This window comes from Streptomyces megasporus, assembly GCF_000718985.1.
Lineage (GTDB): Bacteria > Actinomycetota > Actinomycetes > Streptomycetales > Streptomycetaceae > Streptomyces > Streptomyces megasporus.
In genome coordinates, this window is sequence record NZ_JODL01000008.1 from 111,710 (window position 1) to 155,964 (window position 44,255).

Below are 44,255 nucleotides of genomic sequence, written 5' to 3' on the forward strand. Positions count from 1 at the left end.
TGGGGGAGGCGCCGGAGATGCGCAGCAGTTGCGTCCTGGAGGCGATACGGGCCGACGGCGCGGACGTCCTGGCCGACTCCGAGACCCTCGCGGCCGTGCGGACCGCCTCCGCGAAGGTGCCCATGGCGCTGCTGTGGGCCGAGCGGGGCATGCTCGACGAACCGCAGGGCCTGTACGACGAGGACCGTCTCGCGGCGGCCGAGCTGGACGGCACGGGGGTGACGGTCCGGTGCGTCCCCGACACCAACCACTACTCGATCATGCTGGCCCCGCACGCCACCGAGGCGATCCGCGCCGCCCTGGACACCGTGACACCGTGACACGGTGGGGCGGCCGTCCGGCGGCCCGTGCCGGTGGAGCGGCCGGCCCTCCGTCGGCGCGGGAGGCTCCGCGCCCACCGCGCCGGCGGGCGCGGTCCGGGGCGTCTCACCGACCGGCCGTGCCGCGCTCGCCCCCCGGACGGTCGATTAGGCTCGGGCCCATGGCCGACGCACCGTACAAGCTGATTCTCCTCCGCCACGGCGAGAGCGAGTGGAACGCGAAGAACCTGTTCACCGGCTGGGTGGACGTCAACCTGACCGAGAAGGGCGAGAAGGAGGCGGCACGCGGCGGTGAGCTGCTGAAGGACGCCGGCCTGCTCCCCGACGTCGTGCACACCTCCGTCCAGAAGCGCGCCATCCGCACGGCCCAGCTCGCCCTGGAGGCCGCCGACCGCCTCTGGATTCCCGTCCGTCGCTCCTGGCGTCTCAACGAGCGCCACTACGGCGCGCTCCAGGGCAAGAACAAGGCGCAGATCCGCGAGGAGTTCGGCGAGGAGCAGTTCATGCAGTGGCGCCGCTCCTACGACGTCCCGCCGCCGGAGCTGGAGGACGGCGCCGAGTGGTCGCAGAGCGACGACCCGCGCTACGCGATGATCCCCAGCGAGCTGCGCCCGCGCACCGAGTGCCTCAAGGACGTGGTCGCCCGCATGCTGCCGTACTGGTACGACGGCATCGTCCCGGACCTGCTGACCGGCCGCACGGTCCTGATCGCCGCGCACGGCAACAGCCTCCGCGCGCTGGTCAAGCACCTGGACAAGATCTCCGACGAGGAGATCTCGGGCCTCAACATCCCCACCGGCATCCCGCTCGCCTACGACCTGGACGCCGACTTCCACCCGGTCAACCCGGGCGGCACCTACCTCGACCCGGAGGCGGCGAAGGCCGCGATCGAGGCGGTCAAGAACCAGGGCAAGAAGTAGCCCGATCCCACGGACGAGCCCCCTGCCAGTGGTTTTTCCGCTGGCAGGGGGCTCGTTGCGTCATTTGGGCCGCCCGGGGGCCGTCAGAGTCAGGGACGCTGGGCTCAGACGAGTCGGATGCGTGCCTCGAACGTGATCAGGAACGCTGCAAGCTCCATGACCGCAACAACGTGGGCAGGTACCGCAACCTGGAACGGTAGCGCAGCGACGCCAACACCGATCAGGGCGAACGGCAGCCCGCGGGGGGTTACCTCGACGGCCAGAGTCGGACGTACCATGGAGTCCTCCTTCGTGTGTTGCTTAATTGAACTTGGGTACCGCGAACGGAGAATCAGGCCGCCCCCTGGCCCGGGGGCGGCCTCTCGCGTCAGCGAAACTCTATGCTGCGTGACCGACGGGCACAAATCCCCTGCATGGGAGGGGTGATCATGGTTCGGGTGGAGTATTCAATGCGTCCATCCCTGAGGTTTCGGAAGACTCCTGGACACTGTTTTATGCGCCGTCTGGCGTGTACGCCAGGCGGCGTACACGCCAGACGGCGTGCAGGTGGGAGGGGGTGGAGTGGGACCTGAGCGACTTATCCTCTCAGGCTTTAGGCCTGAATTCTGCGGTGGTTCTCCGGATAGTGGTTGGCGATAGATGCGCGGATAGTGGTTCGCAATATGTTTGTGGATAGCGATTGACGATAGATTCACGGATAGTGATTCGCGGTATGTTCGCGGGTAGCGGTTCGCAATAGATTCCGCTTGTGTTCCGAGGGGGTAGCGAGCTGTGTCATCTTCGGTCGAAGACTGAGGCCGCGGCCTTGCGTGTCCGCTCCCGGCTGGACGGCATCAGGTGCGCGTACAGCCGGAGCGGCAGCCCGGGGGCCGAGTGCCCCAGGTGCTCGGCGAGCGCCTTGACGCTCTCCCCGGCGTCCAGGAGCACGGAGGCGTAGAAGTGCCTCAGCGCATGCGTCCCGTCCTCCCGTGACGCCTTGTACGAATCGCCGCGCCCCGGCGTCGGGAACACACCGACCGCAGCGAGCGCGGGCTTCCACACCTCATCGTTGAGCGGTTCCGCCAGATGTGACCGCCCATGGGAGCGGCGAGGACCAGCCGCTTGGTCACGAGCGGACCGTTCGCGGTCTTCCACGGCAGTGTGATGTCCACCGGAGGGAACCGCCGCATGTGGGCGCGCAGGGTTTCCGCGACGGGCCGGGGAGGGGGACGTCACGGAGCTTGCCGCCCTTGGGCGGAGCGAACACGGGCCTGCTGCGGCTCAGCTTGGGCTGCTGGACGACGTGCAGCGTGTCCGTCTCGAAGTCGATCGCGTCCACGGCCAGGTCGAGGATCTCCCCTTGCCGCAGTCCGCGCCGATGTCCACCATGGCCCGGTACCGCGTCAAAGGTGCGGGCATCGGGTGCCCGGTGCCGGCCGCGCCGCTCCGTGGATCTGTTGTGCATGGTCGGCGCCGGCAGGCCGGGCTCTTGGCCATCGGCAGTGCCTGGCCGTTGGTTGGGTCCCGGACTGGTTACCGGGCCGCCCCCAGACAGAGCCAGGGATGCAACCGCACTACAGAGTTGGATGCCTCGGATGCCGACCATGCTCCGGCGATCTTGGCCGGCCGCACTGACATGTGGCCTTGTCCTCGGCCCTGCGGGATCTTCGGGGGTTGTGGAGGGCGCGCCGGCCGTCCGTGTCCGGGTTCTGTCGTGCCCGGTGGGCTCTCATGGCGTCGGCGTCGGCGTCGGTGTCGGCGTCGGGTGTTCGGGACGGCCGACGGCGAGGAGGGCGACGTCGTCGCCGAGGTGGCCCGCGGTGTACCGGAACAGGTCGGCCGTCAGGGCGTCCAGCACGCGGTCCGGGTCCGGCGGGAGAGGGCGGGACAGTCGCGGGACCGGGTCGTAGAAGACCCCGCGGTGGTCGCGGGCCTCGGTGACACCGTCGGTGAACAACACCAGGACCGCCCCCTCGGGCAGGGTGTACCGGTCGATCGGGACGTCCGGGGGGCCGAGGTCCGCCAGGCCCAGCGGCAGTGACGGTGTGTCCGGTTCCAGCGGACGGACCCGACCGTGGTGGACCAGCAGCGGCGCCGGGTGTCCCCGGTTGGCCATGCGCAGGGTGGAGCCGTCGGCGGACAGCTCGGCGACGACGGCGGTGGCGAACCCCTCGGTCTCCGTCCCGCCCTCGACGACGTCGTGCTCCCGCACCCGCTCCTCCAGCCAGCGGACCACGCCGGCCAGGTCCGGAGTGCGGAGGGCGGCCTCGTGGAAGGTGCCGAGCAGCCCGTTGACGGTTCTGACCGCGCCCAGGCCCTTGCCCCGGACATCGGCGATCATCAGCCGGATGCCGTGGGGGGTGGCGTGGATCGCGTACAGGTCGCCCCCGATGGCGGCCTCCTTCGCGGCGGCCTCGTACCGGGCGGCCACGGTCAGCGGCCCCATCCGGCCGGGCGGAGAGGGAAGCACCGCGCGCTGGACGGCCTCGGCGACCTCGCGGGCGTTCTTCAACTGTTGCCGCTCGCGGGCCAGCATCCGGTTGAAGCCCGCGGCCACGAGGGTCAGGGTGACGAAGGTGGAGAACGGGATGACCTCGTCGAGGCTGAACGGTTCCCTGCCCCTCACCAGCGGCAGGAGGAGCGCGGCGAGGAACGCCGCCACGCCGGTGGCGATCGTCCCGGCCAGGGAGAACCAGGGCGCGACCAGCACGGGAGTGGCCGCCAGCAGGGGAAACACCCTCACGCCTCGCGGGGTGAGGAGGTCGAGGACGAACACGCCGAGGATCAGCGTGGCAGGCAGCCATCGAAGCCGCCGCCTCTCAGCGGGCGGGGACGCGTGGGTGGAGCCCATTCTTCTGCGTTTCTGATTGGCCGGGTGTTCATGGACAGGCGATCCGAGTCTCAGTCTGTGCCGAATCCTCGACCGCAGCGACCGGAACGGCGCCTTGCCGGGGGCCGTACCGCGGCCGGTACGGGGCTGCCCCGTCGACCGCCTCCGTCCGATGGCGTCCCCGCAGGTGCCGGCCTCCACACCCGTTCGGTTCGGTGCGCCGGCGGCGACCACGCCGCGCCGCCGGACGGCCCCGACCGCGGGTGAACGGCCTTGGGCACACCCCGCGCCGTGCGGTCCGGAACATCTCCGAAACTTTCGGTGTCGGGTCATCGGTTTTCGATCTTCGAATCGGGATCTCTGCCGGCAGATCTCGAGCTCGATCGGTCGGGCGCGACGATGACCTGGAGAAACGCGGTGCCGGTGAATCTCGGCTCGCAAAGGGGTTTCCGCAATCATTGCGGAAACTGTTGACAAGCCGGCGGGGTCGGGCCAACCTGTCGCCATCGACAGCCCCATCACTGTCGGTCCGGACCACCACGCACCGGGTCACCCGCGTGACGTGGTCCTTCGGTCGTCGGCCGGACGACGACCGACCGAGTTCCACCGAGCTCCACCGAGTTCCACCGTGTTACACGGCGCCGACGCACGTCGGCGTCACCCTGGCCGCCGACAGGCCCACCGGGTCATGACGCGCGCCTGGCTTCCCGCCAACCCCCACGAGGAGGAAGCATGCACGAGGACAACGCTCCCGCCCGCCCGATGAGCCGCCGGCTCTTCGTCGGAAGCGCCGGCGCAGTGGCGCTGGGCGCGTCCGCCGGACTGTTGCTGCCCGGCACCGCACACGCCCAGACGGTCACCTCGAACCAGACCGGCAACCACAACGGCTTCTACTACTCGTTCTGGACCGACGCTCCCGGAACGGTCTCCATGACCATGGGGTCCGGTGGCAACTACAGCACCTCGTGGCGCAACACCGGGAACTTCGTCTGCGGCAAGGGCTGGAGCTACGGCGGACGCAGGACCGTGTACTACTCGGGCAGCTTCAACCCGTCCGGCAACGGTTACCTGTGTCTCTACGGGTGGACGTCGAACCCGCTGGTGGAGTACTACATCGTCGACAACTGGGGCACCTACCGGCCCACGGGTGAGTACCGGGGCACGGTCCACAGCGACGGCGGCACGTACGACATCTACAAGACGACGCGGTACAACGCCCCCTCGGTCGAGGGCACCCGGACGTTCGACCAGTACTGGAGCGTCCGGCAGTCGAAGAAGACGGGCGGAACCATCACCACCGGCAACCACTTCGACGCGTGGTCCCGCGCCGGGATGCGGCTGGGCAGCTTCAACTACTACATGATCATGGCGACGGAGGGCTACCAGAGCAGCGGGAACTCCAACATCACGGTGAGCGGGTGAGAAACCCGTCCGTGGAGGGGACCGTCGTCGTCCTCGACGGAACCGAGGTCCGTCCGGCGGTCCCTCACGGGGGGAGCTGACCCCGGACAGCCGGAACACCGCACCTGTGGCGCGGCGGCCGATGGCCGTCGCGCCACTTCCGTTTCCCGGCGGTTCCCGGCCGCGTCCCCGGTCGCGCGCTCGGCGGGCGTCCGGACGCACCGGCGGGGATGGCGATGGGCTTCGACGACGTCCCCGCTCCCGCGCGGCATGCGAAAGACCTACGAGACGGGCTCCCTGCGCCGGTATTGTCCGGATCAGGTGATGGAGGTCGCTCTCCGGTCTCTCGACCTTCGAGCCTCTCAGCCCGACCGTCGACGTCGGCCTCAGCGGGAGCCACAGCTTTCCGCCAAAGTCGGCTACTCCGGTCGAACTCCCTCGCTCGTCCCGTAGGCCCAATCTCATATTAACTCTTCGGAACGGCCGCGAAAGGCCCAAAGAGGAAAAATATCGACAATCCCGCAGGGTTTCTCCTGTCGATCGCTTTCCGTGTCAATCGGGATACGCAGGGCGTGGAACGGGTCCGTCGTGAGGTGGATCGGGTGTCGCGCGGGTGCCCCTCCGTCGTCCGCGCGCCGACTCGCCCGGTATCCGGGCATCGGACTCGGTTGTGTATCAGTCGGTGCACGAGGGGCGCCGAGGTGCCAACCAGGCGTTACGTTTCAGCCGCTCTGTGGCGGCTTCTGTCGGAACGCCACGCCCTGGTCTCCTGTCCGGTCCCGGTGCGGTGTTCCACGAACGCCGACGTGGAGAGCGGTACCGGTTCGGTTGAGGAGAGGCGCGATGCGACGAAGACGGTTCCTGGGCCTGGCGTCGGGCTTGGCGGGATCCATCGCATGGACGGCGACGGGGTGCGGGGGCAGCGGGACGGCCCGGTCCGACGGCTCCACCCTGAAGGTGATCGTGACGGACCACGGAGACGCCGAGGGGGACGACGTCACCCGGGAGTACTGGGACGGGCTGGTCGACTCCTTCCGGGAAGAGCATCCGGACATCGAGGTCGAGGTCTCCGTCCACCCCGCGAGGGTGGCCGAGCAGAAGGTGGCCGAGGCGGTCGGCAAGGGGGAGCCGCCGGACATCGCGCAACTCGGTTCCTTCGCCGGCCACGCCGCCGCCGGCAGGCTCCACCCGGTGAACGAGGTGCTGTCCATCCCGGTGCAGGCCGACTTCGTCCCGGCCCTGGCCTCGGCGGGCGAGCTGCGCCACGTGCAGTACGCGCTGCCGTTCGCCGCCAACCTCCAACTACTCTTCTACAACAAGGAGCTGTTCGCCGCGGCGGGGCTGGACCCGGACCGGCCGCCCCGCACCTGGGAGGAGTTGCGAGGGGCCGCCGTCGCGCTCCGGGACAGCGGTGTCGACGTCCCCTACGGGCTCGCGTTCGGCGCCAGGGACGCCCACACCGAGGCCATGGCGTGGATGCTGGGCAACGGCGGCGGCTTCACCGGGGAGGGCGGCCTGTACGCCCTCGCCACCTCGGAGAACGTCCAGACCCTGACGTGGCTCCGCGACGAACTCGTCGGCCGGGGGCTGACCACCGCCGACCCCTCCCTCACCAGCCGTCGGGCCCTCTCCGACATGTTCGTGGAGGGGAAGGTGGGCATGCTCACCGGCAGCCTGTCGCTGATGCGGCGGGCCGAGGACGGGAAGCTCGACCACGGAACGGCTCCGCTGCCCGGCCGGCGGGGGCCGTCACGGACCTCCCTGGGGTCCGCCCAGTGGATGTTCGCGTTCCGCAGGGAGGGCAACCACGAGGCGGTCGGGGCGTTCCTCGACCACGTCTACGCCGAGGAGCACCACTACCGGTTCGCCGACCGTCACACCACACTGCCGGTCACGGTGTCGGCGACGGAACGGATGCGGGGCGACGCGCGGCACAAGCGGGTGCGGCCCTTCCTGAACCGACTCGGGGCGGCCGAGTTCCACCCGTGGCACAAGGTCTCCTGGGCCGTGGTCGGCGAGGAGATCCGGGAGAACATCGGCCGGGCCGTCCTGCCCGGAGGCGACCCCGCGAGCGTGCTCGACGCGCTCCAGCGCACGGCGGAGAAGGAGGAGGCCGCACGGGAACGGTGACACCGAGCGGCCGAGGGGCCCGACCGCCGGTGTGCGGCCGGGCCCCTCGGCGCCTTGCTCCGTTGCTCCGTCGTCTCCTCGGGCGGGCGGTCAGCCGCAGCTACCGCCGCACCGGCAGCCGCCGCCGGACTGGCAGCCGCACGAGCATCCTGACCCGCAGCCGCAGGCCCCCAGCACGGGCAGTGAGCGTCGTTCGTCAGCCCGCTCGGCCGCCGTGGACGGGGTCGGGAAGTCCGCCATGAGTACCTCCTCAGCCGGTTCTCACCGGTTGTCGCCGGTGCTCCTCCGCAACCCATTGACGTCCCCACCCACCGAGCGCGTCAACGGCGCGTGGAGGCACGGCCCGCGCCCCCGCGTGGGCGGGGGCGCGTGAGGCGGAGCCGGGTCAGGCGTTCTTGCTCCGGGCGCTCTCCGCGTCCGCGCCGGCGGCCGGGTCCACCTCGTCCGCGTAGTCGCCGGTGACCAGGTAGACGACGCGACGGGCCACCGAGACCGCGTGGTCGGCGAAGCGCTCGTAGTAGCGGCCCAGCAGGGTGACGTCCACGGCCGTCTCGATGCCGTGCTTCCAGCGGTCGTCCATCAGGTGCTGGAAGAGGGTGCGGTGGAGGAGGTCCATCGCGTCGTCGTCCTGCTCCAACTGGAGCGCCAGGTCGACGTCCTTGGTGATGATGACCTCGCGCGCCTTGGCCATCAGGCGCTGCGCGAGCTGACCCATCTCCAGAATGGTCGCCTGGAGGTCCCGCGGCACCGCCGACTCGGGGTAGCGCAGCCGGGCCACCTTGGCGACGTGCTGCGCCAGGTCGCCCGAGCGCTCCAGGTCGGCGCTCATCCGCAGGGAGGTGACGACGATCCGCAGGTCGGTGGCGACCGGCTGCTGGCGGGCCAGCAGGGTTATGGCCTTGGTCTCCAGCTCCCGCTGGAGGTCGTCCACCTTCTCGTCCGCGGCGATCACGCTCTCGGCGAGATGGAGGTCCGCGTCCAGCATCGCCGTGGTGGCTCGGCCGATCGCGGAGCCGACGAGCCGGGCCATCTCGACCAGGCCGTCACCGATCGAGTCCAGCTCCTCGTGGTACGCGTCCCGCATGACTTTCCTTCCCCTCGCATGACGTGACCGTGGGGGCCCGGCCCCGTGGGGCCCGGGGACCGGTTGGGGCACAAGGCCCCCCGCTGTTCCCCCTACGCTCCCACGTTCCGTCCGAAACACGACCGGCTCCGCCCGCCCAAGTGAACCGGCACCGACACCGACGTGAACTCTCGGAGACGAGTGTTCGAGTAGGACCCCGAACAGCTACGGCCGTCTTCCGGGGCCTGCTTAACCTGGACACATGGACGTGAACGCGGCGGTCGCCGCAGTGGCAGCGATCGCCGGGGTGTGCACCGGCGTGATCGCGGTGCTCGCGTTCCGCTGGAGCGAACGCGAGCAGGCCCGTCCCACGCGCAGTTCCCTCCACACCGAGGCCGTGCTGCCTCCGGGTGTGGACACCGTGCTGTCCGTCCTCCGATCGTCCGCCGTCGTGCTGGACGAGTCCGACGCCGTGGTCAAGGCCAGCTCGGCCGCGTACGCCCTCGGGCTGGTGCGCGGCGGGAAGCTCGTCGTGGAGCCGATGCTCCGGATGGCCCGCGACACCCGCCGCGACGGCGAGATCCGTCAGACCGACCTCGAGCTGCCGCGGCGCGGCACCGGCCGGGGGGAGGCCCTGGCCGTCTCCGCGCGGGTGGCACCCCTGGGCTCCCGGCTCGTCCTGCTGCTGGTGGAGGACATGACCGAGGCCCGGCGCATCGAGGCGGTGCGCCGGGACTTCGTGGCGAACGTCAGCCACGAGCTGAAGACACCGGTCGGCGCGCTCTCGCTGCTGTCGGAGGCGGTGATGGACGCCTCCGACGACCCCGAGGCGGTGGAGCGCTTCGCCGGCCGCATGCAGACCGAGGCGACACGGCTGACCAACCTCGTCCAGGAGCTGATCGACCTGTCGCGGGTGCAGAACGACGACCCGCTGGATGACTCCGAGCCCGTCCGGGTGGACGAGCTGGTGGCCGAGGCCATCGACCGCTGCCGCCAGCAGGCGGGCGCCAAGCAGATCACCATCGCCACGGGCGGCACCGCCGGCCTCCACGTGTGGGGCAACCGCGGGCAGCTCGCGGCGGCGCTCGGCAACCTGGTGGAGAACGCCGTGAACTACTCCCCGTCCCGCACCCGGGTGGGCATCTCCGGGCGCAGGGTCGCGGCCCCGGGCGGTGACATGATCGAGGTCGCGGTGACCGACCAGGGCATCGGGATCTCCGACAAGGACAAGGAGCGGATCTTCGAACGCTTCTACCGCGTCGACCCGGCCCGCTCCCGAGCCACCGGCGGCACCGGCCTGGGCCTGGCCATCGTCAAGCACGTGGCCGCCTCGCACGGCGGGGAGGTCACGGTGTGGAGCGCCGAGGGCCAGGGCTCCACCTTCACCCTGCGCCTGCCGGAGGCCGGCAGCGCGCGGGAGCGCGAGGAGGCCCGGCGGCGCGAGCGGCAGCGGGCGGCGGGCGCGCTGCGCGAACCGACGGACTTCGGCGACACTGGCGCCGACGCCGCCGAACACGCCGACTACGCCGACGCCGCCGACGGAGACGTCCGCGAGGACCACGACCGCGGCGCCCGCGACGGCACGGACCGCGGTTCCGGGCACCCGCACCGGACCGCCCCTCGATCCCCCACATCCCCCCACGACTCCAACGATCATCATTCCGCTCCAGCCCCGGAGGTCCTCCCGTGACCCGAGTGCTCGTCGTCGAGGACGAGGAATCGTTCAGCGACGCACTGTCGTACATGCTGCGCAAGGAAGGTTTCGAGGTGGCCGTCGCCTCCACGGGCCCGGACGGCCTGGAGGAGTTCGAGCGCAACGGCGCCGATCTGGTGCTGCTCGACCTGATGCTGCCGGGACTGCCCGGCACGGAGGTGTGCCGTCAGTTGCGCGGTCGCTCCAACGTCCCGGTCATCATGGTGACCGCCAAGGACAGCGAGATCGACAAGGTCGTCGGCCTGGAGATAGGAGCCGACGACTACGTGACCAAGCCCTTCTCCTCCCGCGAGCTGGTGGCCCGCATCCGGGCCGTGCTGCGGCGGCGCGGCGAGCCCGAGGAGGCCGTCTCGGCGGCCCTGGAGGCCGGGCCGGTGCGCATGGACGTGGATCGGCACGTGGTGACGGTCGGGGGCAGCAAGGTCGACCTGCCGCTGAAGGAGTTCGACCTGCTGGAGATGCTCCTGCGCAACGCCGGCCGGGTGCTGACCCGCATGCAACTGATAGACCGCGTCTGGGGCGCGGACTACGTCGGCGACACCAAGACGCTGGACGTGCACGTCAAGAGATTGCGCGCCAAGATCGAGCCGGACCCGAGCGCGCCGCGCTACCTGGTGACGGTGCGGGGGCTGGGCTACAAGTTCGAGCCGTGACGGTCGTGTGCCGCCGCGCGTGGCGTGGCGGCACACGACCGAGACGACGGTGGGGCCGCCCCGTGTGGGGGCGGCCCCACCGTCGTCTCAGCGCGGTGGTGGCGCGGGTGGCGCGGCGGGGCCGGCGCTCCGCGCGTTACTCCGTTTCGGCGGGCTCGACGGCGTCACCGGGCTCGCCGTTCTCCGCGGCGGAGGCGCTCGCCTCGGGCGAGGCGGACTCGGAGCCGCCCGGCTCGGGGTTCCGGGCCTCCTGCGTCGGAGCGGCGCTGGGGCCGTAGCCCGCCCAGGCGCCGGTCTCCGGGACCACGGTCACGCGCATCTCCACCCGGCCGGTCGAGCTGAGCTCGAAGACGATCGGCTGGGCGTTGCCGTCCGAGATGCCCGCCTGGTCGGCGTCGGGGATGAGCGCGGAGGCGTTGCCCTCGCCGCCCAGCGCCAGGGAGCCACCCGCCGGGACGGTCAGGTCCTGGCCCTCGGCCGGGCTGAGTTCCGCGGTCTCGCCGGAACCGGCGATCGTGATGGACTCCAGCCTCTCGTCCTCGGAACCGTTGTTGAAGATGCGGGCCGAGACGGAGGCGGGGCCCGAGCCGTCCTCGTCGGTGACGATGTTGACGTTCTGGATCTCGATGTCACCGACGGCGGTGGAGGCGTTGTCGGCCTGGATGTTCAGGCTCTGTGCGTCGGGCCCGGCACCGCAGGCGGTCAGGGCTGCGATCGAGAGCGCAAGGGTGGAGGCGGCGAGGGCGCCGCGTCGAAGGCTGCTGCTCACGGCGGCGGCAACTCCTAGCGGGTGGGTGGTCTGTCGGCGAGGCTCAGCGTACCGACCCCCTTCGCGGCATCCTCACCCGACCCGCCTCGAAGCGTCTCGCCGGGGTGGGCCGAACGGTGCGAACGGCCTTCGAGGGGCGGCCCGGAGACGGGCGCGGTCGAGAAGCGCGGGCGCGGAGTCGGCCGGCGGAATATCGACTGCACGTCCGTGCGAACGATTACGCGCATTCCCCGGAACGCCCCGCGGAAGGGCGCTCGGAAGGTTCGCCGGAAATCGACGGACGAGCCGTTCACGGGGTGGCTGATCAATATCGACAGGGCCGTTCGCCCGACCCAAGGATTCCGACAAAACGGACGTACGGGTGTTTCTGATGGGCTCTCCGAGGGTGGTGACGCGCGCGTTTCACGCCCCTCGCACAGCCCCTCTCACCTGCGAATTCCTGGTTCCGCTGCCCCCTCGCAGCACGATCCGGGCGCTGTTGTCAAGCCCCGAGATATGCCCTGACCTGCGAAAACGCCATTCAGAAGAGGGCGCTCCCGTGTTACCCTGGATAGCCACGGAAGGGGTACCTGTCACATGACGTTCAAGGTTGGCGACACCGTGGTCTATCCCCATCACGGGGCCGCGCTGATCGAGGCCATCGAAACTCGCCAGATCAAAGGCGTGGACAAGACCTACTTGGTTCTGAAGGTCGCGCAGGGCGACCTGGAGGTGCGCGTACCGGCGGAAAACGCGGAGCTCGTCGGCGTGCGCGACGTGGTCGGCCAGGACGGCCTCGACCGGGTCTTCGAGGTGCTCCGCGCGCCCTATGCCGAGGAGCCGACCAACTGGTCCCGTCGGTACAAGGCGAATCTGGAGAAGCTCGCTTCCGGTGACGTGATCAAGGTGGCCGAGGTCGTGCGCGACCTGTGGCGCCGGGAGCGCGAGCGCGGACTCTCCGCGGGTGAGAAGCGGATGCTCGCCAAGGCTCGGCAGATCCTGGTGAGCGAGCTGGCCCTGGCGGAGAACACCAACGAGGACAAGGCGGAGGCGCTGCTCGACGAGGTTCTGGCGTCCTGAACCGACACACGGGCCGCCCGCACCGGTTCCGTGACGGTGGGTGTACGACGCTCGTCGCCACCCGTCGACGACATCCGTCCAAGTGAACACGACCGCTTCGGTGAACAGTCGGAACACCACGTACGACCCCGGCCGGTGAGAGGACTCCCCATCGGTGGAGACGACGGCCGGCGCATGCGAAGTGAACGTGAACGGTGCCGCGGTGCCCGAGTGAGGACACGAGTCCTTCGCCGGGCGCTGCGGCGTATCCGGACCGCGGCACATCCGGGGGCGCACCGAACGGTGCGGGAGCGATCGCCAGGCCGCACGGCACCGTCAGGCGCCGAAGGGCCGGGCCCGGGCGGCTGCTCGACCGGTCGTCACGGAAGGGGCCGATCGGTGCGTCACGCCCGGCACGCTGTGTGCCATACCCACCTCCGCCGAGGACACAAACCTGAACGTGCAGCCAATGCCAGATGAATCGATGTCCGTCGCGGTGTCCGTCGCGGCCGAGGCGACGGACGCGGCGTCCCCGCCCGTACCCGCCGGCCGCACCGCCGTGGTCATCCCCGCCGCGGGCCGCGGCGTACGGCTCGGTCGCGGCGCCCCCAAGGCGCTGCGCTCCCTGGGCGGCACCCCGATGCTCGTCCACGCCGTCCGCGCCGTGGCGAAGGCCCGGACGGTCTCCCTCGTGGTCGTCGTGGCCCCGCCGGACGGCGCCGCGGCCGTCCGCACCCTCCTCGACGAGCACCCCCTGCCCGGCTCCGCCGGCACCACCGAGGTGGTCGTCGTCGCCGGGGGCGAGACCCGGCAGGAGTCGGTGGCCCGGGGCCTGACGGCCCTCACCGACGACACCGACGTGGTCCTCGTCCACGACGCCGCCCGTCCGCTGGTCCCCGTGGAGACCGTGGAGGCCGTCGCGGCGGCCGTACGGAACGGGGCCCCCGCCGTCGTCCCCGCCCTGCCCGTCACCGACACGGTCAAGCGGATCGCGCCCGACGTGCCGGCCGGGGAGCCCGAACCGGTGGTGGACACGCCCGAGAGGTCCCTGCTGCGCGCCGTGCAGACCCCCCAGGGCTTCGACCGGGCCACGCTCGTCAAGGCGCACCAGGAGGCCCCCCGCGAGGGCGAGGGCGCCACCGACGACGCCGGACTGGTGGAGCGGATGGGCGTCCCCGTGGTGCTCGTCCCCGGCCACGAGGAGGCGTTCAAGGTCACCCGTCCGCTGGACCTCGTGCTCGCCGAGGCCGTGCTCGCCCGCAGGAGGGCCACCGATGGCTTCTGAACCGTCCGCTTCCCGGACGTCCCCGCTGCCCCTGGTGGGGATCGGCACGGACGTGCACGCCTTCGAGGAGGGGCGCGAACTGTGGTGCGCCGGCCTCCTCTGGGAGGGCGAGACGCACGGTCTGGCCGGTCACTCCGACGGCGACGTCGCCGCGCACGCCGCCTGCGACGCCCTGTTCTCCGCGGCCGGCCTGGGCGACCTCGGCGCCCACTTCGGCACCGACCGCCCCGAGTGGGCCGGGGCCTCGGGCGTCGCCCTCCTCGCCGAGGCGGCCCGGATCGTCCGGGCGGAGGGCTTCGAGATCGGTAACGTGGCGATCCAGGTCATCGGCGTACGGCCCAAGATCGGCAAGCGGCGCGAGGAGGCGCGGAAGGCGCTCTCGGCCGCGGTCGGTGCCCCGGTGTCCGTCTCCGGCACCACCACCGACGGACTGGGCCTGACCGGACGAGCCGAGGGACTGGCCGCGGTGGCCACGGCGCTGGTCGTCCGCCGCGTCTGAGCGCGCCGCCTGGACGCGGGCTGTCCGAACGCGCGCTTCAGAAGGGGTGCGCTTCCCAGGGGCGCGCCCGAACGGACGCGGCCGAAGCGCCGCATCGGCGGCCCGATCGGCGCGCGTCGGCCCGTGGCACGGCCGACGGTCGTCTACGGTGCCCCCAGAGGCATCCGCGCACGACCGTCGACCACCTCCATGAAGAAGGGAAGCCACCGTGGCAGCCCACCTGTCGGACCAGCTTAGGCGTCTCCTCGACCGCCCCGTCTTCGTCACCGTGACCACCGTCCAGCCCGACGGCCGCCCCCAGGCCTCGCCGGTGTGGGTCAAGCGGGACGGCGACGACCTGCTGATCTCCACCACCGTGGACCGGCGCAAGGCGAAGAACCTCGAACGCGACCCGCGCCTCTCGGTCGTCGTCATCGACCCCGACGAGCCGTACAGCTACGCCGAGGTCCGCGGCACCGCCACCATGACCACCGAGGGCGGACCGGAGCTGATCGACGAGCTGTCGGTGAAGTACAGCGGCAAGCCGTACGCCGAGTTCAACCCCGCGTCGGCGCGGGACGCCCAGCGCGTCGTCGTCCGGATCACCCCCGAGAAGGTCGTCGGCACGCTCGTCTCCTGACCGGGGCCCGGGAATCCGTCGGCCTCGTGTCCCGGGAGCGGCACGGGAGGGCTTGCGTTTCCGACTACCCTTGGGCCCGTGACTCTTCGCCTGTACGACACCAGCGCCCGGAAGATCCGCGACTTCACCCCGCTGACATCGGGCTGTGTCTCGATCTATCTGTGTGGTGCCACCGTGCAGGCACCCCCGCACATCGGTCACATCCGCTCGGGACTGAACTTCGACATCATGCGCCGCTGGTTCGCCCACCGCGGCTATGAGGTGACGTTCGTCCGCAACGTCACGGACATCGACGACAAGATCATCGCGAAGTCCGTCGAGCAGGGCCGCCCCTGGTGGGCGATCGGCTACGCCAACGAGCGCGCCTTCGACGACGCCTACACCGCGCTCGGCTGCCTGCCGCCCACCTACGAGCCGCGCGCCACCGGCCACATCCCCGAGATGGTCGAGATGATGCGCGCGCTGATCGACACCGGCCACGCCTACGCCGCCGACGGCAACGTCTACTTCGACGTGCGCTCCCTCCCCGGCTACCTCTCCCTCTCCAACCAGGACCTGGACGACCTGCGCCAGCCCTCCGGCGAGGGCGAGACCGGCAAGCGCGACCCCCGCGACTTCGCGATGTGGAAGGCCGCCAAGCCCGGCGAGCCGAGCTGGGAGACGCCCTGGGGGCGCGGCCGTCCCGGCTGGCACCTGGAGTGCTCGGCGATGGCCCACAAGTACCTGGGCAGCGCCTTCGACATCCACGGCGGCGGCATCGACCTCGTCTTCCCGCACCACGAGAACGAGATCGCGCAGTCCACGGCGTACGGCGACGAGTTCGCCCGCTACTGGGTGCACAACGCCTGGGTGACGATGAGCGGCGAGAAGATGTCCAAGTCGCTGGGCAACTCGGTGCTCGTCTCCGAGATGGTCAAACAGTGGCGGCCCATCGTGCTCCGCTACTACCTGGGCACCCCGCACTACCGCTCGACGATCGAGTACAGCGAGGAGGCCCTGCGCGAGGCCGAGGCCGCCTTCGGCCGGATCGAAGGCTTCGTCCAGCGCGCCGTGGAGCGGGCCGGCTCGGTGGAGCCGGCGGCCGAGGTGCCGGAGGACTTCGCGGCGGCGATGGACGACGACTTCGGCGTCCCGCAGGCGCTCGCCGTCGTCCACACCGCCGTCCGGCAGGGCAACGCCGCGCTGGCCGACGGCGACAAGGACGCGGTGGCCGCCGCGCTGGCCGACGTACGGGCGATGCTGGGCGTGCTCGGCCTCGACCCCCTCGACCCGCACTGGACGGGCGACGGCGGCGGCGAACGCGGCGAGGAGCTGAGCGAGGCCGTGGACGCCCTGGTCGGCCTGGTGCTGGAGCAGCGTCAGGCGGCACGGGCCCGCAAGGACTACGCCACGGCCGACGCCATCCGCGACCAACTCCAGCGGGCGGGCCTGACCATCGAGGACACTCCCTCCGGCCCCCGCTGGGAACTGGGCCCGCGGGACGTCCGCTGAGCGTCCCGCCGAACGCCCCGCCGAGCGCCTCCCGTCGGGTACCGCCCGCGCCCGACACGTCCCAACCGCCGAGCAGCAAGAAGAGATGAGTGATCCCGATGGCCGGGAACAGCCAACGCCGTAACCGCCGTACGTCCAACAAGAAGGGCGCGCAGGTCGGCAGTGGCGGCAAGCGGCGCCGCGGCCTGGAGGGCAGGGGCCCGACGCCGCCCGCCGAGATGCGCAAGGGCCATGTGAAGAACCGCATCGCCAACGCCAAGGCCCGGCAGGCCGCCCGCCGGCCCGCCGCCCGACGCGGCGGGAAGAGCGGCCCGGAACTGGTCGTCGGCCGCAACCCGGTGGTCGAGGCGCTGCGCGAGGGCGTGCCCGCGAACACGCTCTACGTCCAGCAGTTCATCGACAACGACGAGCGGGTCCGCGAGGCCCTCCAGCTCGCCGCCGACCGCGGTGGCATCCACCTGATGGAGGCTCCCCGCCCCGAGCTGGACCGGATGACGAACGGGCTCAACCACCAGGGCCTGGTCCTCCAGATCCCGCCGTACGAGTACGCGCACCCCGAGGACCTCTCCGCCGCGGCCTACGACGAGGGCGAGGACCCGCTGATCGTCGCGCTCGACGGCGTCACCGACCCGCGCAACCTGGGCGCGGTGGTCCGCTCGGTCACCGCCTTCGGCGGTCACGGCGTGGTCGTCCCCGAGCGCCGCGCGGCCGGCATGACGGCGGGTGCCTGGAAGACGTCGGCGGGCACCGCCGCCCGCACCCCGGTCGCGCGGGCGACGAACCTCACCCGCACGCTGGAGGCGTACCAGAAGGAGGGGCTGTTCGTGATCGGCCTGGCGGCCGACGGAGAGGCCGAACTCCAGGACGTGGCCGCGCTGGACGGTCCGCTGGTGATCGTGGTCGGCAGCGAGGGCAAGGGCCTGTCCCGACTGGTCGGAGAGACCTGCGACCTGCGGGTGCGCATCCCGATGCCGGGCGGCGCGGAGTCCCTCAACGCGGGCGTCGCCGCGAGCGTGGCCCTCTACGAGGCCGCCCGCCGGCGCCGTCCCTGACCGCACGCCCCACCCCGCCCCCACCGCACGTCTCGACGCGGCCCGCCGGAGTCCTCCCGGCGGGCCGCGGTGTCTCTTGACGGGCCCCCGACAGATCCGGGATGCCCAGGCAGTGTCCTATGCGTCCGTCACTCGGTTAGAGGAGTGTGGACACCAGAACACCCGGCACACAGTCCCCCGGCTCGGGCCACCGCCCCGAGGAGGCCCCGGGAGGAAAATCGCGCGGTTTCTTCGACGAGGAGTCGGTGCTGAGCACGGTCAAGGTGCCCAGCGACCCCGCCGAGGTCGTCGTCAACCACGCGAGCTTCAGGGTGCACCTCGCCTCCCCGCCGTCCCGGCCGCGCGTACCGGCCGGGGGCCGCCCCCGTGGACCGGTCGGGGGCGACGTGCCGGTCGCCGTCCGCGGGGCCGTTCCGGTCCGGCGGGCCACCAGGCGCCGTACGCCCGTGGTGTGGAGCGGTCGGACCGAACCCGGCGACGTACGGGCCACGCGGCTGCTCCAGGCGGTCCGCCGCGCCAACCTCGAGGGCGACGCGCTCAACTCCACCACCCAGGTGCTGCCGCGCGTGGTGCCGGGTGCCGCCCCGCCCCTGGACGACGGGCTGCTGGGCGACAGGCCACTGGACGGCGGGCCGCTGGGGGACGGGCCGCGCACCTCGGCCGTCACCACCGTCGACGGCGGGCCGCCCACGATCATCGCCCCCCGCGCGCCCCGGCCCCCCGAGCGCCCGCTGTTCGAGCGTCCGTTGCTCGACGGCGTACGGCCCGCCGAGGGCGCGTACGACGTCCCCGAGGAGGACGCTCTCCCGTACGGCCCGCACGACCCCTACGGGACGGACGACGGCGAGGGCGACGAGGGGGACTTCGAGGAGAGCTTCGAGCCGGACTTCGAGGACGACTTCGAGGAGGAGACGCGGCACCGGCGCGAACTCCCGCGGCACGGCTACTACCCCGGCCGTCGGATGAACCTCGGCGTCGTCCTGCTGCCGCTGCGGATCTTCCTCGGCCTCATCTCCGTCTACGCCGGGATGGGCAAGCTCTGCGACCCGGTCTACTTCGACGGCGACGAACGCGGTTCGCTGGTGAGCTGGTTGAGGTCCCTGGAGCCCTGGGCCGTGGCCGAACCGCTGCACGGCTTCGCGCTCGCCCACCCCGTCGGCGCCGGGCTCTCCGTCGCCTTCCTCCAGATCGTCGTCGGCGTGCTGACCGTCCTGGGGCTGTGGCAGCGGGTCGCGGCCGGCATCGGGGTACTGCTGTCGGCGGCCCTGATCATGACGGTGAGCTGGCGCACCGTCCCGGTGTACGACACCCCCGACATCATCTACCTGGCGGCCTGGAGCCCCCTGGCCATCGCGGGCGCCCCGTACTACTCGCTGGACGCGCGTCTGGCGGGCGAGGCCTGGCGGACGCTCGGACCGCGGGTGGAGGCGTGGGAGCTGCGGCGGCGCGTGCTGCGTCGCGGCACGGTCGTCGCGGCGGTCGTGCTCGGCCTGACGCTCCTGATCGGCTCGGTGATGGGCAGCGCGGTGCGTTCCGCGCGGGTCGCCACCGTGCCCGAGCCGGGCGGCCCGCTGACCAACAACCAACCGGGCTCGCCGCTGCCCCGGAACTCCGAGGAGCGTCCGAGCCCGGCCGCCCCGGGTTCGAGCACCGGACGGCCCGACGCGGACGCCTCGGCGGCGCCGAGCCCGGCCGCCCCCTCGCCGGGATCGACCACCCCCGGCGCGGGCAGCACCGGCAGCGGCGAACCGGGTCCGCCGAGCCAGCGGCAGACCGTACAGGCCCCACAGCGACCCGACCTCCCGGCCCCCGAGCCCGGCACCCCCACGGACACCGACGGCGCCGGCGGCGGTGACGCCGGCACGGGCGGCGGCCCCGGCGGCGGGGAGGACGGCGGCGGCGACGACGGCGACAGCGACGAGGGCGGTCGCGGCGCGCTGGGCGGCCTGTTGGGCTGACGCCGGCGCCCGACACACGGTTCCGTCGCCCGTGCGCACCGGTGCGCACGGGCGACGGAACCGTGGTCGAACGGGCGGGGGACGGCTCTCGGACGCCCTTCGTAAGGGCTCTTGGGGACCCCTGGAACGCCTTCGGGGGCGCCTGCGGAAGCAACTCTCGCGAAACCGGCGGAACCGTCAGAATCAGCAGAACCGGCGGAACCGGCGTTCCGGTAGGGGACTACCGGGACCGGGAACGGCCCTGGGACGCGAGTTCCTTGGCGGCCTCGGTGAGGTCTTTGGCGGTGTCGATGGCCCGCCAGTACGCGCCCTGCGGGATCTGGTAGCCCGCCAGGGTGCGTTCGCGCGCCAGGCGGGGGAACGTGGTCCGCTCGTGGTCGCCGCGGTCGGGCAGCATCGCGGTGAAGGGCGCGGAGAAGACGTAGACGCCCGCGTTGATCAGGTACGGGGAGGGCGGGGCCTCGATGAAGTCCAGGACGTGGCCGAACTCGTCGGTCTCCACGGCCCCCCAGGGGATGCGCGGACGGGCCAGCGCCACGGTGGCGGTGGCGTCGCGCTCGGCGTGGAACTCGGCCATCTCGCGCAGCGGGAAGCGCGTCCAGATGTCGCCGTTGGTGGCGTACCACGGCTCGTCGGGGCGGGGGAGCGAGGCGGCGGCGTACTTCAGGCCGCCACCGCGGCCCAGGGGCTCCTTCTCGACGACGGTCGTCACCCGCAGCGGCAACTCGGCGGCCGTCAGCCACTCCTGGAGCACCTCGGCGAGGTGGCCGCAGGAGATCACGACGTCGGTGACGCCCTCGTCGGCCAGCCAGGCGAGCTGGTGACCGATGATCGGAGTCCCGGTGCCGGGGATCTCGACCATCGGCTTGGGGCGGTCGTCGGTGTACGGACGCAGCCGTGACCCCTGGCCGCCGGCCAGGACCACGGCCTGGGTCGGGTGGATGTGCGCGAACTGGGCGTCGAGAGTCATGCGGAGACGATATGCGCACCCGTCTCCGCGGCCACCCGGTACCCGGCGTTCCCCGAGGCGCCCGGCTGTGCCGGGGGGCACCCGGGGAGCGCGTCGGTCAGCGGGACTCGGCGATCCCCGCGGCGAAGGAGGTGTCGCACACCGGGCGCGAGTACACGTGGGCGCGCTGCGGGGAACCGTACTTCCGCACCGCGGCCCGGCCCAGGGCCCGCGCGATGGAGGTGCAGTGCCTCGCCAGGGACGGCCTGCGGTTCATCTCCTCCTGCAGGCTCGTCAGGGCGACGCCCGGGTCCTTCTCCTGGAGTTCCGCGACGAGCCGGTCGCGCACCGCCTCGTGCGGGGCGCGGTCGCGGGGTGCCTTCTTCTCCGAAGAGGCGGTGAGGACCTGGGTCTCGTAGGGCGAGGGAGCCCAGGAGACGCGGGTGACGGCGAGGGTCCCGGACAGGACCAGGACGACCGGGAGGACGAGAGCGAGAGTCCTGCCGATGTGGCGCGCTACCGGATTCACTGCTGGAGCCTTCCTCGCGAGGACGGTTTCGGGGAGCCCGTTGAGGGGCGGTTGTGATCGTAGCGAGGAGTAGTGATTTGGCGACATTTGGTCACCCCCCTGGGTGACGGAGGGCCCCATATCGCCCGGAGCGTGTTGACGAACGGCCTCTCCGGACGCCTTCCGGACACGCTTCCGGACGCCCCTCCGGTCCTTGCGCGAACGTCCTTGCGCGAACGCCTCGGAGGAACGACGAGGGGTCCGCACCCCCGCGTACCGCGGGTGGTGCGGACCCCTGCCGGCCGTCGTGCGGCCGTTGTCGAGTGCCCCGGACGCCGCCGCGCGGCTCAGTCGCTCAGCCGCTCACCGGTGGAGGTGGAGAACACGTGGGTCTCGCCGACCTGCGGCACCACGTGGATCTGGGAGCCCTTCTCCGGGATCTCGCGGGCGCCGACGCGGACGATGAGGTCCTTCGCCTCGCCGCCGACCTCGGCGGTGCCGTACACGTAACCGTCGGCGCCCAGCTCCTCGACGACGTTCACGGTGACGGCCAGACCCGCGGGCTGGTCCTTGGACATCCCCGAGCCCTCGCCGCTGACGACGTCCAGGTGCTCGGGACGGATGCCGACGGTGACGGTCTTGTCGCCCTTGCTCGCGGCCTCGGCGATCGCCTCGCGCTCGACCGGGACCACGCTGTTGCCGAACTTCACGCCGCCGTCGATGATCGGCACCTCGACCAGGTTCATCGCCGGGGAGCCGATGAAGCCCGCGACGAAGAGGTTGGCCGGCTTGTCGTACATGTGGCGCGGCGCGTCGATCTGCTGGAGCACGCCGTCCTTGAGCACGGCCACCCGGTCGCCCATGGTCATGGCCTCGGTCTGGTCGTGGGTGACGTAGACGGTGGTGATGCCCAGCCGGCGCTGGAGGCTCGCGATCTGCGTACGGGTCTGGACGCGGAGCTTGGCGTCGAGGTTCGACAGCGGCTCGTCCATGAGGAACACCTGCGGCTCGCGGACGATCGCGCGGCCCATCGCCACACGCTGCCGCTGACCACCGGAGAGCGCCTTGGGCTTGCGGTCCAGGTACGGGGTCAGGTCCAGGATCTTGGCGGCGTCCTCGACCTTCGCGCGGATCTGGTCCTTCGGCACGCCCGCGATCTTCAGCGCGAAGCCCATGTTCTGGGCGACGGTCATGTGCGGGTACAGCGCGTAGTTCTGGAACACCATCGCGATGTCCCGGTCCTTGGGCGGAAGGTGGGTGACGTCACGGTCACCGATGCGGATGGCGCCGCCGTTGACGTCCTCCAGCCCCGCGAGCATGCGCAGGGAGGTGGACTTGCCGCAGCCGGAGGGGCCCACGAGGACGAGGAACTCGCCGTCCTCGATCTGGATGTCGAGCTGGTCGACGGCGGGCTTGTCGGAACCCGGGTAGATCCGGGTCGCCTTGTCGTAGGTGACCGTGGCCATGTCGGTTGTCTCCTTCACCGGCAGGAACGTGCCGGACGATCCGAGTAAAGGTGGTGTCCCACAGGCGTGAACCCATGTGAACGTGCGCTGACGGTAACCCGACGGGCCACCCGTTGTCAGTAGTTCGCGGCTGACGAAAAGTCCGGCGGTCCTCCGCCGGGATGTAGGTACACTGCGTACGCGCGACAACGTACGCCGCCTTAGCTCAGCTGGTAGAGCGCCGCTCTTGTAAAGCGAAGGTCGTCGGTTCGAGCCCGACAGGCGGCTCTGGCCCTGAACAGGGAGAACGCCCCGGACCATGATTGGTCCGGGGCTTCTGACCTCCACAGGTGACCTCAACGAGGGCGGCCACCCGCGATCGATGCGCCGTCTGAGCAGCCGGTCCATGTGGCTGATCGCCTCCCGTTGGGTGTCCTGCGCCACGTGCGTGTAGACGTCCATGGTGATGCTGATCCGGCTGTGGCCCAGGATCTCCATCACCACACGGGGAGCCACCCCGGCCGCGGCGAGCAGCGTCGCACAGCCGTGCCGGGCGTCGTGCAGCCGGATGCGCCGCAGGCCCATGGCCACGGCCAGGACGAAGGTGGCGTACAGCGGGTCGCGGCGCGCGACCTCCAGGAAGGTCAGCGTCTCGTCGAGCGTCCACGGCGTCGACTCGCGGCCGGCCACCTTCGGCGGCTCGACGAGACTCGCCACGTTGCGCCTCACCGGCTCCTCACGGCAGGCCGAGGTGAGCGCCGTCCGCAGCACGCGGTGCGCCTCCTTGGCGGTGGCCGCCGTCCGTCTCGGGTGCCTCGGTCAGCAGGATCGTCGCCGCCGAGGTCTCCACACGGATGGTGCGCGCAGAGCTTCTCCCTTGGTGGGCGACTTGCCACCACACGATAAGTTGACTTAGCAGATTCGAAGCCAGAGTTGCCAACTTGATTTGTCAAGCTGCTTGTTGTGGTCGGCTTCACTTCGACAACGGTTCTCTACTCGGCGGGATCCCGGCGCAGAGCCCAGACCACCCCGCCCCCGCAGCCTGCGGCGAGCATCAGCATGAACAGCGGGACCGCCAAGGAAGCCGCCTGCCCCAGAAGGTCGGAATGGACTGCCACATGCGAGCCCCACGGAGTGGTGCGGACAGCTATGACGTCTCCGATCGCACCCTCATACCTGACCTTCACGGCACCAGAAGACGCCCCGGCTCCTCCGTCCCCGATTCGCTCGGCAGCACACTCCGTGTAGGTTCCTCCACGCCCGCCCCCCTTGGTCTCACAGTGGAGCACGCGTACGCGACTCTCTTCGCCCGAGATCCCTGCCGCAGGGAGCCCCAACCCCGCTGTGTAGCCGACTCCGCCAAGCGCCATAAGCCCGACCAGGAGAAAGCCCACAGCATCCTTCTTCTGTCTCCTGGTCAGCCGTCTCATACCGGTCCTCCCACAACTGGTCAGGTAAGCCGGTAGGCGTCTTCGAGTTCCTGCCGGTCCGCAGGCAGCAACACGTCGGACACCTGCAACGCCTGACCGGACGCATCGCAGGCCACGACGAGCACGCTCAGCACGGGAACCCCGTCGGGCAGTCCGAGAAGTTCCGCTTCGTCCACTGCGGGCAGGCGTGCCGACACACGTTCCGTCGCATGGTCGAAACGCACTTTCTTGCGCGTCTCCAGGTGTGCGCGCGTGCTCTCGCCCAGCGGTTTGGAGTCGGCCAGCTCGGTGCCCTCCGCCAGGCCGGCGGGAAAGTAGGAGGAGACCAGCTCGACCGGCTCACCGTCCTCCTCGACCAGGAACCGGCGGACGAGCGCCTTGGTCCGCTTCGGCAGGCCGAGCACGGAGGCGACCCGCGCCGGAGCCACGGCTTCCCCCACGCTTACGAGGCGCCCCGGCGTTCCGGACTCCTCGCGCTCCAGCGCTGCCCGGCCGCGCCGGTCCTTCTCCTCGACGACCTCAAGACGGCCGCGGACGATCGTGCCGTACCCCTGGCGCGACTCGAGCCAGCCGTCCCGCTTGAGGAGTTCCAGCGCCCGTACGACGGTCGGGCGAGACATCCCGAACGTCTGCGCCAGTTGGTTCTCACTGGGGACGCGTTCACCAGGCGGGTACGTGCCGTCCTCGATGCGCGCCTGAATCGTCTGCGCCAGGCGCACGTACTTCGGTGGAGGCACTTCGTACGCCATAGCCCCGCCCGTCCGTCCCGAACCAGCCTAGTCAACTGGTCAACCAGCGTATCCGCTTTCCCCGGATTCAAGTAGAAGCTGCACTCAGGCCGGCCACGCCTTGTGCATGATGAACGAGACCACCGTGCCTCCGTGCGGGCTCGCTTCCACATGCCAGGAGTCGGCCAAGGCGTCGACCAGGAACAACCCCCGGCCGTGCGCCTCCTCGGCGCCGGCCTCCCGCATCCGTGCGTTGGCCGGGAAACCGGGATTGTGGACATCCACCCGCAGCGACCCGCCGACACGCCACCACTCGACCCGCACGCGCCACTCCTCCTCGGCCCGTCCGCAGAGAACGGCGTTGGTGAGCAATTCCGAGAGCATCACCTGGCAGTCGTCCAGCGAGCAGGCCGGGTTGTACCGGGTGGTGAACTTCCGGAACCAGCGGCGCGCCCGCGGCACCGACTCCGGCAGGGGATAGAGGTTCACGGCCCCCAGTTGCTCGCACCTGATGCCGGTTCCGCCGCGTCCGTCGGTGAGGTCAGCCATCCGCGCCACTCCTTGCCCGTGCCGCCGCAGCCCAGGCAGCACCGCTTGGATGTGGCACAGGTGCGGTCGTCGGCGACGGAGAGCGCCAGAGCCGTACGGGAGCCGACCCGCTTCCATCCCCGTCCGCGACACCCTCGGCAGGTCGGGCGTGCTGCTCTGTCCGGCCGCGCACCGCTCACAACGCTCCCCTACACCCAGGTGAGTGGCTGCTGTTGCGGGACATGACGCTGGTGACACAGGCCAATGCCGGTGAAACCGAGGTGCCTCGACGGGCATCGGTCGGGTAGCGTGCGGGCCATGTCGAGTCCTGAGTCGGACAAGGTGGGGGCTTTCGGTCACGCCGTCAGCCCCCTGACCCCCTGAGCTCGTAGCCCTGTCGTCGCACCGCATCTGCGGTGGGACCGCGTGTGCCCCTGGGGCTGGCCGCGGTGACGAGATGACCTTCTCGTGCCTCTCCTCACCCCGGAGCCACTCGATGCCTCTCCCGCTGTATCTGCTGGCCCTGGCGGTCTTCGCCATGGGCACCTCGGAGTTCATGCTCGCCGGCCTGTTGCCGGACATCGCCTCAGAGCTCGACGTCACCGTCGGGACAGCAGGCACGCTCACCTCGGCCTTCGCAGTCGGCATGATCGTCGGCGCCCCCCTGGTGGCCGCGCTTGCCCGCACCTGGCCCCGGCGCGCCGGCCTTCTCGGATTCATCCTCGCTTTCGCGGCAGCCCACGCTGTGGGCGCCCTCACCACCAGCTTCCCGGTCCTGTTCGCCACCCGGGTCGTCGCCGCGCTCGCGAACGCAGGGTTCCTTGCCGTCGCACTGACGACTGCCGCCACGCTGGTCTCACCCGATAAGAAGGGACGTGCGCTGGCCGTGCTGCTGTCAGGCACGACGGTGGCCACGATCGCCGGTGTCCCCGGTGGGTCGGTACTCGGTACGTTGCTCGGCTGGCGGGCCACCTTCTGGGCCGTCGCCGCTCTCTGCCTGCCCACAGCCCTCGGCGTCCTGAAGGGGATCCCCACGGGACGTGTGAAGGCAGAGGCGACCGGCGGGCCGGCCCTGCGAGCGGAGCTCGCCCAGCTCACCCGGCCGCGGTTGATCCTGGTGATGCTGCTCGGCGCGCTGGTGAACGCGGCGACGTTCGCAAGCTTCACCTTCCTCGCCCCCGTGGTGACCGATACCGCCGGGCTGGACGAGTTGTGGATCTCTGTCGCGCTGGTGCTCTTCGGTGCCGGTTCCTTCGTCGGCGTCACCGTCGCCGGCCGGCTGTCCGACCAGCGTCCCGGTCTGGTCATCGCAGTCGGTGGTCCGTTGCTGCTCCTCGGCTGGCCGGCCCTGGCCATGCTGGCCCACCAGCCGGTCGCCCTGTTCGCCCTCGTGTTCGTGCAGGGCGCGCTGTCGTTCGCGCTGGGCAGCACGCTGATCACCCGGGTCCTCTACGAGGCGGCCGGAGCCCCCACCATGGCCGGCTCGTATGCGACCGCGGCCCTCAACATTGGCGCCGCCGCCGGCCCCCTCATCGCCGCGGCCACTCTCGGTACCGCGGTCGGGGCCCTGGGGCCGCTGTGGGCAAGCGGACTGCTCGTCGCTGCCGCGCTGCTCATCGCGTTCCCCCTCCGCACGGTGGTCGCGGCCGGCCGAAGTGCCGAGGCGCTCCAGTGATACACGCGAACGCCCCCTTGAACATCGAGGGAAGCCGACGGCTCGTGGAGCGCTGCCGCGGTCGTCCGATCGCCCATGTGGCCGCCGAGGCCGGCGTCTCCCGCGCCTGCCTGTCCAAGTGGAAGAACCGGTACGACACGCACGGCGAGGCCGGGCTGCGGGACCGCTCCAGCGTCCCGCGCTGCTCACCGACCCGGACCCCACCCGACGTCGTCGAACGGATCGAGCGGCTGCGGCGGGACAACAAGTGGTCCGCCCGCAGGATCGCGCTCGAACTCGAAGGTCAGGGCGTGCGGATCAGCGAACGCACCGTGGGCCGGTGGCCGGCCCGTCTGGGCATCAACCACCGCCGGTTCCTCGACCCGAACGGTGAGGTCAACCGACAACCGCGGAAGATCCAAGCTCGACGGCCGGGCCACATGGTCCACGTCGATGTGAAGAAGGTGGGTCGTATCCCCGATGGTGGCGGCCGGCGCGCACACGGACGCGGTCCTGCTCGCCACCGCCGCCTGTGACGGTGACGGCGACCGGGCGGACGGTGCCGGACCGGGTGGGGGGCGGGCCGACCGCCGCCCCGTCCGCCACGCGGGCGCCCCTCGCCATGGAACCCGGGGACGCCGCCGCGCTGGAGAGGGCGGTCCGCGCGTACGTCGACGCCTATTTCGAGCCGGACGTCGACGCCGGGTACGCCGCGTACTCCGCCCGCTGCAAGGAGGAGGTCACCGAGGCGGCGTTCGCGGAGAGCCTGAAGCGGGCGCGGGACGCGAACGTGGACGGTGTCCGGTACGAGATGGAGCGGTACGCCGTCGAGGAGTTCACGGGAGTGACGGCGTACGTGACCTACGGGGTGGGCGACGAACCCCGGTTCGACCATCGGCGGCAGCAGTGGTCCCGCGAGGACGGCGAGTGGCGGTACGACGCCTGCTGAACCGGCCGGCCCGGTCGCCGCGCCGTCCCGACGGCGGCAGGGGTCGGAGCGGTGGGTGTCAGAGGAGTTTCCCGGCCGTCTTGAGGTCGTCGAGGACCAGCCGGGTGGCCGGGGAGACGCGGTCGCGGTCGGCGTGGGACAGCCAGAGGATCTCCTCGACCTCGGCGGAGGCGGTCGGCGTGCCCCGGTGGTCACCGGTGTAGCAGGTCATGCGGACGACCGTGCCCTCCGCGCGGCCGTGGGCCTGGGCTTCGTACACGCCCAGGAGTTCGACGGTCTCCGGGACGAGGTCCACGGCCAGCTCCTCCCGGACCTCGCGCACCAGGGTTTGCACGTCGCTCTCGCCCTCCTCCCGTTTGCCGCCGGGGAGGTAGCAGGTGTCCTTCCCTCGGGAGCGGGCGCACAGCACCTTCCCGTCCTCGATCCGCACCCACGCCACCTTGTCGATCGCGACCGCCATCGCCCTGCCCTCACTCGTACGGAATCCGGACGGAAGGACCCTACCGGCGGGGGAACACGCCCCTCCGGTCCGGGGTTCGCGCACGGCCCGCGCCCACCGGGAAGGGGCTGTACGTCCGCTGCGTCCGCCGTGTCCGCTCAGCCCAGCTCGCGCTCGCGCAGCAGACCGTGGAGTCGCAGGTCGCGGCGCGCGGCCGAGGCGGTGGCGTCCACCAGGACGGCCGCGCCCACCCAGGTGGAACCGGAGTCCTCGACCAGGCGGCGCGCCGCTTGGGCGGTGGCGGAGGTGGCCGCCCAGTCGTCCACGAAGAGCACCCGGAGCCCGGAACGCAGCAGACGGCGTCGTACGCCCCACTCGACGGTACGGCCCGAATAATCCGGCGGTGTGTTGCGCAACAGGACCCGGTCGCCCGTCTCCTCTTCCCCGAAGTCCCTGCGCATCTCGACGAAGCCCGCTCCCAGGGCGATCGCGGTCGGGGGGCCGAGGAGGAAGCCCGTGGACTCGGGCGCGAGCACCGTCGTGATCCGCTCCCGGGGGTGCAGGCCGGCGAGCGCGGGGCCCAGGGCGGCGAGGAGGGACGGGTCGGCCCACCACGAGGAGAGGTCCGCGCGGTTCTCCGGCCCCCGCCAGGCGAACGCCTCTCGCAGTCGCCGACGGAGGCCGTCCCGATCGTCCCGCGCGTCCATGGACGGATGATTCCGCACACCGCCGCCGGCCGTCGAAGGAATTCACGCCCCGGGCCCTCGCGTGGGGAAACCACTCGAACTCGGCGCCACCGTCACGGTGTTCGTCGCTCGGGACCCGCTCGGGTGCGGTCCGTCGCGGGTCGGTGGCCGTGACGAGCAGCGCCCCGCACACCAGGCCGACGACGGGCCGACGACGGTCTTCTCCATGCGCGACGGCGGTGAAGCCCACGCGCCGCCTCGGGCCGGAGCGGGAGCGGTCGGCGTGGTGCGAAAAGCCCATCAGAATAGTCCGAGGATCGGTGAATCGGCTGAAACATCCCCTTTCGGGGGTTAGAGAGGGTTGTTACGGTGACAACCGAACTGCTCGACGCCGTGTGAGCGCGGGCCGACCTCGGGTCGGTGTGCGGGGGACGCATTCGCCCGGAAGGTCGGCTCCCCGCACCCGGTCGCCTACCTCCAGGAGCCAGCAGTGACACGCCGTTCCACCCTGACCGCGATCGCCCTCGCGTCCGCCCTGTCGGTGGCGGCCTGTGGAGGAGAGGGGGCGGGAGGCACCGACCGTCCGGCCGCCTCGACCGGGACGTCCGCCTCGACCGGGACGTCCGCCTCGACCGGGACGTCCGCCTCGCCCTCCCCCGGCACGACGGACGGAACGCCCTCGGCGACGACGCCCCGGGAGCCCGCCCCGCCGCCCGCGAGCGCGAGCGGAACGGCGGACGCCGCGCCACGGGACACCACCCGGAAGTCGGGCGAGGGCAGGGGAGCGGACGAGACCGAGCTCGCGGTGCTGACCAGGGTGCGGGTGGGCGTCCACGGCACCTACGACCGGGTCGTCTTCGACTTCGAAGGGGGCGTCCCGCCCTACGTCGTCGAGTACGTGGACGCCCTCCACCAGGACGGTTCCGGCGAGGAGATCCCCATCGCGGGCGAGCACCGGATGATGCTCGTCTTCGCCAGGGCCCAACCGGAGAGCCCGGAGAAGAAGTTCGACGCCGTGGACGCGGGCACGCCCACCGTGCGGGGGTTGGAACTCGTCAGCTACTTCGAGGGCGACACCCGCTTCGGCATCGGCGTCGACACCCGCCGCGGCGACGGCCGACCGGGATTCCGGGTCACCGAGGTCCGCGACAAGATCGTCGTCGACATCGCGCACGAGGCGGCGGGCTGACCTGCGCGACCGGCCCCGACCGCACGGGGTTCAGTCCGCCGCCGGGGCGAAGCGGGCGAGGAGGTCGCCGGCGGCGAGAAGGCGGACGTCCGCGCCGATACCGGCATCCAGGAGGCCGGGGAAGAGGCGGTACAGCTCGCCGCTTCCCCACTCGGCCGGGAGGTCGCCGTGGACGAGCGCGGCGAACCGGCCGTCCGCGGCGAGCACGTCGGCGAGCGCGTCGGTGACCTCCTCCGCCTTCCCCGTGCGCAGGTCGTCGTGGGCGTACCCCTCCAGGACGCGGGCGGTGAAGGCGCCGACGCCCTCCTCCGCGCCGCGCCGGTAGCGGGCCAGACAGAGACCGTCGGACGAGCGCACCCACACCTCCGGTGAACCGGCGGCGGCCAGCCGGACGGCGAGGTCCCACACGGTGGCGCGGGCGCCGGGCGCGAAGTGGACGGTCAGGTCGGAGGCGAGTCGGCCCAGCCGGTCGCGGTGGCGGTACACGTTGTGGAAGCCGCCGGAGACCGACAGGTTGGTGTCCGTCCACAGGGCGGTGCGTCCCTCCAGGTCCAGGACCATGGGCAGGCACACCATGGTGTCGCCGGCCAGGTCGAAGCGCTGTCGGACCAGCCTCGGGTCGAACCGCCGTCCCCGGCCGGCCGCCTTCTCCTCGGGGAGCGGCATGACACCGGCGAACGCGTCGACCAACTCGTCGAACGGCACGGCGTTGTAGCTGAACACCACCATCGCGGCGTACCGCGCCCCGGCCGCCGCCAGCGCCGCCACGTCCAGGTCGACGAACTCCGTCGCGCCGTTCGGCGGCGGGGCGGAGGTGAAGTCGCCCGAGTGGACGGCGGCGCGGTCGGCGAAGGCCAGGTGGGTGTAGTCGCACAGGCCGACGAAACGCCACTGCGCGTCGTACAGCGCCACCGACAGGTCCAGGTCGACCCGCTGGCCCCTGTTCTGCGTCCAGTGGAGGAACAGCCGCAGCCTCCCGCCGTCGGGCAGCGGGCGGCGGCTGCCGCGCGGCACGGCGATCAGGGCCTTGGCCGCCGCCCGCTCGGCGAACGGCACCACCAGGTCGGCCAGCCCCGCGTCGAGGACGGCCACGCCGTGCGGTTCGCCCGCCGACTCGCGCGCCCGGCGCAGCAGTTCGTCCTCCAGCGCCGCGCACACCGTCTCGGCCGCGGCACGCGACACGGGCGGGGCGTGGTCGTCGACGCCGTGGGCCAGGGCGACCGTGCCGCGCGGGAAGAACACCCGCCGCTCGCCCGCCTCGTGGGGGACGCGCAGCCGCCCCCAGGCGCCCAGCAGCGGCCCCGGGCCGACCCGGCGCAGGGCGGCCGGAAGCCCGTCGAGCAGGCCCGGCGGAAGGTCGTCGCCCTTCGTCCACACACTGTGGACGCGCAGCAGGTGGTGGAGACGGCGGACCAGTTCGCCGGGGCGGCGCAGCAGCAGCGCGGTGGCACCGGCCGTGTCCCCGCGGGCCAGCAGCTCCTCGACCTCGGAGGCGAACGTCCGCACCGCCAGGCGGACGGCCTTGCCGGGACGGCCCGCGACCAGCCGCACCCGGTCGCCCATGCCGTCCGTGGCGTCCACCAGCCAGTCGGCCTTGCCCGAGCCCAGGTCGGTGCCGCGCACGGCGGCGAACGCCACCGCGGCGCGCGGGAAGCGGTTCCGGTGCTCGAACGGGTGGAGCACCTCGCCCACGCGCTTCCACGCCGACGGCCGGCGCAGCATGTCCTCGGCCACCGTCTCCGGCGGCAGGGCGTCGAGCACGCCGAGGAGCGCGCGGCGCAGCGGACGCGGCACCGACCGCAGGCGCGGCGGGGCCGGCAGCAGGTCCGGCTCGGCGCCGGAGTACGCCCACAGCAGGCGCAGCACGTCGGTGGCCGTGTCCAGGCGGGTGCGCAGCGACTCCCGCGCGGCCGGGGCGGTTTCGGGGTCGTTCAGCAGCGCGGCCAGGACCGTGGCCTTGGTCTCGCGCACCGGGATCTCCTCCGGCAGCCAGTCCAGGCCGGGGCCGGCGTGGGGCAGGACGGTGGCCAGGTCCGCGCGGTCCTGCGGCGACAGCGGGGTGCGGCGGGCCGACAGGTCGGCCAGCACCGAGAGCGCGCCGGCCCGCGGCCCGGAGCCCTCTCCCAGACGCAGGGGACGCAGCGGCGGAGGCGCCTCGTCCCGCCGCTCCGACGTCCGCTCGACCTTCGCCGCCTTGGGGCGGCGCGGCTCGGACAGGTCCAGGTACGGGACCGCCGGGTCGGTCACGTGGGCGCCGCACACCGGGCAGGGGAGGTCGTACGGCGTCTCCTGCTCGAGCGCCGCCCGTGCCAGGCACTCGGAGCACACCAGGTGGGCGCACGGCGCGAGCGCGCCGATGTCGCCGGTGCGCCCGCACGACACGCACGGCTGGTGCGGTTGGTTCAGCAGGAAGGCCAGGATGTGCTCGCTGTAGAGGCTGTGCGCGTGGCTCGGCACGGAGTCGGGGAAGCCGCGGAACAGCGGGACGTGTTCGCGGTCGGCGCCCAGCAGCGCGTCGATCCGGCCGAGCAGGCGGATGCCGTGCTCCGCGAGGTCGGCCGGCGGCAGGGCGGCGAGCGCGGCGCGCAGCGAGGCCGTCAGGACGTATCCGCGTGCGGCGAGATCGGCCTCCAGCGCCGTCAATCCCCGGGCATTGACGTGGGAAGTGCGGGGAACGGCACGCGCGCCGTCCGCCGGCGCGGCGACGTACACCGTGAAGAAGCGCCGCAGCAGCACCCCTTCGAGGTCGTCCGCGGCCGTGGTCGTCGTGACGTCGGTACGGTCGCCGACACGTGTGACGGCCATGTGCACCCCCGTGGAGAAGCGGAAGGAACTCCGCTCGTGGAAAAGCGGCGCGGGGGCGGGGAGTGGGCGCGCTCGGATTCTTTTTAATGAAAAGAGAGGAGAAGGAAGCACGCCGCGGAGCCGCCCCCGCGTGCCGCTCACTCTAGGCGGTGGGTCCGACGAGCGGCGAACCGTTTTACCGGCTCGGTCCGGTGACGACACGTCAGGAGCCCGGGGCCCTGGTGCCGGGTGCGGGCGCGCCGGATTTCGGCTTGTCGCGCATCTGGCCGGCCGTCCGGACGGCCGATACGTTACCCCCGGTAACTCGCCCGCCCGTCTGACCAGGGAGCGCGCCATGACGACCACGACGTCACCCCACCGCCCCTCCCCGCGCCGTCGCCTCTCCCGGCGGCTCGTCGGCTGCGCCGCCGCCCTCGTGCTCGCCGCCGCCGCGACGCCCGCCTCCGCGGCGGCGGGCGCGGACGCGGGGAAGAACGGGCTGAGAGAAGTGCTGTTCGTCGGCAACAACTGGGACGGGACCGCGGACGTCATCGAGTCCACCGGCGACTACGCCAAGGTGGGCCGCATCAACGTCGTCCCCGACAAGAAGGAGCGGCTGCGGGAGATCCACCTCAACCCGATCAAGCTCGCCTTCTACCTCGGCATCCGCGAGACCGTCGGCGAGGGGCACGACCAGTACGTCGACGACATGTACTCCACCCCGGACGGCTCGGCCGTGGTCGTCTCCCGCCCCAGCTTCGCCGACGTCGTCTCCATCGACGTCGCCACGGGGAGGATCAACTGGCGCTTCCCCGTCTCCGGTTTCCGCTCCGACCACATGGCCGTCTCCCCGGACGGGAGGAAGGTCGCCGTCTCGGCCTCGACGTCCAACACCGTCCACGTCCTGGACATCGTCACGGGGAAGGAACTGGGTTCGTTCGCCACGGGCGACAAACCGCACGAGAACGTCTTCACCGACGGCGGCCGGTACATCTGGAACATGTCCATCGGCGAGGTCAACAACGCCCTCGACGCTCCCTGGCTGGACTGGACGAAGGGCGACCGGCGCATCACGATCGCCGACGCGACCACCTTCGAGCGGGTGAAGGTCGTCGACATGCGGGAACGGCTGGACGCCTTCGGCCGCAAGGACCTGTCGGACTCGGTGAGGCCCGTCGCCTTCACGCCCGACGAGTCCACGCTCTACTTCCAGGTGTCCTTCTTCAACGGATTCCTGGAGTACGACGTGGCCGCCGACGAGATCACGCGGCTGAAGGAGCTGCCGAAGAACCCGGAGACGAGCGAGGACCGCACCACCTGGGTCAACGACTCGCGCCATCACGGGATGTCGATGAACCCGCGGGGCACCAAGCTGTGCGTCGCCGGGACGATGGACGACTACGCCACCGTCGTGGACCGCAGGACCCTCCAGGAGGGCCCGCTGGTGACGGTCTCCAAGCCGTACTGGGCCACCGTGAGCGGCGACGGCCGGCACTGCGTGGTCTCCGAGAGCGGCTCCGACCAGGTCACCGCCATCGACTTCGCCACCGGGCGGAAGGTGGTGTCGGTGCCCGTCGGCGACCACCCGCAGCGGGTGCGGCTGGGGCACGTCCCGGCCGGCTGGACCGGTCCCTCGGCGGGCTGATCGGTCCCGCTCCGCGCCGGTTCCCGGGGTGTGCCCTCTCCGGGAACCGGCGAATCCGCCCGCCGGATTGGCGTGTGCACGACTCTTGTCGCCCTTCGGTGGACGCCCCTACGCTCGCGGGAGCGCTCCCATGAACCCCCTTGGCGTCAGCTCGCACGGCTCTGCCGCGGCGCACTGATGAATCGTTTCATAAGCAGGCTCTCCCCACCCCCGGAGCGCACGACCCCCACCAAGGAGCCGACATGTCCGCCCACCGCACGACGAGAGCACGCGGCACACGGAGGAAGCCCGGCCCACGAGCACGAGGGCTCTGCGCGACCGCCCTGGCCGCCCTCCTGGCCGCCGTCGGCCTGGTCGCCCTGCCGGCGCAGGAGGCCGACGCCGCCGTGATCGACACCTCCGCCCACTACCAACTGGTCTCCCGGCACAGCGGCAAGGCCCTCGAAATCGACGGCGGGTCCACCGCCAACGGCGCCGCCGTCGTCCAACGGACCCCGCGGGACGTCCCCCACCAACAGTTCCGTTTCGTCGACGCCGGAGGCGGCCACTACACGCTCCTGGCCCGGCACAGCGGCAAGGCGCTGGACGTCGAGGCCCGCTCCACCGCCGACGGCGCCAACGTGGTGCAGTACACCGACAACGGAGGCGCCAACCAGCAGTTCCGCGTGGCCGACTCCGACGGCGGCCACATCCGACTGATCAACCGGCACAGCGGCAAGGCGCTGGACGTGTGGGAGTGGTCCACCGCCGACGGCGCCCGGATCTCCCAGTACACCGACACCGGCGGCACCAACCAGCAGTGGCGCCTGGTGAGGGTGGACGGCGGCGGAGGCACCGAGGAACCGCCGCCTGGGAACACCGTGCAGATGGAGGACCTCGACAGGGGCCTGGTCTCGGTCCGTTCGGGCTCGGGGAACCTGGTCTCCTGGCGGCTGCTGGGCACCGAGAGCCGCGACGTCGCCTTCAACCTCTACCGCGGCTCGACCAAGGTGAACTCCACGCCGATCACCGGATCCACCAATCACCTCGACGCCGGCGCCCCCGCCGACGCCTCCTACACCGTCCGCGCCGTGGTGAACGGCACCGAACAGCCCGCCTCCGAGCCCTCGTTGCGCTTCACCGGCGGCACTCACCTGGACGTCCCGATCTCCCCGCCCGGCTCCGGCTACACCGCCGTCGAGGCGAGCCCCGGCGACCTGGACGGCGACGGACGCCTCGAACTCGTCCTCAAGTGGGACCCGGACAACGCCAAGGACAACTCCCAGTCCGGCACCACCGGCAACGTCCACATCGACGCCTACGAACTCGGCGGGCAGCGACTGTGGCGCATCGACCTGGGCCGCAACATCCGCGCCGGGGCGCACTACACCCAGTTCCAGGTCTACGACTACGACGGCGACGGACGGGCCGAGGTGGCCATGAAGACCGCCGACGCCACCCGCGACGGCCGCGGCACCGTCATCGGCAACGCGGGCGCCGACCACCGCAACGCCTCCGGCTACATCCTCACCGGCCCCGAGTACCTCACCGTGTTCGACGGGCGCACCGGCGCCGCGCTGGACACCGTGAACTACGAGCCGGGACGCGGCAACGTCTCCTCCTGGGGCGACTCCTACGGCAACCGCGTCGACCGCTTCCTCGCAGGCACCGCCTACCTCGACGGCTCCCGCCCCTCGCTGATCACGGCCCGCGGCTACTACACCCGCGCCACTGTCACCGCCTGGGACTTCCGCGACGGACGGATCACCCGACGCTGGATGTTCGACTCCAACACCTCCGGCAACGGGGCCGCCGCCGGGCAGGGCAACCACCAGCTCTCCGTCGCCGACGTGGACGCCGACGGACGCCAGGAGATCGTCTACGGCTCGGCCACGGTCGACGACAACGGCACCCTGATGTACGCCACCGGATTCGGCCACGGCGACGCCCTCCACGTCGGCGACTTCGTGCCCACCCGGCCGGGCCTGGAGGTCTTCACCATCCACGAGTCGAGCAACCAGCCCGGCTCCGACCTCCACGACGCCCGCACCGGTCAGGTCATCCACCGCACGCCCACCAGCGGAAGCGCGGAAGGACCGGGACGCGGCGTGGCCGGTGACGTGTACGCGGGCAACCCCGGCGCCGAGTTCTGGGGGTCGGGCCCCAACATGAACCAGCTCCGCGACGCCTCGGGCGCGGGCGTCGGACGGAACCCGTCCTCGGCCAACTTCCTCGCCTGGTGGGACGGCGACCCGGTCCGCGAACTGGTCGACGGCACCCGGATCGACAAGTACGGCACCGGTGGCGAGACGCGGCTGCTGACCGGCAGCGGCGTGGCGTCCAGCAACGGCACCAAGGCCACGCCCGTCCTCTCCGGCGACCTGTTCGGCGACTGGCGGGAGGAGGTCGTCTGGCGGCACAGCGACAACTCGGCGCTGCGTATCTACGCCACCACGGTCCCGACGGACCTGAAGCTGCACACGCTGCTGCACGACGCCCAGTACCGGGTGGCGCTGGCCTGGCAGAACACCGCCTACAACCAGCCGCCGCACCCGAGCTTCTTCCTGGGGCAGGGCATGAGCCTCCCGCCCCGGCCCGACGTCCACCTGCGCTGACCCACCACCGACCCGTCCGTGTTCCGGGGGCCGCCCGCGCCGCCGCGGGCGGCCCCCGGCCGTGCGCGGAGACGGGCGGACGGGGACGGCGGCCGAAATGGCCTCGCCAGACGGCCTCCCCTGTGTGAGGCTGACCGGTGCAGCCCCTTTGCCTCCAGGAGGTCCACATGCAGGAGAACCAGGCCGAGCCCGAGGCCGAGTCCGAGGTCGAGAACGACGTCAAGCAGAAGTTCAAGGAGGCGCTGGAGCGCAAGAAGCAGGCCGGCCAGGCCCGCCGGGTACACGAGGAGAGCCGCTCGAAGGTCGGCGGAATGCGCCGTGAGGCCGGTCGCAAGCGGAGCTTCCGCCGCAAGGCCGGCTGACGACGACCGCGCGCCGCACCCGGCCGTGTGCGGCGCGCGGGGAAGCCCGCTCAGGGCACCAGCACCACCTTGCCCAGCGTGCCGCGCTTCTCCAGGGCGCGGTGCGCGCGGGCCGCGTCCGCCAGCGGGAAGTGGTGGACCAGGGGGACGAGGACGCCCGCGGCGGCCAGTTCCATGGCCTCCTCCTCCAGCACCCGCAGGTTCTCCACGCCGCCGATCCTGTCGAACATCGGCTTGCCCACCACCGACCGCGAGGTGATGCCCAGCCGCTCCTGTTCCTCGGCGGACGGCGCGGTCCACGCCTCGGCGGAGAGCGGGGAGGAGGCGTGGCCGTAGGACAGGTGGACGCCGCCGGGCGCGAGGAGCGACAGGGCGGTGCGCCCCAGCCGGCCACCGACCCCCTCGAAGAGGTGGGTGACGGGCCGGTCGCCGAACTTCTCGCGGATTCGGTCGGTCCAGCCGCCCCCGGTGTAGTCGACCGCGAGGTCGGCCCCCACCTCCCGCACCGCCGCGACCTTGTCCGGTCCGCCCGCGGCGCCGACGACGCGGGCGCCCCGGTGTCGGGCGTACTGGACGAGGAGGCTGCCGATGCCCCCGGCCGCCGCGAGGACCAGGACGGTGTCGGCGGGGGAGAGGTCCGCGAAGCGGAGGATGCCCATCGTGGTGCGGCCGGTGCCGATCATGGCGACGGCGTGGTCCTCGCTCACCCTGGGGGGCAGCGCGTGCAGCCGTTCGACGTCGGTGACGGCCAGTTCGGCGTACCCGCCGGGAGCCTGGCCGAGGTGGGCGACGACGCGTCGGCCGAGCCACTGCGGGTGGACGCCCTCGCCGAGCGCGTCGACCGTCCCGGCGACCTCCCGCCCGGGGACGGTGGGCAGCTCGGGCAGGGGAATCGGGCCGAGCCGTCTCCCCTCGCGCAGGGCGACGTCGATCAGGTGCACCCCGGCCGCCACGACGGCGATCCGCACCTGTCCCGGACCGGGCTCGGGATCGGGGACCCGCTCGTAGCGGAGGTTGTCGGCGTGGCCGAAGGCGTGCAGACGGATGGCGCGCATGGGGCTCTCCCGCTCTCCCGTGGGTGACGGCCTGGCTGGCGCACCCACTCTGCGACCTCAAGTCGGATTGAGGTCAAGACCGTTGGGCCGGGAGAGCGCGCAGGCAGCGCTCGGCGTGGGCGCGGAGGGCGCCGGCGAGTTCGGGCGGCCCGTCGAGGAGGGGGAAGTCCGGGTCCACCGAGGTGATCATCCACTGCAGGGCCCAGACGGAGTCCGCCCCGACGTGCGGCAGACAGCGGCGCTCGTCCACGGCCTCGATCGCGCCCGTACCCGGTTCATCGGTCCTCCGGACGCTGCGCTGACGCACGTCCCCGCGCCTGGCGCTTCCGGCTCACACGCGGGGGAAGCGGGCCTGGAGGTCCCAGATCACGGGGTTGTCGCCCAGCTCGTCGTGGATGTCGGTGAGGTCGGCGATCAGGTCGTGGAGGAAGTCGCGGGCCTCGCGGCGCAGCATGCTGTGGTTGAACGTCAGCGGCGGCTCGTCGGCGGGCAGCCAGTCGGCGGTGATGTCCACCCAGCCGAAACGGCGCGTGAAGCGCAGGCTGTCGGCGGACTCCACGAAGTCCAGCTCGGCGTGTTGGGGACGGGAGGCGCGGTTGCCGAGCGGGTCGCGGTCGAGCTGCTCGGCGATGTCGCACAGCGCCCAGGCGAAGTCCAGCACCGGCACCGTCCCCCGGGCCGTGGACAGCTCCCGGTCGGTCTCGGTGTCCGCGAGGTAGACGTCGCCGCAGAACAGGTCGTGCCGCAGCGTCCGCACGTCCGCCGTGCGGTAGTCCGTCTGGGGCGGGTCGGGGAAGCGGGAGGAGAGGGCGTAGCCGATGTCGAGCACGGAAGCGATGGTGGCACGCCGAGGACCCGCGCGCGCCGCCGGGCAGGCTACCGCTGGTCGTCGCCGGAGTCGCGTGCGGACTCGGCCACGAACGTGCCCTTGCCGTGGACGGTGACGATCAATCCGCGCTCGCGAAGCACGGCCGTGGCTCGGCGGACTGTCATATAGGCGACGCCGTACTCCTCGGCGAGGGCACGTTCAGCGGGCAGACGCATGCCCGGACGCAGCTCACCGACCGCGATGCGTGCCGCGATGTGGTCGGCCAACGCGACGTACACGAGTTGCGGTCCCTGCGGGTTGAAGTCGGGGACCTGACTCTGATCGCTCACATGAGCAACGTAAAGCAGCAATAACCTTCATAAACGACCGAGAAGCTATGTATAGCTCTGTATGGCTTATAGGGTGTCGGGGAGACAGAACCCCCGCGACCGCTGGCACCGGTCCGGGGGCATGGCCGACCTGAAGGAGCAGATCGACATGCACGACCTTATCCACCGCTGCCTCGCCTGGCTCGGGGCGCTGCTCGTGCCGCCCGGAAACGGCCGGCACCGGGCCCGCCCGCCGCGTCCTGTCCCCGTTCGTACCGTCCGCCCATCGCTGCTGGTCACAGCCCTGGCCATGCCGCTGCCCACCACACGGCGGTGGCGGAGGAGCGACGGACCGGCCGACGGCGAGCGCAGCCCCCTGGTCCGCCCCTGTCTGATCGCTTACGAGCAGTACGAGCGGCGTCGCGCGCTCGCCCTGGCGCTCGACGGCATCGACGTCGGGCCGTCCGTGATCCACGGCGTGCGGGTGGGGGCCGCGCGGTGAGCGGGCGGGCGATGCTCTGCTGCCGGTGCGAGCGCGTCACGGACCGACCGATCCTGGTGCGGGTCGTCGAGAGCGGCTCGGGGCCTGGCGGGATGCTCTACGCCTGCCCGGACGACGCCCGCTGGTACGCCACGCTGCCGGACGCCCCACGGTGGCTCAGGGACGAGCTGCGCGCCCTGGCGGACGAGGAGTACCGCTCGGTGGCCTGCCGCCTGGGACGGCACCGGACGTGCCGGGACGGTGAGGCGACCGAACCGCCCTGCGAGGGCGTGACCGTCCTGCGCTGCGCCTGTCCCTGCCACCACCGGGACGGCGGCACCTGACCCGCACGCCGTGCACGGGGGCCCGGTGACGAGCGCTTCGGCCCGTCCCATCGGGGCTACTCCCGTCGGGGAGCGCCGGCGGCGGTGGGGGTGTCCGGCCCCTCGTCGCCCGGCGTGTCCGACTCGGCCAGTATCAGCGCGGCCATCACCGCGTTCGCGATCTCCGTGGCGCGGCGGTCCGGGAGACCTCGCTGCCGGGCGGTCTCCAACACCAACCGCCGTACCTCGACGACCTGTTCGCGGGCCAGCGGTGGCACCGTGGCGGGCGGCTGCCGTCTCCGGAACAGTCGGCCCAGCAGAGCGGTCGACTTCCTCGTCCCGCTGTCCAGGGCGGCGTCCACGAAACGTCTGGCCGCCTGGTCCAGCGCCAACCAGACCACCGGCGTGATCAGCACCGCGATCTCGCCCACGCCGAACCCCAGTGGTTCCCGTGGCCGCTCCTCACCGGTCAGGCGTCGGAGGGCCGTGGCGTCATCGAGAGTGAACAACCCGTCCACGACGGGAAGTTCACTCGGCGCCAGCCCTGCGACCACCTCACGGACCAGATCGCGCACTCGTCTCTCACCGGACGAGAACTCCACTGAACCCATGTCGATCCCCCGAGGGTTCCACGCCTTCCGCGTCGAAGGTCGGTTGATGACAACTGTGTCACAGAACCGGGGCCGCCCGACAGGGGAGTCTTCGGCTCGGAGGAGTGTTCGCGTGAGCAGCCACCGACGTGGTGCTCGGTTTCCTGAGCGCTTCGGCTCCGCGGACGGAAGGCTGGATGGCGGACACCTTGGCCCGCTCGTTCAGGGGCGCGGGCGGGGTGTCCGCCGCCGGTGGGGTCAGGTCGTGCAGCCAGTTTCTTTCTTGACCTTCGGGGTGAAGGTCTTGATGAACTCGGTGATGTCCGCGCGGCGCTGGGTTACGTCGTCGTTGACTCCGGCGTCGACGATGACGTCCACGATCACATAGGGAGCATCCGGTGCGTCGCAGCGTGCGGTGACCATGGCGTTCTTGTCGCCCACCGCGCCGGCGCCGTCAAAGGGGTCCTTACCTCTATCGCCTCCCCTGGGGGCAGAAGAGGAGAGACCTCCTTCTCCGTCACGGGGATGCCACAGAGATCATTCGGAATCGCGTACTCCCGCTGCTCGCTGGAACACCCTGCTGTGAGTACGGCAAGGCATGCGAGGGTCACCTGTGCCTTGCGGGTGCTCTTACCGTTCATCACTGGTCTCCCGCGAGTCCTTCGGCTTGCTTGTTGCCGTCGTTGGCGGAGGCGGCGATCTCCGAGTACACACCTTGGTTCTTCGAGTAGTCCTCGTGGCCGGGGTCTTCCGCCCAGTCCCTGTTGACCCGGTACCACTCGTCCGCCAACGACCTGAGCTGGCCGTTACGACTGTCGTACGTCATCTGGTGTTCCGCGGTCGCCTCGCTGTTGATGCGGTTGGTCTCCTCCTGGAGCCAGGCCGTGGCGATCACGTCGACACCGCGCTGTAGCGGGTCGCCGATCTTGCCGCCGCCGAACGGGGTGACCGCTCTGCCGGCCAGATGGTAGGCCCGGTTCTTCCCGGAGGCGTCGGTGAGGTCGCCGCCCTTGTCGTTGGTGGCCTGGTGCCTGGCTTCCTCCAGGAAACCGACCGTACAGCCGACCTCTTTCTTGACCTTCGGGGTGAAGGTCTTGATGAACTCGGCGATGTCCGCGCGGCGCTGGGTTACGTCGTCGTTGACCTTCTCGTGAACGATGACGTCCACGATCACATAGGGAGCATCCGGTGCGTCGCAGCGTGCGGTGACCATGGCGTTCTTGTCGCCCACCGCGCCGGCGCCGTCAAAGGGGAGTGGATCCCCCTGATGCGTCAGTTCGTTCCCTGGTGGCATGAAGGGAGCCATCGTGCTCTCTTCCACAGCGATTCCGCAAAACTCGCTCGGGATTGCGTAATTTCGCTCCTTCTCGGAGCATGCCGTGCATGCCAGGGCGAGGATTCCGGAGACGGATCCGATAATGGCCCGAGAAACCGCTTTATTCACTACTGATCCCCCGCAACGCCTTCGGCCTTCTTGTTTCCGTCGTTGGCAGCGGCGCCAATTTTTGAGTAAACCCCGAAGTCCTTCGAGTATCCCTCGTGAGAGGGGTCCTCTGCCCAGTCCTTGTTGACCCGGTACCACTCGTCCGCCAGCGCGTTGAGCTGCTCATTGCGGTTCTCGTACGTCTTCAAGTGGTCCTTGGTGGCCTCGCTGTTGATGCGGTTGGTCTCCTCCTGAAGCCAGGCCGTGGCGATCACGTCGACACCGCGTTGCAGCGGGTCGCCGATCTTGCCGCCGCCGAGCGGGGTGACCGCTCCGCCGGCCAGATGGTAGGCCCAGTTCTTCTTCCAGGAGGCGTCGGTGAGGTCGCCGTCCCTCTTGTCGTTGGTGGCCTGGTACCTGGCCTCCTCCAGGAAGCCGACCGTGCGGCCGGCCCGGTCCAGGCTGTCCTCGGGATGCTCTTTCTCCGTGTGAATGTCGTGGAGGATCGCGTAGTTCATCTGCTCGTTGAGGATGGCGTAGGACTCTTGGTTCCGCGATATCTGCTTGCTGACCTCCATCAACTGGCCGCTGTCCAGAGAACCGGAGTTGATCGGGTCGCTCATCGCCCGGTGCACGGTATCCCCGTGGTTGCCCATGAGCCGGGCCATGTCGTTGCGGAATTCGGGCGGGAAGTCGTTGCCCGTCGCGGCAAGGTGTTCGAGCGACCGCTTGAACACCTTGCGTTGTTCTTCGGTGTGCTCGACGTACCGGGCGTTCGGATCCTGAGGGTCGCTGATGCCCGATCCCGCGGCGAAGAGCGCTCTTCCCGTCGCCTTACGCGAATGGTAGGGGTCGTCGCTGTTCAGCGGCGTGTCATCGAAGGGGCGCCTGTCCTTGAGTACCCACTCCGCGTTGTCCTGTGGCTTGGTCGTCGCGAAGAATTCGGTGGCGGCGTCCGGGCTGTTGGTGAGGGCGTGCATGAAGCCCGTCATCGGGTCGCGCCCGAACTCATCGCCTATGAAGTTCAACTTCGGCTTTGTCGGACCCTGCCAGTAGAGACCAGGTATCTTCGCCTTCTTCTCGGTCTCGACCAGGGCGTTCCCGTAGTTGTTCAGGAACCGGTCGTCGTAGTCCCCGACCCGCATGAGGTTGCTCATGACCTGGAAACCATAGACCTCGGCACCACGTGTTCTGAACTGCTGGTTGCCGAGCCGGACCATTTCGTTCTCCCAGTTTCGCATCGCCGGGCTGTCGGACTGGGTGGCTCCCGCGAGTGTGAAGCTGAGGTTCTTCTGGAAATCGCCCAACTGATTGAGGCGCGAGCGCTGGAGACTGCCACCATCCGAACCGTCGGAGAGATCGGCCCAGAATTCCATGGTGCCGCGCGGCCCCAGGGTCGTTGCGAACTTCTCCTGGAACAGAGGATCGTTCTTGTAGCGGGCCAGTGTGGAGTTGAGCCGGTCGAACTCCTGGGGGGACATGTCGTCCCCCTTCTTCTTGATCAGGTTGGCCAGTTCCTCCGCCTGCCGCTGTGCCTCGGCGGCGGCGTCGCGGTCGGCGTAGGAGGCGCCGGAGAAACCGTAGGGACTCTGGTCGGCCAACGCCTTCAGGGCCCGGGCGGCGGTGGAGTCGCTC

At 71.2% G+C, this 44,255-nt stretch carries 41 protein-coding genes, 1 tRNA gene and 3 pseudogenes (1 of these 45 cut by a window edge); 23 read left to right on the forward strand and 22 right to left on the reverse strand.

Annotation, left to right across the window (positions count from 1 at the left end; all coding sequences use genetic code 11):
- Together IF47_RS0109935 and IF47_RS0109940 are read left to right on the forward strand one after the other, a co-directional pair.
- Positions 1-320: the 3' portion of an alpha/beta hydrolase gene (locus tag IF47_RS0109935; protein WP_037732320.1), read on the forward strand. The gene continues 568 nt to the left of window position 1, outside the view; only the last 320 of its 888 coding nucleotides appear in the window; the start codon falls outside the window, past its left edge; its stop codon occupies positions 318-320.
- A gap of 161 nt (positions 321-481) precedes the next feature.
- Positions 482-1,240, forward strand: coding sequence for a phosphoglyceromutase (locus IF47_RS0109940; RefSeq protein ID WP_031508171.1), 759 nt, complete (start codon positions 482-484; stop codon positions 1,238-1,240).
- A gap of 104 nt (positions 1,241-1,344) precedes the next feature.
- On the opposite strand, the gene IF47_RS30630 is transcribed toward IF47_RS0109940, so the two are convergent.
- The 3 genes and pseudogenes from IF47_RS30630 to IF47_RS0109955 form a co-directional block, all read right to left on the reverse strand.
- The gene (locus IF47_RS30630; RefSeq protein WP_157839941.1) at positions 1,345-1,518 is read right to left on the reverse strand and encodes a hypothetical protein; all 174 of its coding nucleotides are present in this window, start codon (positions 1,516-1,518) and stop codon (positions 1,345-1,347) included.
- A 496-nt stretch (positions 1,519-2,014) separates the two neighbouring features.
- Positions 2,015-2,620, reverse strand: a pseudogene (locus IF47_RS29265) (tyrosine-type recombinase/integrase); the annotation flags it as partial.
- Positions 2,621-2,948: 328 nt separating this feature from the next.
- Positions 2,949-3,962, reverse strand: a complete 1,014-nt coding sequence (locus tag IF47_RS0109955; RefSeq protein WP_245641066.1) for a PP2C family protein-serine/threonine phosphatase — start codon at positions 3,960-3,962, stop codon at positions 2,949-2,951.
- An 819-nt stretch (positions 3,963-4,781) separates the two neighbouring features.
- Here IF47_RS0109955 and IF47_RS0109960 point away from each other — a divergent pair.
- Both IF47_RS0109960 and IF47_RS0109965 read left to right on the forward strand, forming a co-directional pair.
- Entirely contained in the window at positions 4,782-5,471 is a 690-nt protein-coding gene (locus IF47_RS0109960; protein WP_031508174.1) for a glycoside hydrolase family 11 protein, read from the forward strand.
- A gap of 942 nt (positions 5,472-6,413) precedes the next feature.
- Positions 6,414-7,580, forward strand: coding sequence for an extracellular solute-binding protein (locus IF47_RS0109965; protein WP_169745205.1), 1,167 nt, complete (start codon positions 6,414-6,416; stop codon positions 7,578-7,580).
- 385 nt (positions 7,581-7,965) lie between these two features.
- Here IF47_RS0109965 and phoU read toward each other — a convergent pair whose 3' ends face one another.
- Positions 7,966-8,664 carry a phosphate signaling complex protein PhoU gene (gene phoU, locus IF47_RS0109970; RefSeq protein WP_031508177.1) on the reverse strand — a complete coding sequence of 233 codons (699 nt, stop codon included), beginning with the start codon at positions 8,662-8,664 and terminating at the stop codon, positions 7,966-7,968.
- A 241-nt stretch (positions 8,665-8,905) separates the two neighbouring features.
- On the opposite strand from phoU, the gene IF47_RS0109975 reads away from it, so the two are divergent.
- A complete protein-coding gene (locus IF47_RS0109975) occupies positions 8,906-10,333 on the forward strand; it encodes a sensor histidine kinase (protein WP_031508178.1) in 1,428 nt (475 codons plus the stop codon).
- A gap of 5 nt (positions 10,334-10,338) precedes the next feature.
- The gene (gene phoP / locus IF47_RS0109980; RefSeq protein ID WP_483855124.1) at positions 10,339-11,010 is read left to right on the forward strand and encodes a two-component system response regulator PhoP; all 672 of its coding nucleotides are present in this window, start codon (positions 10,339-10,341) and stop codon (positions 11,008-11,010) included.
- A 136-nt stretch (positions 11,011-11,146) separates the two neighbouring features.
- Here the strand turns inward: phoP and IF47_RS0109985 are convergent, their stop codons facing one another.
- Positions 11,147-11,779: a copper chaperone PCu(A)C domain-containing protein gene (locus tag IF47_RS0109985; protein WP_037732321.1), complete on the reverse strand. Its 633-nt coding sequence runs from the start codon at positions 11,777-11,779 to the stop codon at positions 11,147-11,149.
- Positions 11,780-12,355: 576 nt separating this feature from the next.
- Between IF47_RS0109985 and IF47_RS0109990 the strand changes: the two genes are divergently transcribed.
- From IF47_RS0109990 to IF47_RS0110020, 7 genes are all read left to right on the forward strand, one after another.
- A complete protein-coding gene (locus IF47_RS0109990) occupies positions 12,356-12,838 on the forward strand; it encodes a CarD family transcriptional regulator (protein WP_031508181.1) in 483 nt (160 codons plus the stop codon).
- A gap of 463 nt (positions 12,839-13,301) precedes the next feature.
- Positions 13,302-14,102: a 2-C-methyl-D-erythritol 4-phosphate cytidylyltransferase gene (ispD, locus tag IF47_RS0109995; protein WP_031508183.1), complete on the forward strand. Its 801-nt coding sequence runs from the start codon at positions 13,302-13,304 to the stop codon at positions 14,100-14,102.
- Positions 14,092-14,601: a 2-C-methyl-D-erythritol 2,4-cyclodiphosphate synthase gene (gene ispF, locus IF47_RS0110000; protein WP_051717359.1), complete on the forward strand. Its 510-nt coding sequence runs from the start codon at positions 14,092-14,094 to the stop codon at positions 14,599-14,601. The genes ispD and ispF overlap by 11 nt, the downstream gene beginning before the upstream one ends.
- Before the next feature lie 208 nt (positions 14,602-14,809).
- A complete protein-coding gene (locus IF47_RS0110005) occupies positions 14,810-15,220 on the forward strand; it encodes a PPOX class F420-dependent oxidoreductase (RefSeq protein ID WP_031508185.1) in 411 nt (136 codons plus the stop codon).
- Positions 15,221-15,298: 78 nt separating this feature from the next.
- Positions 15,299-16,711: a cysteine--tRNA ligase gene (gene cysS / locus IF47_RS0110010; protein ID WP_031508186.1), complete on the forward strand. Its 1,413-nt coding sequence runs from the start codon at positions 15,299-15,301 to the stop codon at positions 16,709-16,711.
- Positions 16,712-16,809: 98 nt separating this feature from the next.
- Positions 16,810-17,763, forward strand: a complete 954-nt coding sequence (rlmB, locus tag IF47_RS0110015) for a 23S rRNA (guanosine(2251)-2'-O)-methyltransferase RlmB (protein WP_031508187.1) — start codon at positions 16,810-16,812, stop codon at positions 17,761-17,763.
- Between the two features lie 146 nt (positions 17,764-17,909).
- Positions 17,910-19,721 carry a DoxX family protein gene (locus tag IF47_RS0110020; RefSeq protein WP_078591696.1) on the forward strand — a complete coding sequence of 604 codons (1,812 nt, stop codon included), beginning with the start codon at positions 17,910-17,912 and terminating at the stop codon, positions 19,719-19,721.
- A gap of 220 nt (positions 19,722-19,941) precedes the next feature.
- Here IF47_RS0110020 and IF47_RS0110025 read toward each other — a convergent pair whose 3' ends face one another.
- The 3 genes from IF47_RS0110025 to IF47_RS0110035 form a co-directional block, all read right to left on the reverse strand.
- A complete protein-coding gene (locus IF47_RS0110025) occupies positions 19,942-20,691 on the reverse strand; it encodes a nucleotidyltransferase family protein (RefSeq protein ID WP_031508189.1) in 750 nt (249 codons plus the stop codon).
- Between the two features lie 97 nt (positions 20,692-20,788).
- The gene (locus IF47_RS0110030; protein WP_031508191.1) at positions 20,789-21,199 is read right to left on the reverse strand and encodes a hypothetical protein; all 411 of its coding nucleotides are present in this window, start codon (positions 21,197-21,199) and stop codon (positions 20,789-20,791) included.
- A 326-nt stretch (positions 21,200-21,525) separates the two neighbouring features.
- The gene (locus IF47_RS0110035) at positions 21,526-22,644 is read right to left on the reverse strand and encodes an ABC transporter ATP-binding protein (protein ID WP_031508192.1); all 1,119 of its coding nucleotides are present in this window, start codon (positions 22,642-22,644) and stop codon (positions 21,526-21,528) included.
- Between the two features lie 194 nt (positions 22,645-22,838).
- Here IF47_RS0110035 and IF47_RS0110040 point away from each other — a divergent pair.
- Positions 22,839-22,911: transfer RNA gene (locus tag IF47_RS0110040), tRNA-Thr, on the forward strand.
- Between the two features lie 159 nt (positions 22,912-23,070).
- Here IF47_RS0110040 and IF47_RS32120 read toward each other — a convergent pair.
- The 3 genes and pseudogenes from IF47_RS32120 to IF47_RS0110060 form a co-directional block, all read right to left on the reverse strand.
- Positions 23,071-23,208: pseudogene (locus IF47_RS32120) on the reverse strand (tyrosine-type recombinase/integrase); the annotation flags it as partial.
- 865 nt (positions 23,209-24,073) lie between these two features.
- The gene (locus IF47_RS0110055; RefSeq protein ID WP_031508194.1) at positions 24,074-24,802 is read right to left on the reverse strand and encodes a GntR family transcriptional regulator; all 729 of its coding nucleotides are present in this window, start codon (positions 24,800-24,802) and stop codon (positions 24,074-24,076) included.
- Between the two features lie 84 nt (positions 24,803-24,886).
- Complete coding sequence (locus IF47_RS0110060) at positions 24,887-25,330, reverse strand: ATP-binding protein (RefSeq protein ID WP_051717363.1); 444 nt, start codon at positions 25,328-25,330, stop codon at positions 24,887-24,889.
- 475 nt (positions 25,331-25,805) lie between these two features.
- Here IF47_RS0110060 and IF47_RS0110065 point away from each other — a divergent pair, with 475 nt between their 5' ends.
- From IF47_RS0110065 to IF47_RS0110075, 3 genes and pseudogenes are all read left to right on the forward strand, one after another.
- Positions 25,806-26,984: a Cmx/CmrA family chloramphenicol efflux MFS transporter gene (locus IF47_RS0110065; protein WP_031508198.1), complete on the forward strand. Its 1,179-nt coding sequence runs from the start codon at positions 25,806-25,808 to the stop codon at positions 26,982-26,984.
- A pseudogene (locus IF47_RS0110070) lies at positions 26,981-27,484 on the forward strand (helix-turn-helix domain-containing protein); the annotation flags it as partial. The gene IF47_RS0110065 and the pseudogene IF47_RS0110070, both read left to right, overlap by 4 nt.
- Before the next feature lie 101 nt (positions 27,485-27,585).
- The gene (locus IF47_RS0110075; RefSeq protein ID WP_157839942.1) at positions 27,586-27,912 is read left to right on the forward strand and encodes a hypothetical protein; all 327 of its coding nucleotides are present in this window, start codon (positions 27,586-27,588) and stop codon (positions 27,910-27,912) included.
- Between the two features lie 58 nt (positions 27,913-27,970).
- Here IF47_RS0110075 and IF47_RS0110080 read toward each other — a convergent pair whose 3' ends face one another.
- Positions 27,971-28,372 (reverse strand): NUDIX hydrolase, encoded by a 402-nt coding sequence (locus IF47_RS0110080; protein WP_031508202.1) that lies wholly within the window; start codon positions 28,370-28,372, stop codon positions 27,971-27,973.
- Between the two features lie 137 nt (positions 28,373-28,509).
- The gene (locus IF47_RS0110085) at positions 28,510-29,058 is read right to left on the reverse strand and encodes a phosphoribosyltransferase family protein (RefSeq protein ID WP_031508203.1); all 549 of its coding nucleotides are present in this window, start codon (positions 29,056-29,058) and stop codon (positions 28,510-28,512) included.
- A 469-nt stretch (positions 29,059-29,527) separates the two neighbouring features.
- On the opposite strand from IF47_RS0110085, the gene IF47_RS30635 reads away from it, so the two are divergent.
- A complete protein-coding gene (locus tag IF47_RS30635; protein ID WP_051717367.1) occupies positions 29,528-30,226 on the forward strand; it encodes an AMIN-like domain-containing (lipo)protein in 699 nt (232 codons plus the stop codon).
- Between the two features lie 30 nt (positions 30,227-30,256).
- On the opposite strand, the gene IF47_RS0110095 is transcribed toward IF47_RS30635, so the two are convergent.
- On the reverse strand, positions 30,257-33,031 hold the full coding sequence (locus IF47_RS0110095) for an MXAN_6230/SCO0854 family RING domain-containing protein (RefSeq protein ID WP_078591699.1): 2,775 nt from the start codon (positions 33,029-33,031) through the stop codon (positions 30,257-30,259).
- A 334-nt stretch (positions 33,032-33,365) separates the two neighbouring features.
- Here IF47_RS0110095 and IF47_RS0110100 point away from each other — a divergent pair, with 334 nt between their 5' ends.
- From IF47_RS0110100 to IF47_RS0110110, 3 genes are all read left to right on the forward strand, one after another.
- A complete protein-coding gene (locus IF47_RS0110100; protein ID WP_031508207.1) occupies positions 33,366-34,655 on the forward strand; it encodes a YncE family protein in 1,290 nt (429 codons plus the stop codon).
- 242 nt (positions 34,656-34,897) lie between these two features.
- Positions 34,898-37,249 (forward strand): rhamnogalacturonan lyase family protein, encoded by a 2,352-nt coding sequence (locus IF47_RS0110105; RefSeq protein ID WP_078591700.1) that lies wholly within the window; start codon positions 34,898-34,900, stop codon positions 37,247-37,249.
- Between the two features lie 167 nt (positions 37,250-37,416).
- On the forward strand, positions 37,417-37,611 hold the full coding sequence (locus IF47_RS0110110; protein ID WP_031508210.1) for a DUF5302 domain-containing protein: 195 nt from the start codon (positions 37,417-37,419) through the stop codon (positions 37,609-37,611).
- Between the two features lie 50 nt (positions 37,612-37,661).
- Here IF47_RS0110110 and IF47_RS0110115 read toward each other — a convergent pair whose 3' ends face one another.
- From IF47_RS0110115 to IF47_RS0110130, 4 genes are all read right to left on the reverse strand, one after another.
- On the reverse strand, positions 37,662-38,666 hold the full coding sequence (locus tag IF47_RS0110115; RefSeq protein WP_031508212.1) for a zinc-binding dehydrogenase: 1,005 nt from the start codon (positions 38,664-38,666) through the stop codon (positions 37,662-37,664).
- A gap of 73 nt (positions 38,667-38,739) precedes the next feature.
- Positions 38,740-38,973: a hypothetical protein gene (locus IF47_RS0110120; protein WP_031508213.1), complete on the reverse strand. Its 234-nt coding sequence runs from the start codon at positions 38,971-38,973 to the stop codon at positions 38,740-38,742.
- 24 nt (positions 38,974-38,997) lie between these two features.
- Complete coding sequence (locus IF47_RS0110125) at positions 38,998-39,495, reverse strand: hypothetical protein (RefSeq protein WP_031508214.1); 498 nt, start codon at positions 39,493-39,495, stop codon at positions 38,998-39,000.
- A gap of 47 nt (positions 39,496-39,542) precedes the next feature.
- The gene (locus IF47_RS0110130; RefSeq protein ID WP_031508215.1) at positions 39,543-39,824 is read right to left on the reverse strand and encodes a GntR family transcriptional regulator; all 282 of its coding nucleotides are present in this window, start codon (positions 39,822-39,824) and stop codon (positions 39,543-39,545) included.
- Positions 39,825-39,945: 121 nt separating this feature from the next.
- On the opposite strand from IF47_RS0110130, the gene IF47_RS0110135 reads away from it, so the two are divergent.
- The gene (locus tag IF47_RS0110135) at positions 39,946-40,305 is read left to right on the forward strand and encodes a hypothetical protein (protein WP_051717370.1); all 360 of its coding nucleotides are present in this window, start codon (positions 39,946-39,948) and stop codon (positions 40,303-40,305) included.
- Positions 40,302-40,628 (forward strand): hypothetical protein, encoded by a 327-nt coding sequence (locus IF47_RS30145; RefSeq protein ID WP_157839943.1) that lies wholly within the window; start codon positions 40,302-40,304, stop codon positions 40,626-40,628. Before IF47_RS0110135 ends, IF47_RS30145 begins: the two co-directional genes overlap by 4 nt.
- A 56-nt stretch (positions 40,629-40,684) precedes the next feature.
- On the opposite strand, the gene IF47_RS31190 is transcribed toward IF47_RS30145, so the two are convergent.
- The 4 genes from IF47_RS31190 to IF47_RS0110160 form a co-directional block, all read right to left on the reverse strand.
- Positions 40,685-41,218, reverse strand: coding sequence for a hypothetical protein (locus IF47_RS31190; RefSeq protein ID WP_211257182.1), 534 nt, complete (start codon positions 41,216-41,218; stop codon positions 40,685-40,687).
- A 237-nt stretch (positions 41,219-41,455) separates the two neighbouring features.
- Positions 41,456-41,638 carry a hypothetical protein gene (locus tag IF47_RS31450; protein ID WP_031508220.1) on the reverse strand — a complete coding sequence of 61 codons (183 nt, stop codon included), beginning with the start codon at positions 41,636-41,638 and terminating at the stop codon, positions 41,456-41,458.
- Between the two features lie 199 nt (positions 41,639-41,837).
- Positions 41,838-42,491, reverse strand: a complete 654-nt coding sequence (locus IF47_RS0110155; RefSeq protein WP_157839944.1) for a hypothetical protein — start codon at positions 42,489-42,491, stop codon at positions 41,838-41,840.
- 149 nt (positions 42,492-42,640) lie between these two features.
- The coding region (locus IF47_RS0110160) for a DUF6571 family protein (protein ID WP_031508224.1) at positions 42,641-44,255 on the reverse strand (1,615 nt) is incomplete at its 5' end.

What these genes read in the sequence shown, in the direction of transcription:
- IF47_RS0109940 (WP_031508171.1), top strand. Translation starts at nt 482, where the DNA reads ATGGCCGACGCACCGTACAAGCTGATTCTCCTCCGCCACGGCGAGAGC.
- IF47_RS30630 (WP_157839941.1), bottom strand. Translation starts at nt 1,518, where the DNA reads ATGGTACGTCCGACTCTGGCCGTCGAGGTAACCCCCCGCGGGCTGCCG.
- IF47_RS0109960 (WP_031508174.1), top strand. Translation starts at nt 4,782, where the DNA reads ATGCACGAGGACAACGCTCCCGCCCGCCCGATGAGCCGCCGGCTCTTC.
- phoU (WP_031508177.1), bottom strand. Translation starts at nt 8,664, where the DNA reads ATGCGGGACGCGTACCACGAGGAGCTGGACTCGATCGGTGACGGCCTG.
- IF47_RS0109975 (WP_031508178.1), top strand. Translation starts at nt 8,906, where the DNA reads ATGGACGTGAACGCGGCGGTCGCCGCAGTGGCAGCGATCGCCGGGGTG.
- IF47_RS0109990 (WP_031508181.1), top strand. Translation starts at nt 12,356, where the DNA reads ATGACGTTCAAGGTTGGCGACACCGTGGTCTATCCCCATCACGGGGCC.
- ispD (WP_031508183.1), top strand. Translation starts at nt 13,302, where the DNA reads ATGTCCGTCGCGGTGTCCGTCGCGGCCGAGGCGACGGACGCGGCGTCC.
- ispF (WP_051717359.1), top strand. Translation starts at nt 14,092, where the DNA reads ATGGCTTCTGAACCGTCCGCTTCCCGGACGTCCCCGCTGCCCCTGGTG.
- rlmB (WP_031508187.1), top strand. Translation starts at nt 16,810, where the DNA reads ATGGCCGGGAACAGCCAACGCCGTAACCGCCGTACGTCCAACAAGAAG.
- IF47_RS0110025 (WP_031508189.1), bottom strand. Translation starts at nt 20,691, where the DNA reads ATGACTCTCGACGCCCAGTTCGCGCACATCCACCCGACCCAGGCCGTG.
- IF47_RS0110035 (WP_031508192.1), bottom strand. Translation starts at nt 22,644, where the DNA reads ATGGCCACGGTCACCTACGACAAGGCGACCCGGATCTACCCGGGTTCC.
- IF47_RS0110055 (WP_031508194.1), bottom strand. Translation starts at nt 24,802, where the DNA reads ATGGCGTACGAAGTGCCTCCACCGAAGTACGTGCGCCTGGCGCAGACG.
- IF47_RS0110060 (WP_051717363.1), bottom strand. Translation starts at nt 25,330, where the DNA reads ATGGCTGACCTCACCGACGGACGCGGCGGAACCGGCATCAGGTGCGAG.
- IF47_RS0110065 (WP_031508198.1), top strand. Translation starts at nt 25,806, where the DNA reads ATGCCTCTCCCGCTGTATCTGCTGGCCCTGGCGGTCTTCGCCATGGGC.
- IF47_RS0110075 (WP_157839942.1), top strand. Translation starts at nt 27,586, where the DNA reads ATGGAACCCGGGGACGCCGCCGCGCTGGAGAGGGCGGTCCGCGCGTAC.
- IF47_RS0110080 (WP_031508202.1), bottom strand. Translation starts at nt 28,372, where the DNA reads ATGGCGGTCGCGATCGACAAGGTGGCGTGGGTGCGGATCGAGGACGGG.
- IF47_RS0110085 (WP_031508203.1), bottom strand. Translation starts at nt 29,058, where the DNA reads ATGGACGCGCGGGACGATCGGGACGGCCTCCGTCGGCGACTGCGAGAG.
- IF47_RS0110095 (WP_078591699.1), bottom strand. Translation starts at nt 33,031, where the DNA reads ATGGCCGTCACACGTGTCGGCGACCGTACCGACGTCACGACGACCACG.
- IF47_RS0110100 (WP_031508207.1), top strand. Translation starts at nt 33,366, where the DNA reads ATGACGACCACGACGTCACCCCACCGCCCCTCCCCGCGCCGTCGCCTC.
- IF47_RS0110105 (WP_078591700.1), top strand. Translation starts at nt 34,898, where the DNA reads ATGTCCGCCCACCGCACGACGAGAGCACGCGGCACACGGAGGAAGCCC.
- IF47_RS0110110 (WP_031508210.1), top strand. Translation starts at nt 37,417, where the DNA reads ATGCAGGAGAACCAGGCCGAGCCCGAGGCCGAGTCCGAGGTCGAGAAC.
- IF47_RS0110115 (WP_031508212.1), bottom strand. Translation starts at nt 38,666, where the DNA reads ATGCGCGCCATCCGTCTGCACGCCTTCGGCCACGCCGACAACCTCCGC.
- IF47_RS0110135 (WP_051717370.1), top strand. Translation starts at nt 39,946, where the DNA reads ATGGCCGACCTGAAGGAGCAGATCGACATGCACGACCTTATCCACCGC.
- IF47_RS31190 (WP_211257182.1), bottom strand. Translation starts at nt 41,218, where the DNA reads ATGGGTTCAGTGGAGTTCTCGTCCGGTGAGAGACGAGTGCGCGATCTG.
- IF47_RS0110155 (WP_157839944.1), bottom strand. Translation starts at nt 42,491, where the DNA reads ATGCCACCAGGGAACGAACTGACGCATCAGGGGGATCCACTCCCCTTT.